We start from the raw sequence: 45,966 nt of genomic DNA on the forward strand, positions 1-45,966 counted from the left end.
CGCCAAGCAGCACACCGAAAACCGGGGCAGCGCGGGGTTCATGGGATGAGCAAACTTTTCGACCTGACCGGAAAAGTGGCGCTGCTCACCGGCGCATCCAAGGGCATGGGGCTGGCGATGGCCACGGCCCTGGCCGAGCACGGCGCAACCGTGGTGATCTCTGCCCGCAAGCAGGACCAGCTTGACGCGGCAGCCGAGGGCATCACCGCCCTTGGCAAGGGTCGCGCCCACGGCATCAGCTGCAACGTGGGCCATAAGGACCAGTTGCAGGCGCTGGTCGATCAGACCCACGAAAAGGCGGGCAAGATCGACGTGGTGATCGGCAACGCGGGTGTGAACCCCTATTATGGCAAGACATCGGAAATTCCCGACGACGCCTATGACAAGACCATGAACGCCAACGTCAAATCCAACCTCTGGCTGGCCCAGATGGTGGCCCCCGACATGATCGAGAAAGGGGCGGGGTCGATGGCCTTCACCTCTTCCATCGGGGCGTTCAAACCCTCGGTCATGCTGGGCACCTACGGCATGTCCAAGCTGGCGCTGATCGGTCTGTGCCGCAATCTGGCGGCGGAGTTCGGGCCCAAGGGCCTGCGCTTCAACGCGATCTGTCCGGGTCTGGTAAAGACCGAGTTCGCCCGCGAGCTGTGGGACAATCCCGAGGTCGAGAAACGCATCAAGGAGGAAATCCCCCTGCGCCGCCTGGGCGAGCCGGAGGATTTCGCGGGCCTCGCCGTCTTCCTCGCCTCCGATGCCAGCCGCTACATGACGGGTCAGGCGCTGACCGTCTGCGGCGGCTCCAACATGTGGACGTGACGTCATGGAACTGAAGGACAAGATCATCGTTGTGACCGGCGCCGCCAGCGGGATCGGACGCGCCATGTGCATCCGCTACGCCGAAGAGGGCGCAAAACACATCGCCTGCGTGGACCGCGACCTGAAAGGCGCGGAAGAGACCGCCGCCATGGTGGGCGGCACCGCCCATATGGTGGATGTGTCGGTCAAGGATCAGATCACCGCCATGATCGACAAGGTCGAGGCCGAGGTTGGCCCCATTGACCTGTTCTGCTCAAACGCGGGCATCTCCGTGGCGGGCGGGGTCGAGGTCGAGGACGACGCCTGGCAACGGATCTGGGAAATCAATGTGATGTCCCATGTCTGGGCCGCACGCCATCTGGTGCCCCTGATGGCTGCACGGGGGGGCGGCTACCTGCTGAACACCTCCTCCGCCGCCGGGCTGCTCAATCAGGTCGGTTCGGCCCCTTACGGTGTCACCAAACATGCCGCCGTGGGACTGGCCGAATGGCTGGCGCTGACCTATGGCGATCAGGGGATCAAGGTCAGCGTGCTCTGCCCGCAGGCCGTGCGCACGGAAATGACACGCGGGCATGAGGACCATGTGGCGGCCATCGACGGCATGATGGAACCCGCCCCGGTGGCCGAGGCCTGTGTGCAGACAATCCGGGACGAAACCTTTCTTGTGCTGCCGCACCCGGAAGTGCTGGGCTACATGCGCAAGAAAACTGAAAACTATGACCGCTGGATCGGGGGAATGCGTAAACTGAACCGGCGCTTCGGCGGGTTCGAGGAGTAAGCGAATGATCGGATATGCAACCATCGGCGTGGCAGACATGGCCCGCGCCAAGACGTTCTACGGCAACCTTTTCGAGGACAAGGCCAAGGTGGTGATGGACCAGGGGCGCATCGCCTTTCTGTCGTCGGGGCGCGGCCAGCCGATGTTGGCCATGTGCGAGCCCTACGACGGCGGCCCGCCTGCCCCGGGCAACGGCACGATGATCGCCTTCACCTGCGAAGACAAGGCCGAGGTGGACGCGATGCACGCCCGCGCACTGGCGCTGGACGCGCCGGACGAGGGCGCACCAGGCCAGCGCATCCCCGACCGGTTCTATGGCGCTTACGTGCGGGACCCGGACGGCAACAAGCTGTGCTTCTTCGTGTTTGGATAAATTCTTTCGTCCTGCCGGCTAGTCACCCGAATCTGAAGTTCGTTACGTTGATTATTTAGCCCCCGGATCGCTTGCGATCCGGTTCGCGCCCGACCCCGCCCCCCAGGGCGGGCGCGAATTACTCTGACGTTTAAAAGTGTTGTAATCTTTTGCCATACCCGGAGCACTAGCCAAGCATCACCGCGCCCACCCTCGGGGCCGGGCGCGAACCTCCGTCGCGCATGCGTCTCAATGTTGCGAATTTCGATTCCGGCTGACTAAGGTCGGGACCCATTAATCCTGCACCGTCAGCCATGGAGGACGACGAGGAAAATCCTCTTTCAGCGCGGAACCAATGGCCCAGCTATTGCGCTTTGTGCCGCACAATTCTGACGTTACCCGCGCCCTTTCAACGGCCGCATCAACCCTTCCTGCGTCACCGAAGCAGCCAACTGGCCGTTCTGGTTGTAGATCAGCCCCCGGTTGAACCCGCGTCCCCCCCCCGTCCAGGGGGCATCCAGATCGTAGAGATGCCAGTCGGAAAAATCTATCGGCGCGTGGAACCACATCGCGTGGTCCAGGCTGGCGGTCATCACCTTGCCCTGGAACCAGGTCAGCCCGTGGGGCCGCAGCGACGAGCCGAGCAGGTTCATGTCCGAGGCATAGGCCAACAGGCAATGCTGCATCTGCGGCCCCTGCCCCTTGGCCGCCTCCATCCGGAACCACAGTTGGTTTCGGTCATCCACAGGACCAGGCGCAAACAGGTCGCGCGGCTCGATCTCGCGGATCTCGATGGGGCGCTCGCGCAGGAAATCTTCGCGGTACTTCTCCGGGATACGCGCCACATTGGCTTCGCGCAGGGCGGGCCGGTCCGGCCAGTTTTCGGGTGGTTGCGCGTCGGGCATGGGGTGCTGATATTCCCACCCCTCCTCCGCAATATGGAACGATGCCGACAGGTTGAAGATCTGCTTGCCATGCTGGATCGCAACCACCCGCCGGGTGGTGAAACTGCCCCCGTCACGGGCGCGGTCGACCTGGTAGATCACCGGAATGGCCGGATCGCCCGGCCGGATGAAATAGGCATGCAGGGAATGGCACAGCCGGTCCTCTACCGTGCGGTAGGCCGCCATCAGCGCCTGGGCAATCACATGCCCGCCAAAGATGCGCGTCGTTGTCTCGCCGCCCGATCCGACCCCCCGGAACAGGTCCACTTCAAGCTGTTCGATGTCCAGCAGGTCGAGCAATTCTTCAGCGACGGCAGTCATGTGACGGCTTTCTCAGGTCAGGGCCCGTGCCTCGGCATAGGCGATAAAGAAGTCAAAGCTGTCCGGGTTGGCCATGGAATCGCGGTTCACAACCGTGGCAGCGTTGCCCCCCAACAATAACTTTTTCACCGGAACCTCAAGCTTCTTGCCCGACAAGGTGCGCGGAACTTCCTTTATCTCGATGATTTCGTTTGGAATAAAACGGGCCGATACGCCGCTGCGGATGGCGGCGTTGATCTGATCCTTAAGGGTGTCATCCACCGCAACGCCGGGCGCGGGCACCACAAAAAGCGGCATGAAGCTCTCGCGGCCCAGGAATTCTAGATCGACCACCAGCGAATCCATCACGCTGTCCAGCCCCTCGACCGCCTGATAAATTTCGGCCGATCCTAACCGCAGTCCCTTGCGGTTGATCGTGGCATCGGACCGCCCGTAGATCACGCTGGCCCCTTCCGCGTTGATCGAAATCCAGTCGCCGTGCCGCCAGACGCCGGGGTAGTCGGCAAAATAGCTCTCGAACAGGCGGCTGCCGTCCGCGTCCCCCCAGAAATACAGCGGCATGGCGGGCAAGGGCTCGGTACAGACCAGCTCTCCCACCTCGTCCACCAAGGCATTGCCAAGGGCGTCAAAGGCATGCACCGCATTGCCCAATGCGCGGCACTGCATTTCGCCCGCGCGCACCGCCATACCGGGGTGACCCAGCACAAAGGCCCCGGCAAGGTCGGTCCCGCCCGAGATCGGCGCAAGCCATTGATCCGCCTTCACATCCCGGTAGATCCAGTCATAGGCATCCGATGACAGGGGCGATCCGGTAGAGCCAAGCGACCGCAGTGCGATCAGGTCGACATCGGCGCGCGGGGTCAAACCTGCCTTCATGCAACCGCTGTAGAAGGCGGCACCGGCCCCGAAATAGGTCAGTTTCTCCGCCGCGACAAAACGCCAGACGACGCCCATGTCTGGATGGTTCGGCGCGCCGTCGAACATCGCGACGGTCGCGCCCTGCCCCAGTGCCATCCATTGCGAATTCCACATGATCCAGCCCGATGAGGTCAGCCAGCAAAACCTGTCATTGGTCGTCAGGTCATGGTGCAGCGATTGCTTGGCCGCCTCAAGGATGATGCCCCCATGGCCATGCACGATGGGTTTCGGGTTGCCCGTGGTGCCCGATGAATAGACGATCCAGAGCGGATGTTCGAAATCCACCTGCTCGGAAAGATAGGGCGTATCATCGCCGGTCAGGCTGTCCCAGGCGACATGGCCATGCGGCAGATCGCCCACCACTGCCACCGTCACGCATTGGGTGACGCTGGGCAGACCCGCCGCGATCTCTGCCAGAATCGCGCGCCGGTCGATGGTCTTGCCTGCATGAACATAACCATCCTGCGCGATCAGCACCTTGGGTTCGATCTGTTTGAACCGGTCAAGGATGGCGACATGCCCCATGTCCGGCGCACAAAGCGACCAGACCGCCCCAATGCTGGCCGTCGCCAGAAAGGCCACCAGCGCCGTTTCGGTATTGGGCAGGATCGCGACAACCCGGTCGCCGGTGCCCACCCCCATCCCGCGCAGCCGTGCCGCAACGCTGGCCACCTGCGCCCGCAGCTCGCCCCAGGTCATATCGCGGCGACCAAAGGTTTCGGATTGCACGATCAGCGCAGGCAGGTCTTCGCGCCCTTCCGCGTGTTTCATGATCTGGTCGGTATAGTTCAGCCGCCCACCGGTGCCCCATTCGGCCCCCGGCATCTGGCGCTTGACCAGCAACTTTTCCGGTCGGACGCTGGCCCGCACCTCAAAGAAATCCCAGATCGCCGACCAGAACCCTTCCAGGTCCTCGATGCTCCACCGCCACATGGCGTTGTAATCGTCGAAGGTCAGGCCTCGGTGATCAGCCAGCCAGCGCTCAAACGCGGCCATCGTGGTGGCATCCCGGCGTTCGGCCGAAGGCTCCCATAGTACTGGTGCCGTCATGTCAGCGCCCCGTGCACCAGCGCCTTGAGCTGGGCGCGCGCAGGATATGCGCTGCTTGGGATAAGCTGGGTAAAGAAGATCGCCGAAAGGTCGAACACCGGGTCGATCCAGAAAAAGGTCGAGGCCATGCCACCCCAGCTGAAATCGCCCACCGATCCCGGTGCGCGGGCGCGCCCCGGATCCAGCAATACAGCACCGCCGATGCCAAACCCCATGCCTTCCATCGGCTGCTCCGCAAAGCTTTGCGGCCCCATGGAGGCGATTTCCCCAGGCAGGTGGTTGCGCATCATGAAGTCGAGCGTTTTCGGCCCGATGATCCCCGCCCCGCCGGTGCGCAACATTTCGGTAAACTTCAGGTAGTCGTCGATGGTCCCGACAAGGCCACCGCCGCCGGACAACAAGGTAGCATCCAGAAACGGCGACCGGTCCGCGCCGTCGATCAGACGCAGGGTATCGCCGCCCTTTTCGATCTTGCCCACGGTAAAGCCACCCTCGGCCATCGGCGTATAGCAGGCCGCAAAACGATCGCGCGCGGCGGCAGGCACGGAAAACCGGGTTTCATCCATGCCGAGGGGGTCAAAGATACGCTCGGCAAAGACCTCCTCCAATGTCTGCCCGGTCACCACTTCGATCACTCTGCCGATCACGTCGATGCCAACCGAATATTCCCAACGGCTGCCCGGCTGAAAGGCCAGGGGCAGTTCCGCCAGCGCATCGCACATCGGGGCAAGCCCGGACTGGTTGGCGCGGAATTCGATCTTGTGTTCGGCCATCAGTGCGCCCAGCACGCCTGGATTGAACGCATAGCTGAGGCCAGAGGTATGGGTCAGCAACTGGTGCAGGGTCGGCGGCGCGCAGGGTTCGAGCTGATCGGCGTTGGTGGCACCGGGCACGAGACAGGTCATGTCAGAGAAAGCGGGGATGAAGTCGGACACCGGCGCGTCAAGGTGAAACAGCCCTTCCTCGACAAGTGTCATCAGGGCCAGACTGGTGACCGGCTTGGTCATGGAATAGATGCGGGCGACGGTATCGCGCTCCCACGGCTTGTCCGCCGCCACATCGCGCAGGCCCGCCTGGTTGTAGTACACCTCTCGCCCGCCCTGGGCGAGAAGGACCGAGCATCCGGCAAGGCGGCGCTGATCCACGTGAGTTTGCATCCAGACCGCGATGCGATCCAGACGCCCTGCATCAAATCCGCCCATGTCTCAGACCTCTAGCCATTCCTTACGCACATCTTCGCGGGCCTTGAGTTCGGCGGGTGTCCCTTCGAACACCACCTGCCCGTGCCCCATCACATAGACACGATGGGCGATGTCCATGGCAATGGACAGTTTTTGCTCCACCAGCAGGGTGGAAATGCCCTTTTCCGCAATCGCCTTGAGCACTTCGGCAACCTTTTGCACCATCTGCGGCGAAAGCCCTTCGGTCGGTTCGTCGATCATCACGAAATCGGGGTCGCCCATCAACGTGCGGCACATGGTCAGCATCTGCTGCTCGCCGCCCGACAGCACAGAGGCCTCGACATCGGCGCGGCGATCAAGGTTCTCGAACATCTCGAACATCGCCTGCATGGACCAGCGCCCCGCCCCGTCCTTTTGCCCCGGCTTGAGGCCCAGCGTCAGGTTCTGCCGGGTGGTCAGACCGGGAAAGATATCGCGGTTTTCCGGAACATAGCCGATGCCCATATTTGCAATCTCATAGGCCTTCTTGCCCGAAATCTCCGTGCCCCTGAACTTGACGGAACCTTTCGGTTCGACCTCGCCCATGATGGCCTTGCAGGTGGTGGACCGGCCTACGCCGTTGCGGCCCAAAAGCGCCACGATCTCGCCCTCCTGCACGTTCAGGGACACACCCTGAAGGATATGGGACTTGCCGTAATAGGCATGCATGTCGGTGACTTCGATCATCAGTGTTCTGCCTCCAATGCCGCGCCAAGATAGGCTTCCTGCACCTTGGGGTCGCCACGCACCTCTTCGGGTTTGCCGGTCGCGATGATTTCGCCGTAAACCAGAACCGAAATACGGTCGGCCAGGCCAAAGACGACGCCCATGTCATGTTCCACCATGATCAGGGTCTTGCCCTCGGTCACTTTCATGATCAGGTCGGTGATATAATCCGTTTCCGAATGGCTCATCCCGGCGGTGGGTTCGTCCAGCATGATCACATCCGCACCCCCGGCGATGGTGATCCCGATCTCAAGTGCGCGCTGTTCGGCATAGGAAAGCGTGCCCGCAGGCAGGTTGCGCCGCTCTGTCAGGTTGATCTGCTCCAGGATCGCCTCTGCCCCTTCGGTCAGGTCACGGCTGCGGTTCACCAGGTTCCAGAAGCTGTACTTGTACCCCTGCGACCAAAGCAACGCGCAGCGGACGTTTTCGAACACCGTCATCTTGGGAAAGATATTGGTGATCTGGAAAGACCGCGACAGCCCCTTGCGATTGATCTGAAAGGGTTCCAGGCCGATCAGATCCTCACCGTGCAGTTTCACCGTACCGGCAGTGGGCTGGAAACGCGCGGTGATCAGGTTGAACAACGTGGATTTCCCCGCCCCGTTCGGCCCGATGATCGCATGCCGTTCCGACTTGCCGATGGACAGGTCGATGCCACGAATGATCTCGGCCTTGCCAAAACTCTTCTTGAGGCCGCTCAGTTCAAGTGCCGGGGTGCTCATGCGCTGCCTCCTGCTGTATTTGCGTCGTTCCATGCTTCGCGCAGCGCAGGCGCAGTGGCACGGGTGATGCCAAGGGCCACGGCCGTCACGCCGATGGCAATGACCCAGGGCAGGATGTCGTGGCTGTTGAACGTGGTCCAGAACAGCGTCATCTCATCGTCCCCATAGGCCGCGTGACGCACATGGAATACCATTTCCACCAGTGCCGACAGGCCAAGTATGCCGATCAGGGCAGGCAGCAGCGTCTTGAGATAGGGCCGGATCAGCACCCTTGCCTTGCCCAGTCTGAACACTGGCACATGCATCATCATCAGCCCCGCCAGACCGCCCGGAAAGAACATCACCGTGGCGACAAAGAGCGTACCGGCATAAAATGCCCAAAGCTCCGTCTGAAGGCTGAGCACCGTCTGCAACAGGGTAAATGCGATCGCCCCGATGATCGGACCGAAAAAGAAGCCGACGCCGCCCAGAAAGGTCACCAGCAGGATGATACCCGAAGAGGTGGTGTTCAGGTTTTCCTCGGTCAGGATTTCATAGTTGATGGCGAAAAGCCCGCCCGCAACCCCGGCAAAGAAGCCCGAGGCGACAAAGCTGTAGAACCGCACCCAGCGCGCCGAATAGCCCAGAAACTCCGCCCGTTCCGGGTTGTCGCGCACTGCGTTCGACATCCGCCCCACGGGGGTGCGCGACCACAGATACATCAGCGCAGCCGAGATCAGCACCCAGCCGGAAATCAGGTAATAGACCTCGATCTGTTGCAGGAATTCGGTGCCAAAGAAGGGCATCGCATAGGTCCGGTCGCCCGACACCCCTTCCTCGCCGCCAAAGAAGGCGACGATGATGACCGAACAGGCGGCAATCAATTCGCCCACACCAAGCGAGATCATGGCAAAGACCGTGCCCGCGCTGCGGGTCGAGAAACTGCCAACGATGATCGCCAGCCCCATGCCGAAGAGCCCGCCAAAGACCGGCAGCACCGGCAAGGGCAGCGCCGCGAAAAAGTCGGAGGCATTCATGATGTGCATGCAGGCGAAACCGCCCACACCGGCATAAACCGCATGGCCGAAAGACAGCATGCCCCCCTGGCCCAGCAGCATGTTGTAGGCCAGCGCAAAGATCACCGTGATCCACATCTGGTTCATGATCGTGATTGACGAATTGTTGGTGAAGATGAACGGCAATACCGCCAGCAACACAGCCGCCACGATCCAGGGGCCAAAGGTCAGTGTCATGGAACCGGCGCGCATCCGCTGCGATGGTTTGGTCGGGTCAGTGGTGATTTGATCGGTCATGAGTGACGCTTTCCGAAAAGTCCCGAAGGCCGGAAGATGAGGATCAGCACCATCAGGATATAGGGCAGAATATCTGCGATCTGCGGGCTTGTGATTGTCCAGAAGTCGCGGAACAGGTTCTCGTCCAGGTTCTCGGGCGTGCCGATGCCGATGCCGTTCAGGATATCGGCCATCTCGATGTTATAGGATTTGGCAAAGGTGGTGATCCATCCGATCAGCAGCGATGCGACCAGCGCCCCCCAGAGTGACCCCAGCCCCCCGATCACAATGGTCACAAAGACGATGGAGCCCAGCACGAAGGCCATGCCGGGGAAGGTGCCCAGCACCGGCCCCGCAATGACACCGGCCACACCGGCCAGCGCCGTGCCAACACCAAAGACCCCCATGAAGATCAACGGCACGTTGTGGCCCAGCGCCTCGACCGTGCGGGGATAGCTGAGCGCGGCCTGGATGATCATGCCCACACGGGTCCGGGTCAGGATGTACAGCAGCCCGATAAAGATCGCGATGGAGATGAAGATCATGAAAATCTTGTAGGCAGGAATGGAATTGCCCGCGATGGAGAAGGCCGTGAAATTCAGCACGTCGGGCACCGAATAGGGCAACTGGTTCTTGCCCCAGACGAACTGCACCAGTTCCTCGATCAGCAGGGCAAGGCCGAAGGTAAAGATCAGCTCCGGCACATGGCCATACTGGTGGACCCGCCTGAGCCCGTATCGTTCGACCCCCGCGCCCATGACACCGACAATCAGCGGCGCCAGCAGCAGGCCCATCCAGAACCCCAGCGCGATGCTGATCTGGTAGGCGAAATAGGCCCCCAGCATGTAAAAGCTGGCATGGGCAAAGTTCAGAACGCCCATCATTGAGAAAATCAGGGTCAGACCGGCAGACAGCATGAACAGCAGCAGTCCGGTTACCAGCCCGTCGATGATATTGACGAGAATGAGGTCCATTGGCCCCTCCGGCTAGGGTGTAGCAAAGGTCGTATGACGGCAGATGAAAAAGGTCCGTCCCCGGCAAGGCCGGGAACAGACCGGCGGCACCTTATTCGGGGCGCTTCATCTCGCAGGTGGTCGGGCTGTCCATAGACGCCATTTCAATGGTCGACTCGTTGACGATGCCGTACCCTGACTGGTCAAAGTCAAAGTCGATGTTTTCATCGGTGTGGACGCCGACATGCATGTCCTGGATCAGCTGGTGATCCTGCGGACGCATGAACAATTTGCCGCCCCACATGCTGTCATACTCCATGCCTTCCAGCTTGGAGGCGACGGCGACGACATCATCCGCTGTGCCCGCTTCCTCGATGGCGGTCGCTAGCATGCCGATCACGTTGAAGATACGGCTCTGGTCGATGTTGCCATCGGGGTACTTGGCTTCGAACGCCTCATAGGTGGCGCGCGCTTCCTCTGAGCCGATCGGGTTGATGCTGCCCTGGGAAATCAGGCGAATGCGGTCTTTCCCGCTCTCGCCAAAGGCTGCCGTCATGCCGGAACCCGCCGCATAGTACGTATAGATCGGACCCTCGAAACCATTGTCGATGATCGCCTTGCCCAGACCCAGCATGTCGGCACCCCAGTTGCCGGTAATCACGGCATCCGCACCGGATGCAACGATCTTGCGCGCATATGGGGTGAAATCCTTGACCTTGCCGATGGGATGCAGCTCATCGCCGACAACTTCGATGTCGTCACGCTTTTCCCCAAGCATCATGTTCGCCGCGTCAGACACGGCCTTGCCGAAGGAATAGTCCTGACCGATGATATAGACCTTCTTGATGTTCTCGTCCGCGACGATCACATCGGTCAGCGCATCCATCTTGATGTCCGCGTTGGCGTCGAAACGGAAGTGCCAGAAGTTGCACTTTTCGTTGGTCAGTGCCGGGTCGACGGCGGCGTAGTTCAGGAACAGAACACGGCTGTCTGGGTTACGGCGGTTGTGCTTGTCAATCGCTTCGGTCAGCGCGTTCGCCACACCTGAACTGTTGCCCTGCACGATATAGCGGATGCCCTGGTCAATCGCGACCTGCAACTGGATCAGGGATTCCTTGGGGCTGATCTTGTTGTCGAAAGCGACAACCTCGAACATGTCGCCGTCCAGCACACCGCCCTTCTGGTTGACCATATAGTCCGACGCGAATTCGAACTGATGCAACCCGTTTGCACCGGTGCTTGCGAAAGGTCCGCTCAGCGGGTCAATAAAGGCGATCTTGATTGTTTCGGCAAAGGACGCGGAAGCGCCCACAATAAGTGACAGGGCCGAGACCACGCCCAGCTTGGTGATATTTTTCATATATTCCTCCCTATGGCGACCTGTTTTGCGTTCGCTCTGGACGCTTCCGGTCGCCTGCTGAGCCTTGCATACCAGAGGCCAAAGTCAAGGCTCGTGATGGCATCCAACCTAGCGTCACTTTGGCCGGAAACCGGGGCGCTGCCATACATTCAGGCAACGATCGGATTCTGCTCACAAGCGCGATACCCCCGATAAGACGCTGAAATTGAATAATAAACGGAAACAGGCAACTGGAAAGGCGTGGAATACTGGAGGCGAAACGACTGTAAAATCAGCATTTTCCCGGTTTTTTGAACCTTCGAAAACCGGGTGATTTCTCTATCGAAAATGTGAGAAATCGGATCAAAAATCACGACTTCTCAAGTATCACGAAATATTCTGACTTCCGCACATTCCGCTGTGCGAAACAAGTGTCCGCTTAATTTCAGGCGATTCTCTTTGGCCTAATCAGCCGCTCAGCCGCGCATGCCGATCAGCTCCGCCGCCTTGATCAGGCGGGGGGCATAGACGGTTTCAAGCTGCTTTTTCTTAACCCCGAATGACGGTCCGCCAACGTTCAGCCCGTAGACGCGTTTGCCATCCATACCCATCACGGGCACAGCGATACCGTTCACATCGCTGCGCCAATCGCCATAGCTGGAACAGAAGCCCTTGGCGGTGTATTCGCTCAGGCCGGCCTTGTAGTTCGCCCGCCCTTCGTCTTCGAGGTCCGGTCCGTGTTGTGCTGCCACCTCGAAGATGCGTTCGCGTTCCGCGTCCGACATGCCGACCAGGATCGCCCGCCCGATGGCGGACCGGAACAGTGACAGGCGCGATCCGACCCGCATGGTCAGGGAGACACCTTCGAATGAATTCTGCGTGGCGACATAAATCACGTCCAGCCGGTGCGGTTCGCCCAGCGCCACGGTGATATAGCTGTTCGGCCCGTCCCGAAGTGCGCGCATTTCCGTTTCGGCGCGGGCAGATATGTCCATGGAGTTCAGGGCGTTGAAACCAAGTTGAAGCACACCGGCGCTCAGCCGGTAGGTGCCGACCCGCGTGTCGGCCACAAGGTAATCCAGCGCGCAGAGCGTATGGGTCAGCCGCGAAATCGTTGCCTTGGGCAGCCCCGTCCGCTCCGAAAAATCCGAATTTGTCAGCGTTACTTCGTTGGGGCGGAAACAGCGCAGGATATCAAGGCCGCGGGCCAGCGCGGTCACAAAATTCCGGTCTTTGCCGTCGCCGAGGGCGGTGTCAAATTCGTCCATAGGTCTCTTTACCGCTTGAGTGCATCCGCCCCGTGCTGCGCGAAAACGGGAACATATTTTCCCACTTTCATAGCACGCTCGGGGTTGGAGGCATTGCCGTCCAGGGCACGCTTGAGAACGCCCTGGATGATCGCCGCCATCCGGAAAAAATTGAAAGCCAGATAATAGCCGAAATGGTCGATACCCTTCAGCCCGCGCCGTTGGCAATAGGCCGAAATAAACTCTTCGTCCGAGGGCAGGCCCAGGGCCGCCCGGTCAAGCCCGGCCATGCCGCGCCCCTCGGCACCCGCGGGCATCTGCCATTGCATGATGACCGCCGCAAGATCGGCAAAGGGATGGCCGATGGTGGACAATTCCCAGTCCAGCACAGCCCGGCAATCGGTGGTCTCCGCGTCATAGATCATGTTGTCGAGCCGATAGTCACCATGAACCAGCGTCCGCTGGCCATCCTCGGCGGGGCGTTCAGCCACCAGCGCCTCCATCAGATGGTTCATGGCCGGGATATCCTCGGTCTCGGAGGCCTTGTACTGCTTTGACCAGCGCCCGACCTGCCGTTCAAAGTAATTGCCCTCCGGCCCATAGTCGCTCAGCCCCACGGCGTCGATGTCGACCTCGTGCAGCGCGGCCAGCACGCGGTTCATCTCGTCGAAGATCCGGCCCCGGTCCTGCACCGACACCCCCTCCATCGAGGGTTGGTTGAAGTTGCGGCCCGGCACGTGGTCCATGATGTAAAACGCCGACCCGATCACCGCGTCATCCTCGCACAGCAGATGCATTTTCGCGACCGGCACATCGGTGTCGGCCAGCGCGCTCTGCACGCGAAACTCGCGGTCAACCGCATGGGCGGATTTCAACAGCACACCGGGGGGCTTGCGCCGCAGAACGAATTTGCGGCCGGGCGTTTCCAACAGGAAGGTCGGGTTCGACTGACCGCCCTGGAACTTGGTGACACCGGTCAGCCCCTCGAAACCCGGAAGGTTGTCGCGCAGATAGGCGCTGACGGCGGCCTGGTCCAATGTCTGTGTGTCTGCGCTCATGAATAGGTCCTTAACTATAGCTTAGCAGTTCCGCACCCGCGGCGTGCGAAAAATGCGGTGTGGCGTTGAACTCATGCAGGGAGAAACTGTTGCCCGAGAACATGAAACGCGTGATGGAGGAATTCTTGACCTGTAGGTTCAGGTTCATCATCTGGCCGATGGGCGCCCCGAGGGATGTTGCCGTCAATTGTCCTATGACGCCCCCCGACGAGATGACCAGCACCCGCCTGGCATCCGTATCGGTGGCAAAGACGCGGGCCGCTTCGACCCGCGCGGCGAATTGGCCCCAGGTCTCCGCCGCCCCGTCAAAGGCATCTTCCTGCCATTCGAATATTGTATCCCGCAGCGCCCGGAAATGGGTCTTGCGGTCCCCCTTGACCGGATCCGGCACCTTGCCGCGATATCGCGCATGCAGCAGATCGTGAAAATCATATTCGTTAAAGCCGGCGTGCTCCTCCGGCGCGGCGGCAAAACCCATGGCCGACAGCGTGTCCTTTTGCCGGGCCAGCGTGCCGGTGACCAGACGGTCCGGCACCCAGCCCATGTCGCGCAGCACTGCGCCCACAGCAGCCGCCTGCCGGTGGCCAAGGTCGGACAGCACATCATAGTTGTCCTGGCCAAAGGATGCCTGACCATGCCGGATGACGACCATTTCAGCCATGGTGCACCCACAAGCTGGACCAAGCGGGAGGCAGGGCATCCCCAAGGTGCCCGTTCCCGCCCTCTATCGTTTCAAGCGCATGCTTCATGAAAACTCCGCTGCCAGTTTCTTGCCCGCGGCGAGATACTCGCGCGCCATCCGGGTCACGATGTCACCTGCAGGGCCCACGGACTTCACCGCGCCAATGCCCTGACCGGACCCCCAGATGGTTTTCCAGGCTTTCGGTTTTTCGCGGTCCTGTCCAAAATTCATCGAAGACGCATCCGCCGTCGGCAGATCGTCCGGGTCCATCCCCGCATTGCGCACGGATGCCTTGAGGTAGTTGCCCCAAACCCCTGTGAACAAAGACGAATAAACAATATCCTCGGCCCCGCCCGCGACGATCATGTTCTTGTAGGCGTCGTCGGCGTTTGCCTCTTGCGTGGCGATAAAGGGTGACCCGGTATAGCCCAGATCGGCCCCCATCGCGCGCGCAGCCAGCAGCGCCTCGCCCGTGGCGATGGCCCCTGACAGGGCCACCGGCCCGGCAAACCATTCGCGGATTTCGCGCATCAGGGCAAAGGGGGACTGTTGCCCGGCGTGACCGCCCGCGCCCGCCGCTACGGCAACCAGACCATCCGCGCCCTTTTCGATCGCCTTCTTTGCAAAGGAATTGTTGATGATGTCATGCAGCACGATGCCGCCACAGGAATGCGCGGCCTCGTTCACCTCCACGCGCGCACCCAACGAGGTGATCCAGATCGGCACCGCGTGTTTCGCGCAAATCTCCAGATCGCGCTCAAGCCTGCCGTTCGACCGGTGTACGATCTGGTTCACCGCATAGGGCGCTGCCGGATGATCGGGGTTCGACTGGTTGTGCCGGTCCAGTTCCTCGCGGATTTCGGTCAGCCAGGTGTCGAGCAGCGGATGCTCGCCCTCACCCTCACGCGCATTCAGCGCAGGAAAGGCACCGACGATGCCCGCCTTGCACTGCGCAATCACCAGTTTCGGCACCGAAATGATGAACAAGGGCGAGGCGATCATGGGCAGGCGCAACCCTTGCAGCGCCTTGGGCAGATGGGAATCGTCGCGGGGCATCGTGGCTCCTGTCAGGGTCATATTGACGGTCAGGGGGCGTGTGAACCCGCCCCTCTTGTTGGCAAAGCGCATGGTCAGGGCGTCAATGGAGTGACGCGGGTGGGAAGAGCCCCTCGGGTCATCCTCGGGCCTGACCCGAGGACCTCATCCCATCCACCCGTCATCCTCGGGCTTGACCCGAGGATCTCGTAACGCGGGCGCAGCCCACGCGCTATGGGGCGGGCGTGGTTCACAGGACCTCGAACAGGCCCGCAGCACCCATGCCGCCGCCGACACACATGGTGCAGACGACATATTTGGCACCGCGCCGCTTGCCCTCGATCAGCGCGTGGCCGACCATACGTGCGCCGGACATGCCATAGGGATGCCCGATGGAGATCGCGCCGCCGTTCACGTTCAGCAGTTCGTCCGGAATGCCCAGCACATCGCGGGACTGGATCACCTGCACCGCAAAAGCCTCGTTCAGTTCCCACAGGCCGATGTCATCCATGGTCAGCCCATGCGCCTTGAGCAGCGGCGGCACGGCATAGATCGGGCCGATGCCCATCTCGTCGGGCTCACAGCCCGCCGCCATCACGCCGACATAGCGGCCCAGCGGTTGCAAGCCCATCTGCTCGGCCTTCTTCGCCTCCATCACCACGGTGGCAGAAGCGCCATCCGACAATTGCGACGCGTTCCCGGCAGTGATGTACTTGCCTTCCGCAATGTGGATGCCGTTCTTGTGCACCGGCTGGAGGCCCGCAAGGCTTTCCGCGGTGGTGCCGGGGCGGTTGCCCTCGTCCTTCTCCAGCGTCACCTCGTGCTCGGTGATCTCCTTGGTTTCCTTGTTCTGCACCATCATCTTGCTGGTCAGTGGCACGATCTCATCGTCGAACTTGCCCGCTTCCTGCGCCAGATGGGTCAGCTCCTGCGAGCGCGCGGCATATTCGTCCTGACGCTCGCGGCTGACGTTATAGCGCGCGGCCACGGTCTCTGCCGTCTCCAGCATGGACATGTAGATTTCCGGCTTGTGTTCTTTCAGCCATCCGTCCGCCTTGACCCGCATTTCCGGGGTCTGCACCATCGAGATGCTGTCCACCCCGCCGCCGACAACCACGTCCATGCCATCCATCACCACCTGTTTGGCCGCCGTGGCAATCGCCATCATGCCAGAGGCACATTGACGGTCCAGCGACATGCCGGCAACCGTGACCGGCAGGCCCGCGCGGATCGCGGCCTGACGGGCGATATTACCCGCAGAATGGCCCTGCTGAAGGGCCGCGCCGATGATGCAATCCTGAATTTCGGCAGGGTCCACCCCGGCGCGTTTGACCGCGTGTTCAACGGCATGACCCGCCAGTTCCTGCGGCGTGGTGTTGTTGAATGCCCCGCGATAGGCCTTGCCGATCGGGGTCCGGGCGGTCGATACGATTACTGCGTCACGCATGTGTAGTCTCCTATTTTACCAGTCGAGCTTCAGGCCACGGGCCCGAGCTGCATTGAGGGCGTATTTCTTGGTCTGGCCGAAGGCATCGCCCAGTTGTTCTTGGTCCTTGGGGTCGCGGATGTCGTCGAAACGCGCCGCCACCTCTTCAGGGGTGTTGTCCTCCCCCATCAGGGTGATGCCGCGTGTCTCATAGACCCGGGTTTCGGCAAAGCTGCCTGCACCGGCACCCAGAATGACCTGGCTTGGCCCATCCTCGCTGACCAGATACAGCAGACCCGGCGTGATGGTTTCCGGGGCCAGCAGCTCCTGCGCCTCTGCCGGCAGCAGGTCGGCGGTCATCCGGGTCGCCGCCGTAGGGGCCAGCGTGTTCACCCGGATGTTGTCGCGCGCGCCTTCCATATGCAGTACATTCATCAGCCCCAGCATCGCCGCCTTGGCCGCGCCATAGTTCGACTGACCAAAGTTGCCATAAAGCCCCGACGCGGAGGAGGTCAGCACGATGCGCCCGTATTTCTGTGCACGCATGATTGGCCAGCAGGCATGGGCCACATTGGCAGAGCCGATCAGATGCACGTCCACCACCTTGCGGAATGCGGACATTTCCATCTTGGCAAAGGTCTTGTCCAGCAGGATGCCCGCGTTGTTCACGCAGATGTCGATGCGGCCCCAGGCGTCCATCGCCTGCGCCACCATATCCTTGACCGCGTCCTCATCCGAGACATCGGCGCCGTGGCTCATCGCCTCGCCGCCCATGGCCTCGATCTCGGCCACCACGGCTTTGGCCGCCTCTGACGATGTGCCGGTGCCGTCGCGCGACACGCCCAGATCGTTGACAACCACCTTGGCCCCGCGCGCGGCAAGGCCCAGGGCATGGGACCGACCCAGGCCGACCCCCGCGCCGGTGACAATCGCCACCCTGCCATCAAATCGGATTTCAGCCATCAGTGCAGCGCCTGTTCAAAAATATTGGGGCCGGACATCACATTGATGCCGCCCGAAACCGGAATCACCGCGCCGGTGACATAGGCACCGCCCCGTCCGCAGAGGAACAACATGCAGCCCGCGATATCCTCGTCCCGGCCCACCCGTTTCAGCGGCACGTCATCGCCGACCTTGCTGCGCATCCCTTCGTCATGGGTGGCAAAGGCGGTCATGCGACTGACGAAAGGTCCCGGCGCAAGGCTGTTCACGGTGATGGCGTCACCGGCCAGTTCCTTGGCGAGGATCTTGCTCAGGTGAATGACAGCGGCCTTTGACGCGGAATAGCTGTAGGCACCGTCGCCCATCTCGCGCTCTCCCATGACGGAACCGACATTGACCACCCGCGCAGGGTCATCGACGGTTCCCGCCGCGCGCAGCATCGGGAGCAGTTTCTGCGTCAGGTCGAACAACCCCGCCACATTGACGTTCATCACCTTTTCCCAGGCCTTGAACGGGAAATCGCCCAGGGGCGCGCCCCATGTGATGCCCGCGTTGTTCATCAGAATGTCCAGCCGGTCGGTGTATTGCTGCACGGTTGAGACCAGCGCATCGACGCCCTCCTCGGTGCCCACATCACCGGCAAAACCGACGGCCTTGCCCGAGGCACCCATGGCGTTCAGCTCTTTCGCAACCGCTTCGCAGGCCTCGCCCTTGCGGCTGGCCAGCAGCACAGTGGCACCGGCACGCACCAGCGCCTCCGCCGCCATCCGGCCAATGCCCGTGGCACCGCCCGTGACCAATGCGACCTTGCCCTCAAGACCGAATAACGTGTTGATATCCATTCAAAACCCCCTTGCCGCAGCGACCTGTTCAGCGTGATAGCTGTAATCGCCCAGCCATTCCGCACCCACCCGCGCGCGTTTCATGTAGAACCCCATATCATAGGCATCCGTCATGCCGATGCCACCGTGCATCTGCACCCCTTCCTGTACCGCCAGCGTCGCGGTCTGCGTCGCGCGCGCCTTGGCCAGCGAGACGGCCAGCGCCGCATTCTCCGGGTCCGCATCCATCATCCGGCCCGCATTCAGGATCGCCGAGGCCGTCACCTCGATCTCGCACCACAGATGTGCCGCCCGATGCTGGAGCGCCTGAAAACGGGCGATCTCGACGCCGAATTGCTTGCGCTCCTTCAGGTAGCCCACCGTCATGTCAAAGGCCCCGGCGGCCAGCCCCGTCATCTCGGCGGCCAGCGCGCCCTGGCCCGCCATCAACGCCGGTTTCAACACCGTCATCGCCTGATCGACCTGGCCCAGCACGTCCTCGCCCGTGGCCTCCACGTCGTCAAAGGTGATCCGCGCCGCATCGCGGGCGTCGATCATGTTGGTCCGGTCGCGGGTGACACCCGCCCGGTCGGCGGGAATGTCGAACAGGGTCAGCCCATTGTCCGTCCGCGCCAGCACCAGCAGCCGGTCCGCCATCGCGCCATCGACAACGAACTGCTTCTTGCCACTCAGCCGGAAACCGTTGCCATCGGCGCGGGCTGTCATCTGCGTGGCCTCGGGGTCAAACTTGATCCCCTCGTCCACCGCCAGCGCATAGGTCGCCTCCCCCGCCGCGATGCGCGCCAGTGCTGCCTCTGCACGGGCATCCGCGACCTGCCGCAGGGCTGTTGCCGCAATCACCGCGCTTGAGATGAAGGGGCTGACCGCCAGTGTCTTGCCCATTTCGCGCGCCAGCACATTGGCGGCGGCATAGCCCATGTCAGAGCCGCCCTGCGCCTCCGGCACCAGCACCCCGGCCCAGCCCATGTCGGCCATTTCTTTCCATAGCGCGGAATCCTGCGTGTCCCCCGCATCGCGCATCTTGCGCAGCTTGGCGACAGGTGCCGCGCCATCCAGAAACCCGCGCGCCATATCGGCAAGCATGGTTTCCTCTTCCGTCAGTACAAGTTTTTCCATCTTCCTACCCCGGCAATCCCAAAACACGGCGCGAGACAATCGACAGCATCACCTCGCTGGTGCCGCCCTCGATCGAATTCGCCTTGGTGCGCAGCCAGTCGCCCGCGCGGTTGCCCAGCGGGCCATCCCATTCCAATGCGTCCGAACCACCTGCGGTCATCATCAGCTCATGCCGCTGCTTGTTCAGCTCGGTGCCCATGTATTTCAGCATGGCGGAGGCATCGCCCGCGCCCTGCCCGGCCTCTGCCTGATCCTTGTAGCGCTCAAGCGTGAGGCCGATGGCCAGCGAATCAATCTCGCAGCGCATAGCGTCGGCACGCAGGGTCGCATCCGTCAGACCCTCCATCGTGTCATTGATCACCGCGCCCAAGGCGCGACCGCCGCCCGACAGGCCCGCGCCGCCACCGGAAATCATCTCGCGCTCGTGGGTCAGCAGGTATTTCGCCACGTCCCAGCCGCGATTCTCTTCGCCCACGATCTGATCCTTGGGCACCTTCACGTCGGTAAAGAACGTCTCGCAGAAGGGCGAGATGCCAGAGATCATCTTGATCGGGCGGGTGTCGACGCCCGCGTCTTCCATGTTCATCAGCAGAAAGGAAATGCCCTTGTGCTTGGGGGCTTCGCGGTCGGTGCGCACCAGCGCGAATATCCAGTCCGCCTTGTCCGCGTAGGAGGTCCAGATCTTCTGCCCGTTGACCAGCCAGTGATCGCCCTTGTCCTCCCCTCTGGTCTGCACATTGGCCAGATCCGACCCGGCACCCGGCTCGGAATAGCCCTGGCACCAGCGGATTTCACCACGCGCGATAGGCGGCAGATAATGCAGTTTCTGTTCGTGAGAACCAAAGTGCAGCAGCGCGGGCCCAAGCATCCAGATGCCAAAGCTCTGCAACGGCTTGCGTGCATTGATACGGTCCATTTCCTGATGGAATATCTTTTCCTGCGCCCGGTTCAGCCCGGCCCCGCCATAGTCCTTTGGCCATGTCGGCACGGTGTAGCCCCTGGCCGCGCAACGCTCCAGCCATTGCTTTTGGGCATCACTGGTGAACTGCCAGTTCTTGCCGCCCCAGCAGATGCTGTTCTCGGCCATCTTGCCGTCCCGCATTTCCTGCGGACAGTTTTCCTCAAGCCAGGCCCGCAACTCCTCGCGGAACGCATCGGGCGCCGTTTCCTCACGGACCGCATCAGGCGTCGTTTCGACACTCATATATATCTCCCTCCCAAGGGAACGCTGCGTCACTTTCTGCCGTAACATTCCGCAGAGCAGAATGCCCTTTCGAAATTGGATTGACAAGAAGAGACGCTGCGTCCCCTACTGAGGCGCAACCGAATTCGGGAGGAATTACAGATGAAGGCGATGCTGAGCGAAGCACCGGGCGGACCGGCAACCCTGGTCCTGAAAGAGATCGACACACCCCAGCCCGGCAAGGGCCAGGTGCGGCTGCGGGTGCATGCCGCCGGGCTCAACTTTCCCGACACGCTGATCATTCGTGACATGTATCAGATGAAACCGCCACGCCCCTTTGCGCCGGGCGGCGAAGTCGCGGGAGAGATCGAGGCAGTCGGTGACGGCGTGACAGGCCTTGCCCCCGGCGACCGGGTTCTGGCCATGACCGGCTTTGGCGGCTTTGCCACCCATGTCGTGGCGGACGCGGCCAAGGTCATCAAGATCCCCGACAACATGCCATATGACGAAGCCTCCTGTCTGGTGCTGACCTATGGCACCTCGCATCATGCGCTCAAGGACCGCGCGGCGATCCAGCCGGGCGAAACCCTGCTGATCCTTGGTGCGGCAGGCGGCGTTGGTGCGGCGGCCATCGAACTGGGCAAGGCGGCGGGCGCGCGGGTGATTGCCGCCGTGTCGTCCGAGGAAAAGGCACAGTTCTGCCGCGACCTCGGCGCCGACGAAACACTGATCTATCCGCGCGAGTTGGACCGCGACGCGCAAAAGGAATTTTCCGCCCAGATCAAGAAACTGGCAGGCGGCGACGGTGTCGATGTGGTCTATGACGCGGTGGGCGGCAATTATGCCGAACCTGCCGTGCGCGCATTGGCCTGGAAGGGCCGGTTCCTGGTTGTGGGCTTCCCGGCGGGCATCCCCAAGCTGCCGCTGAACCTGACCCTGCTCAAGGGCTGTCAGATTGTCGGCGTCTTCTGGGGCGCGCATACCGCGCGTGAACCCGATGCCCATGCGGAGAACATGCAGGACCTGTTCCGCATGTATGCCGAAGGCAAGATCAAACCGCGTATTTCGGCAAGTTTCCCGCTGGAAAAGGCGGCAGAGGCGCTGGAGTTGATGCAGGACCGCAAGGTGCTGGGCAAGGTTGTGCTGACGGTGGATTGATCAGGCCGGCCCGGCATCACCGCCGGGCCGGGCTCGCATCCTGCTAGAGATGCGACACATCATTGAAACCGCGCAGGGTCATCTGATTGCCCTGCACCACCAACCGGCTGATCGACCCGTTGTCAGCCCCCGTGAAACCGAAAGGCCGCGATGCGGTGGCCAGCGCCAGCGCCGCCGCGATGACCCCGCCATGGACCACAACCGCCACCAGTTCATCCGGATGCGCCGCCGCCACGCGGGTCAATCCGCGCTGCACACGCTCATGAAAGGCGTCGCGCGGCTCCGCCCCCGGAATTTCGCCCCAATCCTGCGCCTCCCGCATGCGCTGGATGATCGGATCGTTCTCGGCGGCGCGGAACCGGTATTCACCGCCATCCCAGTCGCCCAGATGCACCTCGCGCAAATCCGCCTCGACTTTCGGCGTCAGGCCCAGCGCCCCGGCCAGGGGGGCGGCGGTCTGATGGGTGCGCCGCATGGTGGTCACATAGATCGCCCGGATCGGCTGGTCCTTCAGCCGCGCCGCAACCGCGCGGGCCTGTGCCTCGCCCTCGGGGCGCAGCGCCGGGTCGCCCTGCCCGTCCACCATCGGGAAATTCTGCCCCCGGATCGCCGCCTGCGTCTCCCCATGGCGGATCAGCAACAGGTCCGCCGCCCCCGGCGGGGGCTGAAACCTGTGCTGGCGCGCTTCATTGCTCATACCTCACTCCTTCTCACATCAACCCAATAGGACATATCCCATGACAAATCGCCAGATCGTGATTGCCGAACTGCCCAGCGATGCGCTGACCCCCGAACATTTCAGGATGACAGAGACCGCCATGCCCGAACCCGGCGAGGGCGAGGTGCTGCTGCGCGTGATCCTGCTGTCCATCGACGCGGCAAACCGGTCCTGGATGAAGGGTGCCACCTACCGCGCCGCCGTGCAGGCAGGTGATGCCATGCCGACCTATGCGATCTGCGAGGTCATGGCCTCCAACAGCCCAAGGCTGTCCGTCGGCGACGTTGTGGCCGCAGAGGCCACATGGTCCGACTACATCACCCTGCCCGCCCACCAGGCCCAGAAACTCCCGAAGGTGCCGCAGCTTTCGAACCTGATGTCGGTCTATGGCATTGCGGGCAAGACCGCCTATCACGGGCTGATCTCCATCGGGCAGCCGGTGGCGGGCGAAACCGTGCTGGTTTCGGCTGCGGCCGGATCGGTTGGCGCCTATGTGGGCCAGATCGCCAAGGCGCTGGGATGCCGGGTGGTGGGCATCGCCGGAGGCCCGGAGAAATGCAAATGGGTGCAGGAGGAACTCGGCTTTGACGCCTGCGTCGACTACCGCGAGGGCGGCATGTCGCGCGCGCTAGCCGAGGCCTGCCCGGACGGGGCGGATGTCTATTTTGACAACGTGGGCGGCAAGGTCCTGGAGTCCGCGCTGAATGTCATGAACGAAAAGGGCCGTGTTGTCTGCTGTGGCGCGATCAGCCAATATGACACCGACGCGCCCTCCGGCCCGCGCAACCTGCCCGGCGCGATTGTGGTCAAACGGCTCAGGATGGAAGGGTTCATCGTGATGGATTTCGCCCGGAACGACGCCAAATGCCTGCGTGCCCTGCAACATTGGGTGGCCAGCGGACAGATCAAGGTCACCGAGGATATCGTCGAGGGGCTTGAAAACGCCCCGGCGGCGCTGATCGGCCTGCTGGCCGGTGACAACAAGGGCAAGCGCATGGTGCGCGTTGCCGCCGACCCAAGCTGAAGGAGCGCAGAAGATGTCCGCCATGCAAGAGGCCCTCGCGGCCAGCGAAAAACTGATCGGCACCGAAGTTGGTGTGTCGAACTGGATTCTGGTCGATCAGGCGATGATCGACCAATTCGCCGAGACCACCCATGACACGCAATGGATTCACGTGGACCCGGAACGCGCGGCGGCCGAGACGCCCTTTGGCGGGGCCATCGCGCATGGGTTCCTGACCCTGTCGCTGGCCAGCCGCTTTGCCTATGACTGTTTTTCGATGCTGCCCGGTCAGGTGATGGGCGTAAACTATGGCATGAACAAACTGCGGTTTCTCAAACCCGTGCTGGCCGGATCGCGGCTGCGCGGGCGCTTTACGCTGCAAGCCGCGCGCGCGCGCGGCAAGGAAAAGATGATGCGCGAGAACCTTCTGACGGTCGAGATCGAGGGCGAGGAAACCCCCGCCCTGATTGCGGAATGGCTGGGATTGGCAGTGTTCAAGGACTGAGGTGCCACCCCGACCCTTGCTGCCCTGCCGGGCGGCCAGTGGTTTGGACACTGGCGATGTGCGCGGGGTCAGGCCGCCCCAAACGCAATCGGGCCCTGAACCTGAACGCCGCCAGTCCATGCCGCCTTTCCGCAGCATTCTGTGGCGCTCAGCCTGTTGGCAAAATGCTGCCTCCTGCAAATGAAGACATGTCATTTTTGACAGGTCTACAGCGTCCCGCCTTTAACCTGAAACATATCACTTCGCCAATGTCCCGAGAGCGCGCAGCGCGGCAGGGTATTGGCGATTCAAGTTTAAGGCGGGGCGCTTTAGAATGACATGTCGTCCCGCGAGAGTCTGAAACCGCCGGGCGCGGACGCCCAGTGCGCCGGGGCAGTACAACCGCCCCGGCCAGATACAGCTGACAGCCGATGCGTCAGAGGATATTTTCCAACAGCGCCCGCGTATTTTCTGCCGTCATCTTCACGGGGTTCCCGCCAGTACTAGGATCGGCCAGCGCCCCCTTGACCACGCGGTCCATGTCCAGGTTCTTGATCCCCATGTCGCCCAGCGACTTGGGAATGGCCATCGACGCATTCAAATCGTCCACGAAGGCCGCAAAACCGTCAAAGCCCCCGTCGATGCCCAGATACCGCGCCGCCTGCGCGATCACCCCTTCGATCTCTGGCCGGTTGAACTGCAGCACCGCAGGCATGCAGACCGCATTCGTGGTGCCGTGATGGGTGTGATAGATCGCGCCGATGGGATGTGACAGCGCATGGATCGCCCCCAACCCCTTCTGAAACGCGGTGGCCCCCATGGCCGCTGCCGACATCATATGCGCCCGCGCCTCGATATCGGTGCCATCCGCATAGGCGCGCGGCAGATGGTCCTTGACCAGCCGCATCCCTTCCAGCGCCATGCCCTGCGACATCGGATGATAATGCGGCGAGGAAAATGCCTCGACGCAATGGGCAAAGGCATCCAGCCCGGTCCCGGCGGTGATGAAGGGCGGCATGCCCACCGTCAGTTCCGGGTCGCAGATCACGACACGCGGCAGCATCCTGGGGTGAAAGATGATCTTTTTCTCCGCCGTATCGGATTTGGTGATGACGCTGGCGCGGCCCACTTCCGATCCGGTTCCGGCGGTGGTGGGCACCGCCACGATGGGCGCAATCGCCTCGGGGTCGGCCCGTGTCCACCAGTCGCCGATGTCCTCGAAATCCATCAGCGGACGCGTTTGCCCCGCCATGAAGGCAATGACCTTGCCCAGGTCCAGACCCGAGCCGCCGCCAAAGGCGACCACCCCGTCATGCCCGCCCTCGCGGTAGACGCGGACACCTTCCTCGGCGTTCCTGTCAGTGGGGTTCGGGTCCACCTCGGCAAACATCGCGCGGCCCAGCCCGGCACCTTCCAGCAGGTCCAGCGTGCGCGTCGTGATTTCCATCGAGGCAAGCCCCCGGTCGGTGACCAGCAGCGGCTTCCGGATGCCCGCGGCGGCGCAGGCCTCCGCAATTTCCGAGATACGTCCGGCACCAAAGCGGACGGCGGTGGGATAGGACCAGTTGGCGGTAAGCGTCATGGGTCAGGCTTTCTTGAGATGGTATGATTTGGGACGGGTGAGGTTGTGATAGCCGATCACCGACAATCCCCCGCCGCGCCCGGTGTCCTTGCAACCGGTCCAGCACAGCGCAGGGTCCAGGTAATCGGCACGGTTCAGGAAAACGGTGCCGGTTTCAATCTTGTCCCCCAGCGCCTCTGCCCCGGCACTATCGCCGGTCCAGATCGACGCGGTCAGGCCATAGTCGCTGTCGTTCATCAGCGCGACCGCTTCGTCGTCACCGGACACCCGCATGATGCCCACCACCGGGCCAAAGCTTTCCTCGCGCATGACCCGCATCTCGTGGGTCACATCCGTCAGGATCTGCGGCATCAGATAGGCCCCGCCGTCCTGCGGGAACAGCGCCGGGTCGATCAGCGCATTCGCACCCATCGACACCGCCTCAGCCGTCTGGGCGCGCACCAGATCGGCGAACCGGGGCTGCGCCATCGGGCCAAGCGTGGTTTCCGGGTCCAGTGGATTGCCCAGCTTGTAGCCTTCGACAATGGCAACCGCCTTGGCGACGAAGGCGTCATAGACATCCGCATGCACGTAAATCCGCTCGATCCCGCAGCAGCATTGCCCGGCATTGAACATGGCCCCGTCAATCAGCGTTTCCGCCGCCGCCTCGACATTGGCATCCGCCCGGACATAGCCGGGGTCCTTGCCGCCCAGTTCCAGCCCAAGCCCGGTAAAGGTGCCCGCCGCCGCGCGTTCAATCGACTGACCGCCACTGACCGAGCCGGTAAAGTTCACAAAACCGAATGACTTCGCCGCAATCAGGTCAGAGGTGGTCTGGTGGTCAAGGAACACATTCTGGAAAACCGCCTTCGGCACGCCGGCGGCGTGGAACGCCTCTGCCAGGCGTTCGCCCACCAGCGGGGTCTGGCTGGCATGTTTCAGCATCACCGCATTCCCCGCGATCAGCGCCGGTGCCACCGTGTTGATTGCCGTCATATAGGGATAGTTCCAGGGCGCGATCACCAGCACCAGCCCATGCGGCACCCGTTTGATCACCCGGCGAAAGCTGTCGCTGTCCTCTATGGTGATCTCGGCCAGTGCCTCTGCCGCGATCCCGGCCATGTAGGAGGCGCGCTCGTTGAAGCCGCCGAATTCACCGCCATAACGCACCGGGCGGCCCATCTGATGCGCCAGTTCCGGCACGATGGCATCGTTCATCACGCCCACATTGGCGACCCCCGCCTGAACCCGCGCAATCCGGTCTTCCAGCGGCAGCGCGGCCCAGGTCGCCTGGGCCGCCCGCGCCTCCGCCACGGCGCCCTGCGCCTCGTCCAGTGTCAGCGTGGGCCGTTCGGCATAGACCGACCCGTCGATAGGAGAAGTACAAGTGATCATGTCAGGCCCTTTCAAATCCGCGTGCAATTTCCCAATCCGTCACCGCGCGGTCGAACTCCTCCTGCTCCCATTCGGCACAGCGGGTGTAATGGTCGATCACGTCATCGCCCATCACCTCGCGCAGGAAGGTGGAATTGCGCAGGGTTTCCGTGGCGGCGCGCAGGGTCTGCGGAATATCCGCCGCCTTGGCGTCCTCGTAAACGTCACCGGTGGTCGGCGCGGCCAGTTCCATCTTGTCCTCGATCCCCTTGATCCCGGCGGCCAGCATCGCGGCCTGCGCCAGATAGGGGTTCAGGTCGGACCCGCCCACCCGGCATTCCACGCGCACCCCCTTTGTCCCCTCGCCGCACAGACGGAACCCGGCGGTGCGGTTGTCGATGGACCAGACGGTTTTTGTCGGCGCAAAGGTGCCCTTGGAAAAACGCTTGTAGCTGTTCACATAGGGCGCAAGGAAGAAAGTATAATCCGGCGCATAGGCGATCAGCCCGGCCATGTAATGCCGCATCAGATCGGTCATGCCCAGATCGGCCTCCGGGTCAAAGAACACGGGCTTGCCGTCTTTCCAGAGCGACTGGTGCACATGGCTCGAAGACCCCACCCGGTCCGGGTGCCATTTCGGCAGGAAACTCGCGGCATGGCCCTGCTGCCAGGCGATCTCCTTGACCGCGTGTTTGGCAATGGTGTGGTGATCGGCACAGTCCAGCGCGGGGGCATAGCGGATGTTCAGCTCTTCCTGCCCCGCCTCGGCCTCGCCCTTTGTGTTTTCAATCGGCAGACCGGCGGCAAAGAGGTGATTACGCACCGGGCGCATCACATGTTCCTCCTTGGAGGTCTGGAAGATGTGGTAATCCTCGTTATAGCCGCTGATCGGGGTCAGATCCGTGAATCCGCCCTTGCGGATTTCGTCCAGGGTTTTCTCGAACAGGAAGAATTCCAGTTCCGTGGCCATCTGCGCCTCGAACCCCAGGTCGGCCAGACGCGCAATCTGCTTTTTCAACATGCCGCGCGGGTCATGCGGCACCGGTTTGTGGTGGTGATCCAGAATATCGCACAGCACCATCGCCGTGCCGTCCAGCCAGGGCAGCGGACGGATGGTGCTCAGGTCCGGCGCCATCACGTAATCGCCATATCCCTTTTCCCAGGAGGTCGAGGCATAACCGGCCGGTGTTGCCATCTCAAGATCCGTGGCCAGCAGGTAATTGCAGCAATGGGTCTCCTTGAAAGAGGTCTCAACGAAATTCACGGCGTGAAAGCGTTTGCCCATCAGGCGGCCCTGCATATCCACCGCACAGACCAGCACGGTGTCGATGGTGCCCGCCGCGACACGGGATTTCAGATCGTCAAAACTCAGGTTGCCCGGCATGTCGTACTCCATTCGCAAAAGGCAGGCAGGGGCGTGACAACGCCCCCGCCCAGATTGGTTCAACCGTTGGTATAGGGTGGTCCGGCCTGGTTGATGACGCTGTTGTACTCCTTGAAGATGTTGACAATCTTCTGGTGCACTTCGCCTTCCTGCGCCACTTCTTCCCAGAACTCCTTGGCCGCGTTTTCGACCTCGTTCCATTCCGCCGCCGGAACGGTGCGCAGTTCCAGCTTTTCGCCCTTGGCGCGCAGTGCCGCTTCCCCGCCCCAGTACCACTGGTTGCGATAGGTGTGACCGGCCTCGGTCCCCGCCATGACGATCGCCTTGAGGTGCTCCGGCAGATCGGCCCAGCGCTGTTCGTTCACGAACCACGACCCGATCCAGGCACCGGAGATGTTGTTGGTCAGGAAATAATCGGTCACATCCGCCCAGCCGACAGTATAATCCTCGGTGATCCCGGACCATGCCATGCCGTCCAGCTCGCCGGTCTGCACGGCAACTTCGGCATCCTCGTAAGGGATGTTCACCGGCACCACGCCGAACTTCGACAGGAAGCGGCCCGCTGTCGGGAAGGTATAGAGCTTCAGCCCGTCAAGATCGGCCACCGATTTGATTTCCTTCTTGGTGTTGAAGTTGCAGGGGTCCTGCCCCGCCGCCGACAGCCACTTGACGCCGACCTTGGCGTATTCCTCTTCCCAGATCTCTTTCAGACCGTATTGGTTGAACAGCACCGGCACGTCGAGAATATGCTTGGTGGCAAAGGGAAAGTAGCCGCCGAACTGTTGCAGGGGCGTGGGAGAGGCCATGGAATCGTCGTCCGAATGCACCCCGTCGATGGTCCCGCGCTGCAACGCCTGGAACAGCTCGCCCGTCGGCACGATCTGATCGGCATAGAACAATTCGATCTCAAGCTCGCCGTTTGCCGCCGTGTTGATATAGTCGATGACCGGCTTGGTCACATGTTCACCCAGCGCCGAACCGGCATAGGTCTGGAAGCGCCACTTGATCGCTTCCTGGGCACGGGCGATGGAGGGCGCGGCCAGTGTGGCGGCACCGGCCAGACCGGCGTGTTTGATGAAATTACGTCTCGTGGTCATGTCGTTCTCCTTGTTGAATGAGGCTCCGTTGGCGGAGTTCTTGGGGTTATTTTCCGTAAACGAGATCAGGCAGCCACAGCGCCAGTTGCGGGAAGACCATCACCAGCGCCAGCGCCCCTGCCATCACCAGCACAAAAGGCGTGATCGACGCATAGATGTCGCGCAGCGAAATCTCCGGCGGGGCCATAGCCCGCATCAGGAACAGGTTATAGCCAAACGGCGGCGTCATATAGGCGATCTGGCAGGTGATCGTATAAAGGATACCGTACCACACCAGATCAAAGCCCAGCGCCCCCACCAGCGGCACATACAGCGGCGCGACGATCACCAGCATCGCGGTATCGTCCAGAAACGTCCCCATGAGGATAAAGCTGAGTTGCATCAGGATCAGGATCACCCAAGGGCTCAGCCCCAGCCGTTCGGTAAAGAGATTCTCGATGGCTTTGACCGCGCCCAGCCCGTCGAACACCGCGCCAAAGGCAAGGGCCGCAAGGATGATCCACATGAACATGCAGGTGATGCCCAGCGTGTTGCGCACCGAGTTCTCGAACACCTCACGCGTCATGCGCCCCTTGAGCACAGCCGCCAGAAAGGCGGCAATCGCCCCGATGGCCGAGCTTTCCACCAGCGAGGTCCAGCCGCGCACGAAAGGCACCATCATGACGGCAAAAATCACCAGCGGCAGAATGCCCGCCCCCAGCAACCGCAGCTTTTCACCGCGCGGAATCGCGGCGCGTTCTTCCGCGTCAAGGACCGGACCAAGCACCGGGTTGAACCGGCAGCGGATGGCGATATAGGCGATGAAAAGCCCCGCCATCATCAGCCCCGGCACCACCCCCGCCAGCCAAAGCTGCCCCACGGGTTGCCGCGCGATCATCGCATAAAGCACCAGGACCACCGAGGGCGGCACCAGGATGCCAAGGCTCGATCCCGCCTGGATCACCCCAGTTACCATCCGCTTGTCATAACCGCGTTTCAAAAGCTCCGGCAGCGCGATGGTGGCCCCGATGGCCATGCCCGCCACGCTGAGCCCGTTCATCGCGGAAATCAGCACCATCAGCCCGATCGTGCCAATGGCCAGCCCGCCGCGCAGCCCGCCCATCCAGACGTGGAACATCCTGTACAGGTCATCCGCGATCTTCGATTCCGACAGCACGTAGCCCATGAAGATGAACATCGGCAGGGTCAGCAGCGGATACCACTTCATCAGTTTCATCGCGGCGGAAAACCCGATGTCGAATCCGCCCTGGTCGCCCCAAAGCAGCAGCGCCGCAACCACGGCGACAAATCCGATGGCCCCGAACACACGCTGCCCGGTCAACAGCATCAGCATCATGGAGGAAAACATCAGGGTGGCGATCAACTCATATGACATCAGATCATTTCACCCTTCAGACGCAGCACGTCTTTGCACAATTCAGACAGGCATTGCAGGATCATCAGAAAGAACCCCAGGATCATCACCACCTTGATCGGCCACATATAGGGCCGCCAGGCAGAGGATGATTGCTCAAGCCGCCCGATCTCCTCGCTGCCCGTCAGGACGCCGAAAAGATACGAAATCGGCGCGTCCTGCCAATAGCCCAGCGAATAGGCGGTAGAGCTGAGTGCCCCATACAGCAGCACACAAAGATAGAAGATCAGCAGCATCACGGTGAACAGGTCGAACCATGCCTTGCGCCGGATCGACCAGTTTCCATAAAGCAGATCCATCCGCACGTTGGAGCCGAGTTGCAACGAATAGGGCCCACCGAGGATATAATAGCCCACCATGATGAACTGCGCCATTTCCAGCGTCCACAGTGTCGGCACAAAGAACGTCTTGCTGATCGAGGACCACAAAAGAACCCCCATCAGCGCAAAGATCCCGTACATCGCGACCCGGCCCAGACGGTAGTTCACCGCATCGGCCACCCGTATGTATCCGCGCATCACGCCACGCATGAAACACTCCCTCCCCTGCCCAGCCGCGCGCAGGCATCCGCAAGCCAGCGTGCAATCATATCGGCCATCCGGCTCTGCGCCTCAGCCGTCGCGATCAGATCGTTGCGGACCTCCAGCATCACGTTCAGATGGCCGGGCCGCAACCCATGCAGTTGCAAACTATGGGTCACGCCGTCCTGTGGACCATAGGGCGCGTTGCGCACCACGCGGGCCTCGGTATGCGCCGCCGCGCAGTCCAGCATCGCATCTGCCAACCGGCTGTCATCGTCGTGCAGGATCCCGATTTCAACGCTGCGCTGCCGGCCGTGGAATACCGGCGTGAAACTGTGGATCGTGATCAGGATCGGCTCTGCAATCCGGCCCATCGTCCGGGCGATGCAGTCGTGAAACGGCGTATAATAGCGCGCCACCCGGTCCGCGCGCTCGGCATCGGTCAGCTCCCGGTTGCCCGGCACCACGATCAACTCACTCTGCACGGGCATCGCGCCGGGCGATTCGGGCGGGCGGTTCAGATCATAGACCAGCCGCGACACGGTTCCGGCGACCAGCACGGCATCCAGCCGGGCCGACAGATGCTCTGCCACCGCCAGCGCACCGGGGTCCCAGGCCGCATGGCTGGTCCGGTCATCGGCGGCCAGCCCAAGCCCTGCATAGGCCTCGGGAATCACGTGGCTGGCATGTTCGCAGACCAGTACAATCGACGACGCACCAGAGGCATTCACCTCCCGCACGCTTTCTACCGCTCTGTGATCCGTCGTCTGGCCCATGGCACCCCCGTCTGAGGATAAAGTGCTTGCCAAACGGCGCAGCTGTCAACAGAATTGTGAAAAATTTATCACAAGCGCATATGCTTTGATAATTTTTCGATCAAAACCGGAGCAACAATGGCCGAAGCGCCCCTGACCATATCCGACCGCATCCAGAAAAAGCTGGAGGGGCTGACACGCGCGGAACGTCAGCTTGCCCATTCGATTCTCGAAAACTACCCGGCTTCCGGGCTGGGGCCGCTGACCGCCCTTGCCAAGGATGCCGAAGTCTCGGTGCCGACGGTGGCCCGGATGGTGCAGAAGCTGGGCTTCAAGGGATACCCCGAATTCCAGGCCGAACTGCGCGAGGAACTGCGGGCCAAGGTCAAGGGACCGATTGCCAAACACGACACCTGGGCCGACGGCGCACCCGAAGGCCATATGCTGAACCGTTTCACAGACGCGGTGATCGACAACATCCGCCATACGCTGGGGCAGATCGACCCGCAGGCCTTTGACGCCGCCTGCGCGCTGGTGGGCGACACCAAACGGCACCTTTATATCGTGGGCGGGCGCGTCACCCATACGCTGGCCGAATACCTGTTCCTGCACATGCAGGTCATCCGCCCCCGGATCACCCATATCCAGTCCACCTCCAACACCTGGCCGCATTACCTGCTGGACGTGGCACCGGGCGATGTCTTTGTGATCTATGACGTGCGCCGCTATGAAAACAACACCCTGAAACTGGCCGAGATGGCCCATGCGCAGGGGGCCAAGGTGATCCTGTTCACCGACCAATGGCGTTCACCCGTGCATCAACTGGCCGACATCAGCTTCAGCAGCCGGATCGTCGTGCCCTCGGCCTGGGATTCCGCCGCCACCACCCTGCTGCTGACCGAAACGATGATTTCCGCCGTCCAGAACCTCGACTGGGACAAGACCAAGACCCGCATGCAAGGGCTGGAAGACATGTTCGACCAGACAAAATTGTTTCGGAAATTCACCTAGGCTCTGGCCGGGGGCCGAATCGCTTGGCGCTCCCCGCTCAATCGTCGTCCAGCAGGATACGCGCGGCATTGCCCTTGTCGTCGTCATATTGGTCCGACCGCACGGTCCACAAAAACGCCGCAAGGCCAACCCCGCCAAGGATCAGGGACACCGGGATCAGCACCACCAGCACGTTCATCGTAAGCTCCTCATCCGTTGGGAATTCAGCAACACAGTGATCGACGACAGCGACATCGCCAGTGCCGCCGCCAGCGGCGTGGCAAGGCCTGCCAAGGCCACCGGGATCGCAATGCAGTTATAGGCCGCCGCGATGGCAAAGTTCTGTCGCGACAGCCGCCCTGTCGCCCGTGCGACCCTCAGCACCATGGGCAGATCGGCAAAACTGTCCCTCAGCACCACCACATCCGCAGCACTGCGCGAGGCGTCCAGCGCGCTGGCCGGCGCGATGGAGGAATGGGCCACCGCCAGCGCCGCCGTATCGTTCAGCCCGTCACCGACCATCAGCACCTTCTCCCCGCCTGCGGCCAGCGCGTTCAGCCGACGCAGCTTGTCTTTTGGCCGGGCATTGGCGGTCACCGGCAGGTTGATCCTGGCCGCCAGCCGCCCTGCGGGACCCTCGGCGTCGCCGGTCAGCACCTCGCAGGGCAAATCAATCCCCGCCAGCGCCGCGCTCACACCCGGACGCAGGCGATCCGACACCTCCAGCGGGACCGCCTGTGCCGTGCCGATGCGCAGGCCCAGCCCGGCAAAATCAGCGCCCAGCCATGGCCCGCGCCCAAGGCGGGCCACCTGCCCGCCATGGCGCAGCTCCACCCCCTGCCCCGCGACTTCCCTGACCTGTTCCAGCACCGCCGCTTCGGTCTCGCCCAGGGCTGCAACCAGCGCGCGGGACAAGGGATGGTGAGAGGCTTCGGCCAATGCCTTTGCAACAGCCCGGTCGGCGGGGCTCAGCGCATCCGGCACCACGATACCCGGTGTGGTCAGCGTGCCGGTCTTGTCGAACACCACATGGGTCACTTCCGCCAGCCGCTCCAGCGCGGTGGCGCTGCGCACCAGAAAGCCTGCCGCAAACAGGCGGCTGACAGCGGCTGTCGAAACCGCAGGCACCGCAAGGCCCAGCGCGCAGGGGCAGGTGATGATCAGCACCGCAATCGCGACATTCAGCGCATGGCGCATGTCGCCCGTGGCAACCACCCACCCCAGAAACGCCGCCAGCGCCAGCAGATGCACAACCGGCGCATAGACCCGCGCGGCGCGGTCGGCCAGCGCGGTATAGCTGTTGCGCGCGTTCTCTGCCGTCTCCACCAAAGCCGCCATACGGCGCAACGAGGTATCGGCCCCCACCGCCGTGGCCCGCAGGCGCAGGGGCGCGGCCAGGTTGATCTCCCCGGCTTGCAGGCTCTGGCCCGCCGCCACCGCCATCGCCGCGCTTTCGCCGGTCAGAAACGACCTGTCCATCAGCGCCGAATCGGTCAGCAGCACCCCGTCCACCGGCACCCGCGCCCCGCAGGGCACGGCGATCACATCGCCCACCGCCAGCGCCGACATCGGCACCGTTTGCAGGCCGCTCCCGGTCACGCGGTCAGCGGTATGCACCTCCAGCGCCGTCAGCTCCCGCGCGGCGGATCGCGCGGCGCTGCGGGTGCGGTGATCCATGTAACGCCCGATCAGCAGGAAAAAGGTCAGCGACAGGGCCGCATCGAAATAGGCATGCGCCCCGCCATGCAGCGTCTCGAACAGCGACATCCCCGCCGCCAGCAGGATTGCCAGTGAAATCGGCACATCCATGTTCAACCGCGACACCCGCAGCGCCGCCCAGGCATTGATAAAGAACGGCTGGCCGGAATAGGCCACGACCGGCAGGGCGATCAGCGCCGAAATCAGGTGGAACAGGTCACGGGTGGCATCGCTGGCCCCGGACCAGACCGCCACCGACAGCAGCATGACGTTCATCATCGCAAATCCCGCAACCGCCATGCGGGTCAGCAATGCGCGCCCTTCGGTGTCGCGCGCGCGGTCCAGCGCCGCCACGTCCAGCGGATAGGCCTCGTATCCCAGATCCGCCAGCACCGACAGCACCCGATCCGGGTTCACCTGCCCCGAAACGGAAAGCCGCTTCAGCGACAGGTTCACTCGCACGCCCTGTACCCCCATGACACCCGCCAGCCCCCGCTCGATCTTGCCGATGCAGGCGGCGCAATGGACGCCGGGCAGCGAGAATTGCAGCGCCGGACCGCTGGCGATTTCCTGCGCCAGTGGTCCGGCAGCACAGGCGGGACAGGCCATGGTCATGACGGATGCCTTACAATGATGCGCTGCTGGAACAGCGTGCCATCCTCGGCACGCGCCCGCAGCCGCAGGTTCCAGTTGCCACGTCCGCCTTGAACACTGGCGCGCAGGGCGGTGCCGTCAAACGTGAATTCCGGCGTCTGATCCTGCTGCACATTGGTGGCCCGCCCGAAAGTGGCGCTTTCGATCTGCGGGGCGATGGACCTGCCATGGTCAAGGATCACCAGTTCCAGGTCATTGCCCCGCAAGGTCGCAGAGACGTCCCAGCCCAGCCCGATCTGCGCCGCCTTTTCCCGGTCGAAGGACTGGCTGGCGACATAGGAATTCTTGACCTCCAGCCCCGGAAAGGTCCGCACTGCATTGAAAGCCAGCGTCAGGTTGACCGAGATGATGACACCAAAGGCCATCGCGAAGCCGGCAAAGACATGCCATCCCTTGATTTCGCGTATCATTGAACTCTCCCGTTGAAGGTGGTGGCGCGGCTGGCGCGATCGCCGCTTTCGATGTCTTCGACCCATAGCCGCAGATCGGTGGTATCGGCACTGGCCGCCGGGTCCTGCGGGCGGGCGGTCACATAGACGCGCTGCAACACGGTACTGTCGGCAGGCACCACCACATTCAGCCGACCCGCGTTGCCCTCCAGCTCGATGCGCAGGATCTTGTCGGTGGTCAGGCTCAGGTGAAACCGGCGATCCTCGCCCAGTTTGTTGCGCAGCCGCACATCATAGATGTTGCGGATCGACCCGTCCGATTGCACCACATAGGTCGGGTTGCGCACCGGGCTGACCGTCAGTTCGATGTCGGACCGGATGAACAGCGCATAGACCAGACCCAATCCGATCAGCAGCCAGACCGCCGTGTAAAGGATGGTACGCGGGCGCAGCACATGCCGCCAGATCGGTTTCGGGGCAGCACCCGCGCGCTCCTCCGCCTCGTCCGACAGCGCAATATAGTCGATCAACCCGCGCGGCTTGCCGATCCGGGCCATCACATCGTCGCAGGCGTCGATGCACAGCCCGCAGGTGATACACTCCATCTGCTGCCCGTTGCGGATGTCAATCCCCATCGGACAGACGTTCACGCAGGCCATGCAGTCGATGCAATCGCCGTGCTCCTGCGCCTGCGCGGTGGCGACGGGCTGGCCGCCCACCTGTAGCGCCTTGTTGGGATAGGGTGTCGCAGGGTAGCGCGCCTTCCCCGGACCTGCGGCCTGCGCCTCGCGCTCTGCCTTTTCGGCGGCGGCGCGGTCGCGCTTGCGTACATTGCCCTTGCCGCGCGGCTCGCCCCGCCAGTCGCGGTAGGCGACAGTGATCGTATCGTGGTCCATCATCGCGGCCTGGATGCGCGGCCAGGGGCACATGTAGATGCAGACCTGCTCGCGCATGAAGCCGCCAAAGACAAAGGTCGTGGCAGTCAGTACCGCGATGGTGCCATAGGCTACGGGATGCGCCTGAAACTGCACAAGGTCGCGCAGCAGTGTCGGCGCATCCGTGAAATAGAACACCCAGGCCCCGCCGGTCGCCACCGCGATCACCAGCCAGACCGCCCATTTGGTCAGGCGCAGCCGCCATTTGCGGACGTCCCATTTCGCCTTGTGCAGGCGCAGCCGGGCGTTGCGGTCGCCTTCGATCCAGCGTTCGACCAATAGGAACAGATCAGTCCAGACCGTCTGCGGGCAGGCATAGCCGCACCAGACCCGCCCCAGCGCCGAGGTGAACAGGAACAGCCCCAGCCCCGCCATGATCAAGAGCCCGGCGACAAAATAGAATTCATGCGGCCAGATCTCGATCCAGAAGAAATAGAAGCGCCGATGCGCCATATCCACCAGCACCGCCTGGTCCGGCAGGTTCGGCCCACGGTCCCACCTGATCCAGGGCATCAGGTAATAGATGCCCAGGGTGACAAACATGATCCACCATTTGAAACGGCGGAAAGCCCCGGTCACCCGCCGGGGAAAGATCGGCTCACGGGCCGCATAAAGACTTGGAGTGGACATAAGAAGATTCCTGTTCGCATGATCTGTCTAGGGCCGGGTCCATCAAGCCGCCTTGATCTGGATCAAGACAGCGCCCGAAGCGGCGACGTTTTGCGAACAGGGCCGCTTCGGGTTCGGGCTGCCCATGGGCAGCCGGGTTCTGCCTACTCACCCCCTCCAAGGCTGTGAACGTAGACAGAAACAGCGCGGACATCCGCATCCGACAGGCGCTGGCCCCAGGCGGGCATTACCCCGAAACGCGCATCGCGCACCGTGGTGGTCAGCGTGTCGCGGTCGCCGCCATAAAGCCAGATCGCATCGGTAAGGTCGGGCGCGCCCTGCGCGCGGTCGCCCTCTGCACCCTCGCCATGACAGGCGGCGCAATTGTCCGCAAAGACGGTGCTGCCACTCGCCGCCAAGGCGCGGTCGTAATCGTCCGACGACAGGCTGACCACATGTTCCACAACCGCCGCGATCTCAGCCTTTTCCAGAATATCGCCAAAGGCGGGCATCTGCGAATAGCGCGCGTCGGCGTCGGTCTCGTTTCGTATCCCATGCGCCACCGTGGTCGCGATGCTTTCCATGTCGCCGCCCCAGAGCCAATCGTCATCCAGCAGGTTGGGATAGCCCTTGGCCCCCGCCGCACCGGCCCCGTGGCACTGGCTGCACTGCGCGCGAAAAACCGAACCGCCCCGCGCAATCGCATAGCGGCGCAGCCCCTCGGCATTGTCCAAAGCGGTCAGGTCGGCGGCTTCGAGTGCGGCGACAAGTTCGCTGTTCTTGGCTTCATGCGCCGCGATGTTCGAAGCGACCTCGGCCCGCGTGGAATAGCCCAGCAGCCCCGAGGTCGCGCCCGAGATCATCGGCCAGGCGGGATAGGCAATGGTATAGCCGATACCCCAGATGATCGTTGCATAAAGCGTCCAGAGCCACCAGCGCGGCAGCGGGTTGTTCAACTCTTCAATGCCGTCCCAGCTATGGCCCGTGGTCTCGACCCCGGTGGTGTCGTCGATCTTGCGCTCAGACATTGTGCTGGTCCTCGAAATTGTAGCTGGCGGCCTCGCAGGCGCAGGTGGCGCATGTCCCCTTGCAACCGGCCTTGACCTGATCGTTGCGGAACGGGATCATGCTGGCGTCCTGGCGCGCGCCGCTCTGGCTGGGCAGATAGGCCCAGATGCCCGCGCCCAGGAAAAAGCCGAACATCGCCAGCAGGACCCAGCTGTCAGCGATCTCGCGAAGAAGGGAATAGGTTTCCATCTCGGGGCCTCCTATCGGCTGGCATCGGGGGTGAAGGTTGAAAAATCGACCATGGTGCCCATGACCTGAAGATAGGCGATCAGCGCATCCATCTCGGTCAGGCCCGGCTGGCCATCGAAATTGCCCACTGCCGCGCCGGGATAGCGTTCCGCCAGCCCGTCCCAGTCACCATCGGGATCGGCCTGCACTCGGAAATCCGCCCGCGCCGAGGTGATCTGTTCGTCGGTATAGGGCACGCCGACCATGCGGTGCGTTGACAGCAGCGCCTCGATAAGGTCCGCCTCGATCGGGGTGTCGGCAAGAAAGGCGTACTTCGGCATGATGCTTTCGGGCACCACCGATTGTGGGTCCATCAGGTGATCGACATGCCATGCGTCGGAATACCGCCCGCCAACCCGCGCCAGGTCTGGCCCGGTGCGTTTGGAACCCCATTGGAACGGGTGGTCGTACATCGATTCCGCCGCGAGGCTGTAGTGCCCATAGCGTTCGACCTCGTCGCGCATCGGGCGGATCATCTGGCTATGGCAGACATAGCAGCCCTCGCGCACATAGATGTCGCGCCCGGTCAGTTCCAGCGGGCTGTAGGGGCGCACGCCTTCGACCTTTTCAATCGTGTTTTCCAGCCAGAACAGCGGCGCGATCTCCACGATCCCGCCGACGGTCACCACCAGCAGCGAAAAGGTCAAAAGCAACATCGGGCTTTTCTCAAGGATCGCATGGCGGTCAATGAGCGCGGTCTGATGCGGCAATTCGTTGGGAATTTCATCCGGAAAATCAGACAGTTGCGAGACCTTGGGATCGGTTTCGGACGATTGGATCTTTTCATTATCAGCCATGATCCGCTCCTTATTCTGCGGGTGTTGCGGTTGCGGATGCACCGGGCAGCGCGGCAGTAGCCGGTTGCGCGCCCCGGATCGTCATCCACATGTTCCAGACCATGATCAGCGCACCGGACAGGAACATGATCCCGCCCAGACCCCGCACCACATACATGGGGAATTTCGCGCTGACGGTGTCGGCAAAGGAGTTGACGAGGAAACCCTGGTCATCGACCTCGCGCCACATCAGCCCTTCCATGATGCCGGTGACCCACATCGACGCGGCGTAAAGAACGATGCCCAGCGTCGCGAGCCAGAAGTGCCAGCTGATCGCGGACATGGAATACATCTGCTTGCGGCCCCAAAGCTTCGGCGTGAGGAAATAGAGGCAGGCAAAGGTGATCATCCCGTTCCAGCCCAGCGCCCCGGAATGGACGTGTCCGATGGTCCAGTCGGTATAGTGGCTCAGGCTGTTGACCGCGCGGATCGACATCATCGGCCCTTCGAAGGTGGACATGCCGTAGAAGCCCAGGCTCAGCACGAACATCCGCAGGATCGGATCGGTGCGCAGCTTGTCCCAGGCGCCCTGAAGGGTCATCAACCCGTTGATCATGCCGCCCCAGCTGGGCATCCACAGGATAATCGAGAACACCATGCCCAGGGTCGAGGCCCAGTCGGGCAGCGCGGTGTAATGCAGGTGGTGCGGGCCCGCCCAGATATAAAGAAAAATAAGCGCCCAGAAGTGAATGATACTCAGCTTATAGCTGTAAACCGGGCGCCCCGCCTGTTTCGGAACGAAGTAATACATCATCCCCAGGAAACCGGCGGTCAAAAAGAAGCCGACCGCGTTGTGGCCGTACCACCATTGCGTCATGGCATCCTGCACGCCCGAGAACACCTGCACCGACTTGCTGCCCCAGATGCTGACGGGGATCGACAGGTTGTTGACCACATGCAGCATCGCCACGGTGATGATGAAGGCCAGGTAGAACCAGTTGGCGACATAGATGTGCTTTTCCCGGCGCTTGACGATGGTGCCCAGGAACACGGCAAGATAAGTCAGCCAGACCACGGTCAGCCACAGGTCCACGTACCATTCGGGCTCGGCATATTCCTTGGACTGGGTCGACCCCAGCAGATAGCCGGTCGCGGCCAGCACGATGAACAACTGGTAACCCCAGAAAACGAACCATCCGGCCTTGCCGCCCCAAAGGCGCACGCCGCTGGTGCGCTGCACCACATAGAACGAGGTGGCGATCAGCGCATTGCCGCCAAAGGCAAAGATCACCGCGGACGTGTGCAGCGGCCGGAGCCTGCCGAAATTGGTAAAGGGCTGGCCCCAGTCGAAATTCAACGCCGGAAAGGCAAGCTGAAAGGCGATGAAAGTGCCGACCAGGAAACCGGCGGTTCCCCAGAATGCCGTGGCGATCACCCCGGCACGGATCACCCCGTCAGCATAGATGCCATCCTGCGTCGGATCGGCCTGTCGCGGCTCGTCGGTGTTGCGCAGGACCCAGATGAACATCGCAAAGGCGATCACCATGATCAGGAACGCATGTAGCTGATAGGCAAGGTCATGCCCCCAACTGGCCGCCATGGCGGCGATCAGCGTGACAAGACCCAAAAGGATGAGTTTCACATAGTCCATATTCATGCCCTCAAATCAGCAGAGCATCGCCGGACGCTCCTGTTCGCAGGGCATGTCTAGAAAACCGGGCGCGGGCCCACTTTGATCTGAATCAACTTTGGATGTTTTTTGAGAAACAACGGGTCAGGAAAGGACACCACCGTCGGAATCGTCGCCGGTGGCGTCCTGCAGGGCGACGATATCCTTGATCTCAAACTGGCGGCGGTCGGTGAAATCTACCACGCCTTCCTTTTTCAGTGCACTGAACTGGCGGCTTACGGTCTCAAGCGTCAGCCCGAGGTAATTGGCGATCTGGTCGCGGGTCATCGGCAGCCGGATCACGGTATTTGCAAGCGGCTCGGTCCCCTGCGACCGGCGCACCAGCATGTCGATGAAAGTGGCGATTTTTTCGCGGGCGGACTTGCGGCCCAAAAGCAGCATCCAATCCCTTGCGGCGTCCAACTCGTCCAGCGCCAGCTCCATCAGCCGCTGCGCCACATGGGGTGTTTCATCGACCAGCTTCTCGAACGGCTTTCGGTCGAAACAGCACAGGGTCACATCGGTAGTGGCGGTCACGTCGAATTCGATCAGCTTCCGGCCCGGCCTGCCGATGAAATCGGAGGGCAGCAAAAGGCCCACCATCTGGGTCCGCCCGTCCTCCATCGTCTTTGACAGGGACGCCACGCCAGCCACCAGCGAGGCCACGAAATTCAGCGGCTCCCCCCGCCACAGGATCACCTCCCCCGCCGCATAGCTGCGGTAGGATTTCATCCCTTCAAGGGTTTCCAGCTCATCCGTATCGCAGCGCGCGCAGACGGCGCGGTGCCGGATCGGACAATCGCTGCATTTGATGCGGGAAAACGAAGGTATGGCCATGGTGTCTTGATCTAAATCAAAGAATCCCCGGTTCATACAACCGAAAAATGAATAATGAAAAGTTTAGACCCCCTTCGCCGCCACGGACTTTTTGACGCACGGGTGCCCCGCTACACCAGCTATCCCCCGGCCAATCATTTCCAGAATGATTTCGGCCAGCGCCATCAGACGGACTGGCTGCGCGCGGTGCCACAGGACAAAGATGTTTCCGTCTACGTCCACATTCCCTTTTGCAAGCGGCTGTGCTGGTTCTGCGCCTGCCGGACCCAGGGCACCAAGACGCTGCGCCCGGTCGAGGCCTATGTCGCGGTCCTGCTGAAAGAGATCGAAACGGTCCGCCGGACCCTGCCACCGGGCATCCGAATGGCGCGGCTGCACCTGGGCGGCGGCACACCGACGATCCTGCCCTGCGGCACCATGGCGGCATTGCTGAACGCGCTCTTTGCCGCATTTGAGCGCAGCGCCGATTTCGAATTCTCGGTCGAGATCGACCCGACGGAAGCCTCAGACGAGCTGCTGCACCTTCTGATCGACGCAGGCATGAACCGGGCCAGCGTCGGGGTGCAGGATTTTGCCCCGCCCGTGCAAAAGGCGATCGGACGCCGCCAGTCCCTGTCCCAGACCCGCCATGTCATCGACCTGATGCGCGGCCAGGGCGTGGCCAGCCTGAACCTCGACCTGCTTTATGGCCTGCCGCACCAGACCTTCCAAAGCTTTGAGCAGACCCTGCGCCATGTGGCCCGGATGCGGCCCGACCGGCTGGCCATCTACGGCTATGCCCATGTGCCCTGGATGTCGAAACGCCAAATCATGATCAAGACGGCCGACCTGCCCGATAACGAAACGCGCTTTGCCCTTGCCCAACAGGCGCGCGAGGCCTTTGTTGCCGAAGGCTATGACAGCATCGGCATCGACCATTTCGCCCTGCCCTCTGACAGCCTCTCGCGCGCCGCCACCGCAGGCAGGCTGCGGCGCAACTTTCAGGGCTACACGGACGATCAGGGCGAAGTCCTGATCGGGTTGGGTGCCTCGGCGATATCGCGGTTTCCCGGCGGGTACATTCAGAACGCCACCGCCACCTCCGCCTATCAGGACCGGGTGACGAGCGGCGGTCTGGCCGCACATAAGGGCTATGGCATGACAGCGCAGGACCTGCTGATCGCCCGCATCATCGAAGACCTGATGTGCCGCTTTGTCTACGACGAACCCTCCCTGCGCGACAGATTTCCCGAACAGGCCGCATTGATCCACCAGACCGGCATTTCGCTGATGACCCGCTTTGCCGATGTCTTCTATATCAGCGGCACCGGCCTGACGATGCGCGCGGAAACACGCCCGCTGGTGCGTATCATCGCCAGCCATGTGGATACCTTCGCCTCAGAGGCCACCGCGCATTCGGCAGCGGTGTAGGGCCATCTGCCCCCGCCCTGTTGGGGCCATCTGAACCCACCCGTGGGCCTGTTCGTTGCAATCCGCAAGACAACACCCACAGGCGCGGGCCAAAGGGGTTAAACCCGGATTTGTTGCCCCAAAGCACAGAAATTAGGCGCTAAAATGCCTTAAAAACGACATGGTTGGAGATATATTCGTTAGTATGTAATATACCAATGGATATATCGTAAGAGTGTATAATCAGACCATAGCTGCTGTGGCTCCCGTCGCTGATCCGACGTCGATCCTGCGGGAAGACAAAAATCGAACACCCCTTCCCCGGCTCTGATTTATGCCTGTCAAACCACGGTTAAAGGAAACTACCGATGAAGATACTCGCCGTAGATGACAATCCCTTCATGCTCGACTTCTTGCCGGCGATCCTGAAAGAAGCGGATTTCCCGGATGTCACAGTTGCGTCGTCGGGCAAGGAAGCGCTCCGCATTCTGGAAGCCGCAGCAGAGCCATTCGATTGCCTGCTGCTCGACATCGTCATGCCCGAGATGGACGGGATCAAGCTCTGCCGCAAGGTGCGGGAGATGCGGACCTATCGTACAACGCCGATCATCATGCTCACGTTGAAGACCGACACAGCGTCGATCGAGCGGGCATTCGCCGCGGGCGCCAGTGACTACATCTTCAAACCCTTCGAAGTCCGCGAAATTGCGCGGCGTCTTCGAGTTACCCAGCGCATCCTGGACAGTACGGAAGTCGCGCTGCGGCTCGACCCCCAGATGATGCTGCTGAACGGAGAACGCGGCCAGCACGTTTTCTCCCTCGAAGACCCGGTTTACGTCCTGGGCATTCATCAACTGGTGCCTCCCTTCACGCTGGGCAACTACCTGTCGCAGCTCTCGCGCAGGAACCTGGATTTCTGCCATGTCTTCTGCGCGCAGGTCGAGGACATCACAACCTTGTACTCCCATTGCACAAGCCGGGAATACGTCATGGCCATTGCCGCCGGCGCGCGGGCCATTGGCCGGGTCGTAGACAGGCCGCAACTTCTCATGGCGCACATCGGAAGCGGCACGCTCTTGGGCATCCTCACCGGCGACGGCTTGCCGGAATGGCCGCATATCGAGGACGAGGTGCAGAATGAACTGCAGAAACTGACACCTTGGGGCGAAGAGCCGAGGGATTTGTCGATAGGGATCTCGCTGGGTCGCCCGATCCAGCCGAATGCCCACCGGACACAGCGGGTCAAGAACACATTCGACCGGGCGATTGGCCGGTTGGTCGAGCGCCAGAAAACCATGCACAAGGCGTCACTCGGTCACAAACCTGCGGTATCATCCGCGCGCTGATCGCCTGACGGCGAAAGGAACACCTCATCTGGCTCGGCCCGACCCGGTTCTTCCGGTCGGGCCGATTTCTTTTGTTCGGGCATAGGGTCCGATGAAGCGCCGGAAACCTGGAATTGGCGCAGGATGTCGGCACGGACCACTGCGGCAATCTTCATCGCGCTGGCCCCGCCCAGCAGGAACGCGACCACCACGGTCCAGACGACACCGCCCATAAGGTACACAACTGTCGCTGCCACGATCGCATAGATCAGACCGATCAATGCAACACTGGCCGGCGGACAGAAGTACAGCCAGTCAGATGCGAAAGACCTGCCTTCTCGCTTTGCAGCCCCGTCCTTGGTTCTTCTGGTGCGCAATTTCAGCCCCTGATCTTGTCGGCATGATCGAGGTCGGCAATTGGTCAACCCCGGTCTGCACATCCCTGGAAGGTCACGCTGTTGTCCAATCGGGCTAAAAATGGTGATCGTTAAAAAGGAACGGCTGCTTGCGCAGCCCAGTACTCCCGATTGGTCCTTGAATTGGGTTGGCCCCCCGCTGTCTTGCGACTTCAGCGAGGGGCCAACCCGTTAGCTTTTATGGCTCGGCTGTGGCGATCAGATGTCGCCCAGGCCGTCGTTGCCCAGAAGCCCGCCCAGCAGGTCGCTGGCATCGGTGAGCGTTTCGCCAACCGGGTCGGTGCCGCCGAACAATCCGCCGCCAAGCAAACCACCCAGCGGGCCGTCATCTCCGGTCAGACCGCCGAGCACATCATCCAGCGGGGCATCCTCTCCGGTCAGGCCACCAAGCAGGTCACCCACCAGGTCGTCCCCTCCGGTCAGACCACCAAGCACGTCACCCAGCGGGCCATCCTCTCCGGTCAGACCGCCAAGCAGGTCACCCACCAGGTCGTCCCCTCCGGTCAGACCACCAAGCACGTCACCCAAAGGTCCGTCCTCTCCGGTCAGACCGCCGAGCACATCACCCAGCGG

General features: G+C 62.2%; 45 protein-coding genes and 1 pseudogene (1 of these 46 cut by a window edge). 10 read left to right on the plus strand and 36 right to left on the minus strand.

Going from position 1 to position 45,966, the window contains the following annotated elements:
- The 4 genes in view from A8B82_RS06195 to A8B82_RS06210 are tightly spaced (at most 4 nt apart) and all read left to right on the plus strand, a layout consistent with a single transcriptional unit that may run on beyond the window.
- A protein-coding gene (locus A8B82_RS06195) for an acyl-CoA dehydrogenase family protein (protein WP_235604628.1) crosses the window boundary here: on the plus strand, positions 1–49 show its final stretch. It extends 1,265 nt beyond the left edge of the window; 49 of the gene's 1,314 nt are visible here — the last part of the coding sequence; its start codon lies beyond the left edge, outside the window; it ends in the stop codon at positions 47–49.
- Positions 46–816, plus strand: coding sequence for an SDR family NAD(P)-dependent oxidoreductase (locus A8B82_RS06200; RefSeq protein ID WP_067289678.1), 771 nt, complete (start codon positions 46–48; stop codon positions 814–816). The genes A8B82_RS06195 and A8B82_RS06200 overlap by 4 nt, the downstream gene beginning before the upstream one ends.
- Positions 817–820: 4 nt before the next feature.
- A complete protein-coding gene (locus tag A8B82_RS06205; protein WP_067289679.1) occupies positions 821–1,594 on the plus strand; it encodes an SDR family oxidoreductase in 774 nt (257 codons plus the stop codon).
- A gap of 4 nt (positions 1,595–1,598) precedes the next feature.
- Positions 1,599–1,967, plus strand: a complete 369-nt coding sequence (locus tag A8B82_RS06210) for a VOC family protein (RefSeq protein ID WP_067289682.1) — start codon at positions 1,599–1,601, stop codon at positions 1,965–1,967.
- 374 nt (positions 1,968–2,341) lie between these two features.
- Here the strand turns inward: A8B82_RS06210 and A8B82_RS06215 are convergent, their stop codons facing one another.
- From A8B82_RS06215 to A8B82_RS06295, 17 genes are all read right to left on the minus strand, one after another.
- Complete coding sequence (locus A8B82_RS06215; protein ID WP_067289684.1) at positions 2,342–3,211, minus strand: acyl-CoA thioesterase; 870 nt, start codon at positions 3,209–3,211, stop codon at positions 2,342–2,344.
- A 12-nt stretch (positions 3,212–3,223) separates the two neighbouring features.
- Positions 3,224–5,179, minus strand: coding sequence for an acetoacetate--CoA ligase (locus A8B82_RS06220; protein ID WP_067289686.1), 1,956 nt, complete (start codon positions 5,177–5,179; stop codon positions 3,224–3,226).
- Complete coding sequence (locus tag A8B82_RS06225) at positions 5,176–6,381, minus strand: serine hydrolase domain-containing protein (protein ID WP_067289689.1); 1,206 nt, start codon at positions 6,379–6,381, stop codon at positions 5,176–5,178. Before A8B82_RS06225 ends, A8B82_RS06220 begins: the two co-directional genes overlap by 4 nt.
- A gap of 3 nt (positions 6,382–6,384) precedes the next feature.
- Entirely contained in the window at positions 6,385–7,089 is a 705-nt protein-coding gene (locus tag A8B82_RS06230) for an ABC transporter ATP-binding protein (RefSeq protein WP_082899166.1), read from the minus strand.
- Positions 7,086–7,847 carry an ABC transporter ATP-binding protein gene (locus A8B82_RS06235; protein ID WP_067289701.1) on the minus strand — a complete coding sequence of 254 codons (762 nt, stop codon included), beginning with the start codon at positions 7,845–7,847 and terminating at the stop codon, positions 7,086–7,088. Before A8B82_RS06235 ends, A8B82_RS06230 begins: the two co-directional genes overlap by 4 nt.
- Complete coding sequence (locus A8B82_RS06240) at positions 7,844–9,139, minus strand: branched-chain amino acid ABC transporter permease (protein ID WP_067289703.1); 1,296 nt, start codon at positions 9,137–9,139, stop codon at positions 7,844–7,846. Before A8B82_RS06240 ends, A8B82_RS06235 begins: the two co-directional genes overlap by 4 nt.
- Positions 9,136–10,092: a branched-chain amino acid ABC transporter permease gene (locus A8B82_RS06245; protein ID WP_067289705.1), complete on the minus strand. Its 957-nt coding sequence runs from the start codon at positions 10,090–10,092 to the stop codon at positions 9,136–9,138. The genes A8B82_RS06240 and A8B82_RS06245 overlap by 4 nt, the downstream gene beginning before the upstream one ends.
- A 91-nt stretch (positions 10,093–10,183) precedes the next feature.
- Positions 10,184–11,431: a branched-chain amino acid ABC transporter substrate-binding protein gene (locus tag A8B82_RS06250; protein ID WP_067289706.1), complete on the minus strand. Its 1,248-nt coding sequence runs from the start codon at positions 11,429–11,431 to the stop codon at positions 10,184–10,186.
- Between the two features lie 455 nt (positions 11,432–11,886).
- A complete protein-coding gene (locus tag A8B82_RS06255; protein WP_067289708.1) occupies positions 11,887–12,678 on the minus strand; it encodes an IclR family transcriptional regulator in 792 nt (263 codons plus the stop codon).
- 8 nt (positions 12,679–12,686) lie between these two features.
- Entirely contained in the window at positions 12,687–13,715 is a 1,029-nt protein-coding gene (locus A8B82_RS06260) for a phosphotransferase family protein (RefSeq protein ID WP_067289710.1), read from the minus strand.
- 10 nt (positions 13,716–13,725) lie between these two features.
- Positions 13,726–14,376: a histidine phosphatase family protein gene (locus A8B82_RS06265; RefSeq protein ID WP_067289712.1), complete on the minus strand. Its 651-nt coding sequence runs from the start codon at positions 14,374–14,376 to the stop codon at positions 13,726–13,728.
- 84 nt (positions 14,377–14,460) lie between these two features.
- Positions 14,461–15,453 carry an NAD(P)H-dependent flavin oxidoreductase gene (locus tag A8B82_RS06270; RefSeq protein ID WP_067289793.1) on the minus strand — a complete coding sequence of 331 codons (993 nt, stop codon included), beginning with the start codon at positions 15,451–15,453 and terminating at the stop codon, positions 14,461–14,463.
- A gap of 229 nt (positions 15,454–15,682) precedes the next feature.
- On the minus strand, positions 15,683–16,879 hold the full coding sequence (locus A8B82_RS06275) for an acetyl-CoA C-acyltransferase (protein WP_067289713.1): 1,197 nt from the start codon (positions 16,877–16,879) through the stop codon (positions 15,683–15,685).
- 15 nt (positions 16,880–16,894) lie between these two features.
- Positions 16,895–17,821, minus strand: coding sequence for an SDR family NAD(P)-dependent oxidoreductase (locus A8B82_RS06280; protein ID WP_067289716.1), 927 nt, complete (start codon positions 17,819–17,821; stop codon positions 16,895–16,897).
- Positions 17,821–18,642, minus strand: coding sequence for an SDR family NAD(P)-dependent oxidoreductase (locus tag A8B82_RS06285; RefSeq protein ID WP_067289718.1), 822 nt, complete (start codon positions 18,640–18,642; stop codon positions 17,821–17,823). The genes A8B82_RS06280 and A8B82_RS06285 overlap by 1 nt, the downstream gene beginning before the upstream one ends.
- Positions 18,643–19,758 (minus strand): acyl-CoA dehydrogenase family protein, encoded by a 1,116-nt coding sequence (locus A8B82_RS06290; RefSeq protein ID WP_201120750.1) that lies wholly within the window; start codon positions 19,756–19,758, stop codon positions 18,643–18,645. It abuts the gene before it with no gap.
- Positions 19,759–19,762: 4 nt separating this feature from the next.
- Positions 19,763–20,962, minus strand: coding sequence for an acyl-CoA dehydrogenase family protein (locus A8B82_RS06295; protein ID WP_067289721.1), 1,200 nt, complete (start codon positions 20,960–20,962; stop codon positions 19,763–19,765).
- Between the two features lie 141 nt (positions 20,963–21,103).
- Between A8B82_RS06295 and A8B82_RS06300 the strand changes: the two genes are divergently transcribed.
- A complete protein-coding gene (locus A8B82_RS06300; protein ID WP_067289724.1) occupies positions 21,104–22,099 on the plus strand; it encodes an NADPH:quinone oxidoreductase family protein in 996 nt (331 codons plus the stop codon).
- Positions 22,100–22,142: 43 nt separating this feature from the next.
- Here A8B82_RS06300 and A8B82_RS06305 read toward each other — a convergent pair whose 3' ends face one another.
- A complete protein-coding gene (locus tag A8B82_RS06305) occupies positions 22,143–22,796 on the minus strand; it encodes a histidine phosphatase family protein (RefSeq protein ID WP_067289726.1) in 654 nt (217 codons plus the stop codon).
- A gap of 40 nt (positions 22,797–22,836) precedes the next feature.
- Between A8B82_RS06305 and A8B82_RS06310 the strand changes: the two genes are divergently transcribed.
- Both A8B82_RS06310 and A8B82_RS06315 read left to right on the plus strand, forming a co-directional pair.
- Positions 22,837–23,841, plus strand: coding sequence for an NADP-dependent oxidoreductase (locus tag A8B82_RS06310; RefSeq protein ID WP_067289728.1), 1,005 nt, complete (start codon positions 22,837–22,839; stop codon positions 23,839–23,841).
- 13 nt (positions 23,842–23,854) lie between these two features.
- Entirely contained in the window at positions 23,855–24,325 is a 471-nt protein-coding gene (locus tag A8B82_RS06315; protein ID WP_067289730.1) for a MaoC family dehydratase, read from the plus strand.
- 415 nt (positions 24,326–24,740) lie between these two features.
- On the opposite strand, the gene A8B82_RS06320 is transcribed toward A8B82_RS06315, so the two are convergent.
- The 7 genes from A8B82_RS06320 to A8B82_RS06350 are packed head-to-tail and all read right to left on the minus strand — an operon-like array spanning position 24,741 to position 32,431.
- On the minus strand, positions 24,741–25,886 hold the full coding sequence (locus A8B82_RS06320) for an iron-containing alcohol dehydrogenase (protein ID WP_067289732.1): 1,146 nt from the start codon (positions 25,884–25,886) through the stop codon (positions 24,741–24,743).
- 3 nt (positions 25,887–25,889) lie between these two features.
- The gene (locus A8B82_RS06325; RefSeq protein WP_067289735.1) at positions 25,890–27,260 is read right to left on the minus strand and encodes an aldehyde dehydrogenase family protein; all 1,371 of its coding nucleotides are present in this window, start codon (positions 27,258–27,260) and stop codon (positions 25,890–25,892) included.
- Between the two features lies 1 nt (position 27,261).
- Positions 27,262–28,623, minus strand: coding sequence for a glutamine synthetase family protein (locus tag A8B82_RS06330; protein ID WP_067289738.1), 1,362 nt, complete (start codon positions 28,621–28,623; stop codon positions 27,262–27,264).
- A gap of 59 nt (positions 28,624–28,682) precedes the next feature.
- Positions 28,683–29,720: a TRAP transporter substrate-binding protein gene (locus tag A8B82_RS06335; RefSeq protein ID WP_067289741.1), complete on the minus strand. Its 1,038-nt coding sequence runs from the start codon at positions 29,718–29,720 to the stop codon at positions 28,683–28,685.
- Between the two features lie 46 nt (positions 29,721–29,766).
- Complete coding sequence (locus tag A8B82_RS06340) at positions 29,767–31,095, minus strand: TRAP transporter large permease (protein ID WP_067289744.1); 1,329 nt, start codon at positions 31,093–31,095, stop codon at positions 29,767–29,769.
- Positions 31,095–31,664, minus strand: coding sequence for a TRAP transporter small permease subunit (locus A8B82_RS06345; protein WP_067289753.1), 570 nt, complete (start codon positions 31,662–31,664; stop codon positions 31,095–31,097). Before A8B82_RS06345 ends, A8B82_RS06340 begins: the two co-directional genes overlap by 1 nt.
- Positions 31,652–32,431: an N-formylglutamate amidohydrolase gene (locus A8B82_RS06350; protein ID WP_067289755.1), complete on the minus strand. Its 780-nt coding sequence runs from the start codon at positions 32,429–32,431 to the stop codon at positions 31,652–31,654. The genes A8B82_RS06345 and A8B82_RS06350 overlap by 13 nt, the downstream gene beginning before the upstream one ends.
- Before the next feature lie 117 nt (positions 32,432–32,548).
- On the opposite strand from A8B82_RS06350, the gene A8B82_RS06355 reads away from it, so the two are divergent.
- On the plus strand, positions 32,549–33,421 hold the full coding sequence (locus A8B82_RS06355; RefSeq protein ID WP_067289756.1) for a MurR/RpiR family transcriptional regulator: 873 nt from the start codon (positions 32,549–32,551) through the stop codon (positions 33,419–33,421).
- Between the two features lie 37 nt (positions 33,422–33,458).
- Here A8B82_RS06355 and ccoS read toward each other — a convergent pair whose 3' ends face one another.
- The 9 genes from ccoS to fnrL form a co-directional block, all read right to left on the minus strand.
- The gene (ccoS, locus tag A8B82_RS06360) at positions 33,459–33,599 is read right to left on the minus strand and encodes a cbb3-type cytochrome oxidase assembly protein CcoS (protein ID WP_067289758.1); all 141 of its coding nucleotides are present in this window, start codon (positions 33,597–33,599) and stop codon (positions 33,459–33,461) included.
- Entirely contained in the window at positions 33,596–35,713 is a 2,118-nt protein-coding gene (locus tag A8B82_RS06365) for a heavy metal translocating P-type ATPase (RefSeq protein WP_067289760.1), read from the minus strand. The genes ccoS and A8B82_RS06365 overlap by 4 nt, the downstream gene beginning before the upstream one ends.
- Complete coding sequence (locus A8B82_RS06370) at positions 35,710–36,162, minus strand: FixH family protein (RefSeq protein WP_067289762.1); 453 nt, start codon at positions 36,160–36,162, stop codon at positions 35,710–35,712. Before A8B82_RS06370 ends, A8B82_RS06365 begins: the two co-directional genes overlap by 4 nt.
- Positions 36,159–37,706: a cytochrome c oxidase accessory protein CcoG gene (gene ccoG / locus A8B82_RS06375; RefSeq protein ID WP_067289764.1), complete on the minus strand. Its 1,548-nt coding sequence runs from the start codon at positions 37,704–37,706 to the stop codon at positions 36,159–36,161. Before ccoG ends, A8B82_RS06370 begins: the two co-directional genes overlap by 4 nt.
- Positions 37,707–37,849: 143 nt before the next feature.
- Positions 37,850–38,713 (minus strand): cytochrome-c oxidase, cbb3-type subunit III, encoded by an 864-nt coding sequence (gene ccoP, locus A8B82_RS06380; RefSeq protein ID WP_067289766.1) that lies wholly within the window; start codon positions 38,711–38,713, stop codon positions 37,850–37,852.
- Positions 38,706–38,942 carry a cbb3-type cytochrome c oxidase subunit 3 gene (locus A8B82_RS23480; RefSeq protein WP_082899167.1) on the minus strand — a complete coding sequence of 79 codons (237 nt, stop codon included), beginning with the start codon at positions 38,940–38,942 and terminating at the stop codon, positions 38,706–38,708. Before A8B82_RS23480 ends, ccoP begins: the two co-directional genes overlap by 8 nt.
- 11 nt (positions 38,943–38,953) lie before the next feature.
- A complete protein-coding gene (ccoO, locus tag A8B82_RS06390; protein WP_082899168.1) occupies positions 38,954–39,778 on the minus strand; it encodes a cytochrome-c oxidase, cbb3-type subunit II in 825 nt (274 codons plus the stop codon).
- A gap of 10 nt (positions 39,779–39,788) precedes the next feature.
- Complete coding sequence (gene ccoN, locus A8B82_RS06395) at positions 39,789–41,408, minus strand: cytochrome-c oxidase, cbb3-type subunit I (protein WP_067289798.1); 1,620 nt, start codon at positions 41,406–41,408, stop codon at positions 39,789–39,791.
- A gap of 123 nt (positions 41,409–41,531) precedes the next feature.
- Positions 41,532–42,263, minus strand: coding sequence for a transcriptional regulator FnrL (fnrL, locus tag A8B82_RS06400; RefSeq protein WP_067289804.1), 732 nt, complete (start codon positions 42,261–42,263; stop codon positions 41,532–41,534).
- A 102-nt stretch (positions 42,264–42,365) separates the two neighbouring features.
- Here fnrL and hemN point away from each other — a divergent pair, with 102 nt between their 5' ends.
- Both hemN and A8B82_RS06410 read left to right on the plus strand, forming a co-directional pair.
- The gene (gene hemN, locus A8B82_RS06405) at positions 42,366–43,673 is read left to right on the plus strand and encodes an oxygen-independent coproporphyrinogen III oxidase (RefSeq protein ID WP_235604629.1); all 1,308 of its coding nucleotides are present in this window, start codon (positions 42,366–42,368) and stop codon (positions 43,671–43,673) included.
- Positions 43,674–44,020: 347 nt separating this feature from the next.
- On the plus strand, positions 44,021–44,998 hold the full coding sequence (locus A8B82_RS06410; RefSeq protein WP_067289770.1) for a response regulator: 978 nt from the start codon (positions 44,021–44,023) through the stop codon (positions 44,996–44,998).
- Here A8B82_RS06410 and A8B82_RS06415 read toward each other — a convergent pair.
- On the minus strand, positions 44,968–45,354 hold the full coding sequence (locus A8B82_RS06415) for a hypothetical protein (protein WP_067289772.1): 387 nt from the start codon (positions 45,352–45,354) through the stop codon (positions 44,968–44,970). The genes A8B82_RS06410 and A8B82_RS06415 overlap by 31 nt on opposite strands.
- Positions 45,355–45,591: 237 nt before the next feature.
- Positions 45,592–45,966: pseudogene (locus A8B82_RS24150) on the minus strand (hypothetical protein); the annotation flags it as partial.

Source organism: Sulfitobacter sp. EhC04 (assembly GCF_001650875.1).
GTDB lineage: Bacteria > Pseudomonadota > Alphaproteobacteria > Rhodobacterales > Rhodobacteraceae > Sulfitobacter.

Bases quoted from the DNA above. Each gene is read 5' to 3' on its own strand.
- A8B82_RS06200 (WP_067289678.1), top strand. From the start codon at position 46: ATGAGCAAACTTTTCGACCTGACCGGAAAAGTGGCGCTGCTCACCGGC.
- A8B82_RS06205 (WP_067289679.1), top strand. From the start codon at position 821: ATGGAACTGAAGGACAAGATCATCGTTGTGACCGGCGCCGCCAGCGGG.
- A8B82_RS06210 (WP_067289682.1), top strand. From the start codon at position 1,599: ATGATCGGATATGCAACCATCGGCGTGGCAGACATGGCCCGCGCCAAG.
- A8B82_RS06215 (WP_067289684.1), bottom strand. From the start codon at position 3,211: ATGACTGCCGTCGCTGAAGAATTGCTCGACCTGCTGGACATCGAACAG.
- A8B82_RS06220 (WP_067289686.1), bottom strand. From the start codon at position 5,179: ATGACGGCACCAGTACTATGGGAGCCTTCGGCCGAACGCCGGGATGCC.
- A8B82_RS06225 (WP_067289689.1), bottom strand. From the start codon at position 6,381: ATGGGCGGATTTGATGCAGGGCGTCTGGATCGCATCGCGGTCTGGATG.
- A8B82_RS06235 (WP_067289701.1), bottom strand. From the start codon at position 7,847: ATGAGCACCCCGGCACTTGAACTGAGCGGCCTCAAGAAGAGTTTTGGC.
- A8B82_RS06240 (WP_067289703.1), bottom strand. From the start codon at position 9,139: ATGACCGATCAAATCACCACTGACCCGACCAAACCATCGCAGCGGATG.
- A8B82_RS06245 (WP_067289705.1), bottom strand. From the start codon at position 10,092: ATGGACCTCATTCTCGTCAATATCATCGACGGGCTGGTAACCGGACTG.
- A8B82_RS06250 (WP_067289706.1), bottom strand. From the start codon at position 11,431: ATGAAAAATATCACCAAGCTGGGCGTGGTCTCGGCCCTGTCACTTATT.
- A8B82_RS06255 (WP_067289708.1), bottom strand. From the start codon at position 12,678: ATGGACGAATTTGACACCGCCCTCGGCGACGGCAAAGACCGGAATTTT.
- A8B82_RS06260 (WP_067289710.1), bottom strand. From the start codon at position 13,715: ATGAGCGCAGACACACAGACATTGGACCAGGCCGCCGTCAGCGCCTAT.
- A8B82_RS06265 (WP_067289712.1), bottom strand. From the start codon at position 14,376: ATGGCTGAAATGGTCGTCATCCGGCATGGTCAGGCATCCTTTGGCCAG.
- A8B82_RS06270 (WP_067289793.1), bottom strand. From the start codon at position 15,453: ATGCCCCGCGACGATTCCCATCTGCCCAAGGCGCTGCAAGGGTTGCGC.
- A8B82_RS06275 (WP_067289713.1), bottom strand. From the start codon at position 16,879: ATGCGTGACGCAGTAATCGTATCGACCGCCCGGACCCCGATCGGCAAG.
- A8B82_RS06280 (WP_067289716.1), bottom strand. From the start codon at position 17,821: ATGGCTGAAATCCGATTTGATGGCAGGGTGGCGATTGTCACCGGCGCG.
- A8B82_RS06285 (WP_067289718.1), bottom strand. From the start codon at position 18,642: ATGGATATCAACACGTTATTCGGTCTTGAGGGCAAGGTCGCATTGGTC.
- A8B82_RS06290 (WP_201120750.1), bottom strand. From the start codon at position 19,758: ATGGAAAAACTTGTACTGACGGAAGAGGAAACCATGCTTGCCGATATG.
- A8B82_RS06295 (WP_067289721.1), bottom strand. From the start codon at position 20,962: ATGAGTGTCGAAACGACGCCTGATGCGGTCCGTGAGGAAACGGCGCCC.
- A8B82_RS06300 (WP_067289724.1), top strand. From the start codon at position 21,104: ATGAAGGCGATGCTGAGCGAAGCACCGGGCGGACCGGCAACCCTGGTC.
- A8B82_RS06305 (WP_067289726.1), bottom strand. From the start codon at position 22,796: ATGAGCAATGAAGCGCGCCAGCACAGGTTTCAGCCCCCGCCGGGGGCG.
- A8B82_RS06310 (WP_067289728.1), top strand. From the start codon at position 22,837: ATGACAAATCGCCAGATCGTGATTGCCGAACTGCCCAGCGATGCGCTG.
- A8B82_RS06315 (WP_067289730.1), top strand. From the start codon at position 23,855: ATGTCCGCCATGCAAGAGGCCCTCGCGGCCAGCGAAAAACTGATCGGC.
- A8B82_RS06320 (WP_067289732.1), bottom strand. From the start codon at position 25,886: ATGACGCTTACCGCCAACTGGTCCTATCCCACCGCCGTCCGCTTTGGT.
- A8B82_RS06325 (WP_067289735.1), bottom strand. From the start codon at position 27,260: ATGATCACTTGTACTTCTCCTATCGACGGGTCGGTCTATGCCGAACGG.
- A8B82_RS06330 (WP_067289738.1), bottom strand. From the start codon at position 28,623: ATGCCGGGCAACCTGAGTTTTGACGATCTGAAATCCCGTGTCGCGGCG.
- A8B82_RS06335 (WP_067289741.1), bottom strand. From the start codon at position 29,720: ATGACCACGAGACGTAATTTCATCAAACACGCCGGTCTGGCCGGTGCC.
- A8B82_RS06340 (WP_067289744.1), bottom strand. From the start codon at position 31,095: ATGTCATATGAGTTGATCGCCACCCTGATGTTTTCCTCCATGATGCTG.
- A8B82_RS06345 (WP_067289753.1), bottom strand. From the start codon at position 31,664: ATGCGTGGCGTGATGCGCGGATACATACGGGTGGCCGATGCGGTGAAC.
- A8B82_RS06350 (WP_067289755.1), bottom strand. From the start codon at position 32,431: ATGGGCCAGACGACGGATCACAGAGCGGTAGAAAGCGTGCGGGAGGTG.
- A8B82_RS06355 (WP_067289756.1), top strand. From the start codon at position 32,549: ATGGCCGAAGCGCCCCTGACCATATCCGACCGCATCCAGAAAAAGCTG.
- ccoS (WP_067289758.1), bottom strand. From the start codon at position 33,599: ATGAACGTGCTGGTGGTGCTGATCCCGGTGTCCCTGATCCTTGGCGGG.
- A8B82_RS06365 (WP_067289760.1), bottom strand. From the start codon at position 35,713: ATGACCATGGCCTGTCCCGCCTGTGCTGCCGGACCACTGGCGCAGGAA.
- A8B82_RS06370 (WP_067289762.1), bottom strand. From the start codon at position 36,162: ATGATACGCGAAATCAAGGGATGGCATGTCTTTGCCGGCTTCGCGATG.
- ccoG (WP_067289764.1), bottom strand. From the start codon at position 37,706: ATGTCCACTCCAAGTCTTTATGCGGCCCGTGAGCCGATCTTTCCCCGG.
- ccoP (WP_067289766.1), bottom strand. From the start codon at position 38,713: ATGTCTGAGCGCAAGATCGACGACACCACCGGGGTCGAGACCACGGGC.
- A8B82_RS23480 (WP_082899167.1), bottom strand. From the start codon at position 38,942: ATGGAAACCTATTCCCTTCTTCGCGAGATCGCTGACAGCTGGGTCCTG.
- ccoO (WP_082899168.1), bottom strand. From the start codon at position 39,778: ATGGCTGATAATGAAAAGATCCAATCGTCCGAAACCGATCCCAAGGTC.
- ccoN (WP_067289798.1), bottom strand. From the start codon at position 41,408: ATGGACTATGTGAAACTCATCCTTTTGGGTCTTGTCACGCTGATCGCC.
- fnrL (WP_067289804.1), bottom strand. From the start codon at position 42,263: ATGGCCATACCTTCGTTTTCCCGCATCAAATGCAGCGATTGTCCGATC.
- A8B82_RS06410 (WP_067289770.1), top strand. From the start codon at position 44,021: ATGAAGATACTCGCCGTAGATGACAATCCCTTCATGCTCGACTTCTTG.